The 57,671-nt window shown below is 39.4% G+C and carries 52 protein-coding genes and 1 pseudogene (2 of these 53 only partly in view); 29 read left to right on the plus strand and 24 right to left on the minus strand.

All coding sequences use genetic code 11. The features are described from left to right. The 8 genes from SD427_RS00835 to SD427_RS00870 all read left to right on the plus strand — a co-directional run. Positions 1–806 carry the 3' portion of a thiamine pyrophosphate-dependent enzyme gene (locus tag SD427_RS00835; protein WP_320559442.1) on the plus strand. The gene continues 928 nt to the left of window position 1, outside the view, so 806 of the gene's 1,734 nt are visible here — the last part of the coding sequence; the start codon falls outside the window, past its left edge; it ends in the stop codon at positions 804–806. Further along, a complete protein-coding gene (locus SD427_RS00840; RefSeq protein ID WP_320559443.1) occupies positions 806–2,050 on the plus strand; it encodes an MFS transporter in 1,245 nt (414 codons plus the stop codon). The genes SD427_RS00835 and SD427_RS00840 overlap by 1 nt, the downstream gene beginning before the upstream one ends. 442 nt (positions 2,051–2,492) lie before the next feature. After that, positions 2,493–3,932 (plus strand): tRNA (N6-isopentenyl adenosine(37)-C2)-methylthiotransferase MiaB, encoded by a 1,440-nt coding sequence (miaB, locus tag SD427_RS00845; protein ID WP_320559444.1) that lies wholly within the window; start codon positions 2,493–2,495, stop codon positions 3,930–3,932. Positions 3,933–3,991: 59 nt separating this feature from the next. Next, complete coding sequence (locus SD427_RS00850; RefSeq protein WP_320559445.1) at positions 3,992–4,426, plus strand: hypothetical protein; 435 nt, start codon at positions 3,992–3,994, stop codon at positions 4,424–4,426. A gap of 91 nt (positions 4,427–4,517) precedes the next feature. Continuing rightward, complete coding sequence (locus SD427_RS00855; RefSeq protein WP_320559446.1) at positions 4,518–5,813, plus strand: sigma-54 dependent transcriptional regulator; 1,296 nt, start codon at positions 4,518–4,520, stop codon at positions 5,811–5,813. An 11-nt stretch (positions 5,814–5,824) separates the two neighbouring features. Beyond that, positions 5,825–6,517, plus strand: coding sequence for a hypothetical protein (locus SD427_RS00860; RefSeq protein WP_320559447.1), 693 nt, complete (start codon positions 5,825–5,827; stop codon positions 6,515–6,517). Beyond that, positions 6,507–7,061 (plus strand): LptE family protein, encoded by a 555-nt coding sequence (locus tag SD427_RS00865; RefSeq protein WP_320559448.1) that lies wholly within the window; start codon positions 6,507–6,509, stop codon positions 7,059–7,061. The genes SD427_RS00860 and SD427_RS00865 overlap by 11 nt, the downstream gene beginning before the upstream one ends. 16 nt (positions 7,062–7,077) lie before the next feature. Then, positions 7,078–9,633: a hypothetical protein gene (locus SD427_RS00870; RefSeq protein WP_320559449.1), complete on the plus strand. Its 2,556-nt coding sequence runs from the start codon at positions 7,078–7,080 to the stop codon at positions 9,631–9,633. A gap of 119 nt (positions 9,634–9,752) precedes the next feature. Here the strand turns inward: SD427_RS00870 and SD427_RS00875 are convergent, their stop codons facing one another. The 4 genes from SD427_RS00875 to SD427_RS00890 form a co-directional block, all read right to left on the minus strand. Further along, a complete protein-coding gene (locus tag SD427_RS00875) occupies positions 9,753–10,361 on the minus strand; it encodes a DUF4126 domain-containing protein (protein ID WP_320559450.1) in 609 nt (202 codons plus the stop codon). A 212-nt stretch (positions 10,362–10,573) separates the two neighbouring features. Continuing rightward, positions 10,574–10,948 (minus strand): ribonuclease P protein component, encoded by a 375-nt coding sequence (rnpA, locus tag SD427_RS00880; protein WP_320559451.1) that lies wholly within the window; start codon positions 10,946–10,948, stop codon positions 10,574–10,576. A 77-nt stretch (positions 10,949–11,025) separates the two neighbouring features. After that, positions 11,026–11,751 (minus strand): tRNA threonylcarbamoyladenosine dehydratase, encoded by a 726-nt coding sequence (locus tag SD427_RS00885; protein WP_320559452.1) that lies wholly within the window; start codon positions 11,749–11,751, stop codon positions 11,026–11,028. Next, positions 11,744–12,334 carry a TatD family hydrolase gene (locus tag SD427_RS00890; RefSeq protein ID WP_320559453.1) on the minus strand — a complete coding sequence of 197 codons (591 nt, stop codon included), beginning with the start codon at positions 12,332–12,334 and terminating at the stop codon, positions 11,744–11,746. Before SD427_RS00890 ends, SD427_RS00885 begins: the two co-directional genes overlap by 8 nt. Before the next feature lie 132 nt (positions 12,335–12,466). Between SD427_RS00890 and SD427_RS00895 the strand changes: the two genes are divergently transcribed. From SD427_RS00895 to SD427_RS00930, 8 genes are all read left to right on the plus strand, one after another. Beyond that, on the plus strand, positions 12,467–13,096 hold the full coding sequence (locus tag SD427_RS00895; protein ID WP_056219335.1) for a TetR/AcrR family transcriptional regulator: 630 nt from the start codon (positions 12,467–12,469) through the stop codon (positions 13,094–13,096). Positions 13,097–13,199: 103 nt separating this feature from the next. Further along, the gene (locus tag SD427_RS00900) at positions 13,200–14,195 is read left to right on the plus strand and encodes an outer membrane protein assembly factor BamD (protein ID WP_320559454.1); all 996 of its coding nucleotides are present in this window, start codon (positions 13,200–13,202) and stop codon (positions 14,193–14,195) included. A 41-nt stretch (positions 14,196–14,236) separates the two neighbouring features. Next, positions 14,237–14,560 carry a DNA-directed RNA polymerase subunit omega gene (locus SD427_RS00905; protein WP_056219342.1) on the plus strand — a complete coding sequence of 108 codons (324 nt, stop codon included), beginning with the start codon at positions 14,237–14,239 and terminating at the stop codon, positions 14,558–14,560. A gap of 117 nt (positions 14,561–14,677) precedes the next feature. Then, complete coding sequence (gene coaBC, locus SD427_RS00910) at positions 14,678–15,880, plus strand: bifunctional phosphopantothenoylcysteine decarboxylase/phosphopantothenate--cysteine ligase CoaBC (RefSeq protein ID WP_320559455.1); 1,203 nt, start codon at positions 14,678–14,680, stop codon at positions 15,878–15,880. A 36-nt stretch (positions 15,881–15,916) separates the two neighbouring features. Continuing rightward, positions 15,917–16,825, plus strand: coding sequence for a DUF4835 family protein (locus SD427_RS00915; protein WP_320559456.1), 909 nt, complete (start codon positions 15,917–15,919; stop codon positions 16,823–16,825). A gap of 65 nt (positions 16,826–16,890) precedes the next feature. Then, positions 16,891–18,540, plus strand: a complete 1,650-nt coding sequence (locus tag SD427_RS00920) for a DNA repair protein RecN (RefSeq protein ID WP_320559457.1) — start codon at positions 16,891–16,893, stop codon at positions 18,538–18,540. A 227-nt stretch (positions 18,541–18,767) separates the two neighbouring features. Next, complete coding sequence (locus SD427_RS00925) at positions 18,768–20,234, plus strand: DUF5687 family protein (RefSeq protein WP_320559458.1); 1,467 nt, start codon at positions 18,768–18,770, stop codon at positions 20,232–20,234. A gap of 27 nt (positions 20,235–20,261) precedes the next feature. Further along, on the plus strand, positions 20,262–21,002 hold the full coding sequence (locus tag SD427_RS00930) for an ABC transporter ATP-binding protein (protein WP_320559459.1): 741 nt from the start codon (positions 20,262–20,264) through the stop codon (positions 21,000–21,002). Between the two features lie 116 nt (positions 21,003–21,118). On the opposite strand, the gene hemE is transcribed toward SD427_RS00930, so the two are convergent. The 4 genes from hemE to hemA all read right to left on the minus strand — a co-directional run bounded on the left by hemE (position 21,119) and on the right by hemA (position 25,131). Next, entirely contained in the window at positions 21,119–22,150 is a 1,032-nt protein-coding gene (hemE, locus tag SD427_RS00935) for a uroporphyrinogen decarboxylase (protein ID WP_320559460.1), read from the minus strand. Between the two features lie 42 nt (positions 22,151–22,192). Then, positions 22,193–22,876: a uroporphyrinogen-III synthase gene (locus tag SD427_RS00940; RefSeq protein WP_320559461.1), complete on the minus strand. Its 684-nt coding sequence runs from the start codon at positions 22,874–22,876 to the stop codon at positions 22,193–22,195. Positions 22,877–22,961: 85 nt separating this feature from the next. Continuing rightward, on the minus strand, positions 22,962–23,870 hold the full coding sequence (gene hemC, locus SD427_RS00945; RefSeq protein ID WP_320559462.1) for a hydroxymethylbilane synthase: 909 nt from the start codon (positions 23,868–23,870) through the stop codon (positions 22,962–22,964). After that, positions 23,857–25,131 (minus strand): glutamyl-tRNA reductase, encoded by a 1,275-nt coding sequence (gene hemA / locus SD427_RS00950; RefSeq protein WP_320559464.1) that lies wholly within the window; start codon positions 25,129–25,131, stop codon positions 23,857–23,859. Before hemA ends, hemC begins: the two co-directional genes overlap by 14 nt. Before the next feature lie 400 nt (positions 25,132–25,531). On the opposite strand from hemA, the gene SD427_RS00955 reads away from it, so the two are divergent. From SD427_RS00955 to SD427_RS00985, 7 genes are all read left to right on the plus strand, one after another. Continuing rightward, positions 25,532–26,557, plus strand: a complete 1,026-nt coding sequence (locus SD427_RS00955; RefSeq protein ID WP_027388364.1) for a rod shape-determining protein — start codon at positions 25,532–25,534, stop codon at positions 26,555–26,557. Between the two features lie 26 nt (positions 26,558–26,583). After that, complete coding sequence (mreC, locus tag SD427_RS00960) at positions 26,584–27,438, plus strand: rod shape-determining protein MreC (protein WP_320559465.1); 855 nt, start codon at positions 26,584–26,586, stop codon at positions 27,436–27,438. Then, entirely contained in the window at positions 27,431–27,937 is a 507-nt protein-coding gene (locus SD427_RS00965; protein WP_320559466.1) for a rod shape-determining protein MreD, read from the plus strand. Before mreC ends, SD427_RS00965 begins: the two co-directional genes overlap by 8 nt. Then, complete coding sequence (locus SD427_RS00970; RefSeq protein WP_320559467.1) at positions 27,934–29,973, plus strand: peptidoglycan D,D-transpeptidase FtsI family protein; 2,040 nt, start codon at positions 27,934–27,936, stop codon at positions 29,971–29,973. The genes SD427_RS00965 and SD427_RS00970 overlap by 4 nt, the downstream gene beginning before the upstream one ends. Then, positions 29,970–31,199 (plus strand): rod shape-determining protein RodA, encoded by a 1,230-nt coding sequence (gene rodA / locus SD427_RS00975; protein WP_320559468.1) that lies wholly within the window; start codon positions 29,970–29,972, stop codon positions 31,197–31,199. Before SD427_RS00970 ends, rodA begins: the two co-directional genes overlap by 4 nt. Positions 31,200–31,282: 83 nt before the next feature. After that, the gene (locus tag SD427_RS00980) at positions 31,283–31,744 is read left to right on the plus strand and encodes a pentapeptide repeat-containing protein (RefSeq protein ID WP_320559469.1); all 462 of its coding nucleotides are present in this window, start codon (positions 31,283–31,285) and stop codon (positions 31,742–31,744) included. 86 nt (positions 31,745–31,830) lie between these two features. Beyond that, positions 31,831–31,989 carry a hypothetical protein gene (locus SD427_RS00985; protein ID WP_320559470.1) on the plus strand — a complete coding sequence of 53 codons (159 nt, stop codon included), beginning with the start codon at positions 31,831–31,833 and terminating at the stop codon, positions 31,987–31,989. Between the two features lie 52 nt (positions 31,990–32,041). Here the strand turns inward: SD427_RS00985 and SD427_RS00990 are convergent, their stop codons facing one another. Continuing rightward, the gene (locus SD427_RS00990; RefSeq protein WP_320559471.1) at positions 32,042–32,755 is read right to left on the minus strand and encodes a C40 family peptidase; all 714 of its coding nucleotides are present in this window, start codon (positions 32,753–32,755) and stop codon (positions 32,042–32,044) included. A 340-nt stretch (positions 32,756–33,095) separates the two neighbouring features. Next, on the minus strand, positions 33,096–35,291 hold the full coding sequence (locus SD427_RS00995) for a glutamine synthetase III (protein ID WP_320559472.1): 2,196 nt from the start codon (positions 35,289–35,291) through the stop codon (positions 33,096–33,098). Positions 35,292–36,215: 924 nt separating this feature from the next. Between SD427_RS00995 and SD427_RS01000 the strand changes: the two genes are divergently transcribed. Then, complete coding sequence (locus tag SD427_RS01000) at positions 36,216–36,365, plus strand: hypothetical protein (RefSeq protein ID WP_320559473.1); 150 nt, start codon at positions 36,216–36,218, stop codon at positions 36,363–36,365. A gap of 99 nt (positions 36,366–36,464) precedes the next feature. Here the strand turns inward: SD427_RS01000 and SD427_RS01005 are convergent, their stop codons facing one another. Beyond that, entirely contained in the window at positions 36,465–36,881 is a 417-nt protein-coding gene (locus tag SD427_RS01005) for a hypothetical protein (protein ID WP_320559474.1), read from the minus strand. Positions 36,882–37,116: 235 nt separating this feature from the next. Here SD427_RS01005 and SD427_RS01010 point away from each other — a divergent pair, with 235 nt between their 5' ends. Next, a complete protein-coding gene (locus SD427_RS01010) occupies positions 37,117–38,802 on the plus strand; it encodes a DUF6909 family protein (protein ID WP_320559475.1) in 1,686 nt (561 codons plus the stop codon). Positions 38,803–39,040: 238 nt separating this feature from the next. After that, a complete protein-coding gene (locus SD427_RS01015; protein WP_320559476.1) occupies positions 39,041–40,885 on the plus strand; it encodes a M1 family metallopeptidase in 1,845 nt (614 codons plus the stop codon). Positions 40,886–40,971: 86 nt separating this feature from the next. On the opposite strand, the gene SD427_RS01020 is transcribed toward SD427_RS01015, so the two are convergent. The 4 genes from SD427_RS01020 to SD427_RS01035 form a co-directional block, all read right to left on the minus strand. Further along, positions 40,972–41,808, minus strand: a complete 837-nt coding sequence (locus tag SD427_RS01020) for a M23 family metallopeptidase (RefSeq protein ID WP_320559477.1) — start codon at positions 41,806–41,808, stop codon at positions 40,972–40,974. A 6-nt stretch (positions 41,809–41,814) separates the two neighbouring features. Then, the gene (locus tag SD427_RS01025) at positions 41,815–42,417 is read right to left on the minus strand and encodes a hypothetical protein (protein WP_320559478.1); all 603 of its coding nucleotides are present in this window, start codon (positions 42,415–42,417) and stop codon (positions 41,815–41,817) included. Between the two features lie 578 nt (positions 42,418–42,995). Further along, on the minus strand, positions 42,996–43,403 hold the full coding sequence (locus SD427_RS01030; protein ID WP_320559479.1) for a hypothetical protein: 408 nt from the start codon (positions 43,401–43,403) through the stop codon (positions 42,996–42,998). An 8-nt stretch (positions 43,404–43,411) separates the two neighbouring features. Next, complete coding sequence (locus tag SD427_RS01035; protein ID WP_320559480.1) at positions 43,412–45,064, minus strand: hypothetical protein; 1,653 nt, start codon at positions 45,062–45,064, stop codon at positions 43,412–43,414. Positions 45,065–45,206: 142 nt separating this feature from the next. Between SD427_RS01035 and SD427_RS01040 the strand changes: the two genes are divergently transcribed. Continuing rightward, positions 45,207–45,572 (plus strand): helix-turn-helix transcriptional regulator, encoded by a 366-nt coding sequence (locus SD427_RS01040; protein WP_320559481.1) that lies wholly within the window; start codon positions 45,207–45,209, stop codon positions 45,570–45,572. Further along, complete coding sequence (locus SD427_RS01045; protein ID WP_320559482.1) at positions 45,573–46,331, plus strand: type III pantothenate kinase; 759 nt, start codon at positions 45,573–45,575, stop codon at positions 46,329–46,331. Positions 46,332–46,370: 39 nt separating this feature from the next. Here the strand turns inward: SD427_RS01045 and SD427_RS01050 are convergent, their stop codons facing one another. The 4 genes and pseudogenes from SD427_RS01050 to SD427_RS01065 form a co-directional block, all read right to left on the minus strand. Continuing rightward, the gene (locus SD427_RS01050; protein ID WP_320559483.1) at positions 46,371–46,805 is read right to left on the minus strand and encodes a nucleoside deaminase; all 435 of its coding nucleotides are present in this window, start codon (positions 46,803–46,805) and stop codon (positions 46,371–46,373) included. Then, positions 46,806–47,429 carry a hypothetical protein gene (locus SD427_RS01055; RefSeq protein ID WP_320559484.1) on the minus strand — a complete coding sequence of 208 codons (624 nt, stop codon included), beginning with the start codon at positions 47,427–47,429 and terminating at the stop codon, positions 46,806–46,808. Positions 47,430–47,481: 52 nt separating this feature from the next. After that, positions 47,482–48,402 carry a WYL domain-containing protein gene (locus SD427_RS01060; RefSeq protein ID WP_320559485.1) on the minus strand — a complete coding sequence of 307 codons (921 nt, stop codon included), beginning with the start codon at positions 48,400–48,402 and terminating at the stop codon, positions 47,482–47,484. A gap of 237 nt (positions 48,403–48,639) precedes the next feature. Then, positions 48,640–49,032: pseudogene (locus SD427_RS01065) on the minus strand (IS3 family transposase); the annotation flags it as partial. A 353-nt stretch (positions 49,033–49,385) separates the two neighbouring features. On the opposite strand from SD427_RS01065, the gene SD427_RS01070 reads away from it, so the two are divergent. Further along, complete coding sequence (locus SD427_RS01070) at positions 49,386–50,102, plus strand: transposase (protein ID WP_320561067.1); 717 nt, start codon at positions 49,386–49,388, stop codon at positions 50,100–50,102. On the opposite strand, the gene SD427_RS01075 is transcribed toward SD427_RS01070, so the two are convergent. The 5 genes from SD427_RS01075 to SD427_RS01095 all read right to left on the minus strand — a co-directional run. Further along, positions 50,099–50,437, minus strand: coding sequence for a zincin-like metallopeptidase toxin domain-containing protein (locus tag SD427_RS01075; protein WP_320561068.1), 339 nt, complete (start codon positions 50,435–50,437; stop codon positions 50,099–50,101). The genes SD427_RS01070 and SD427_RS01075 overlap by 4 nt on opposite strands. 242 nt (positions 50,438–50,679) lie before the next feature. After that, positions 50,680–51,174, minus strand: coding sequence for a hypothetical protein (locus tag SD427_RS01080; protein ID WP_320559486.1), 495 nt, complete (start codon positions 51,172–51,174; stop codon positions 50,680–50,682). Between the two features lie 2 nt (positions 51,175–51,176). Then, complete coding sequence (locus SD427_RS01085) at positions 51,177–53,693, minus strand: hypothetical protein (RefSeq protein WP_320559487.1); 2,517 nt, start codon at positions 53,691–53,693, stop codon at positions 51,177–51,179. 72 nt (positions 53,694–53,765) lie between these two features. Beyond that, complete coding sequence (locus SD427_RS01090; RefSeq protein WP_320559488.1) at positions 53,766–55,319, minus strand: hypothetical protein; 1,554 nt, start codon at positions 55,317–55,319, stop codon at positions 53,766–53,768. A 29-nt stretch (positions 55,320–55,348) separates the two neighbouring features. Further along, positions 55,349–57,671: the 3' portion of a hypothetical protein gene (locus tag SD427_RS01095; RefSeq protein ID WP_320559489.1), read on the minus strand. Its footprint extends 1,391 nt past the window's final position; 2,323 of the gene's 3,714 nt are visible here — the last part of the coding sequence; its start codon lies beyond the right edge, outside the window; it ends in the stop codon at positions 55,349–55,351.

Genomic DNA, 57,671 nt, shown 5'->3' on the forward strand with positions numbered 1-57,671 from the left:
TAAAAGAGACCATAAAAGCCCTGCTGCCTCTGTTGGATGAGAAAAAAGATGTCAATTTCCTGAACCAGCAGCTGGAGTTTTATGAAAAAGTAAAAGAAGACCAGATGATCTATGTAAAAGATCCCGGGACTGAAGATGCCATCCAGCCGGAATTTGTAACCCATACTTTGGATAAATTGGCAAAACAGGATGCCATTTTTACTGTTGATACCGGGATGTGCTGCGTTTGGGGAGCAAGGTATGTTACCGGAACGGGCGAACGTAAAATGCTGGGCTCATTCAATCACGGATCCATGGCCAATGCAATGCCGATGGCAATAGGTGCGGCCCTGGCCCATCCGCAAAAGCAGGTGATCGCCATGTGCGGGGATGGAGGCTTATCTATGCTGTTGGGAGATATGGCAACCATTTTCCAGTATAAACTTCCTGTAAAGCTTATTGTATTCAACAACAGGTCATTGGGAATGGTAAAGCTGGAAATGGAAGTAGCCGGAATGCCGGACAATGAAACGGATATGGTAAATCCTGATTTTGCCATGCTTGCCCAGGTTATGGGCTATCCCGGAAAGAATGTCTCCAAGCCTGAAGAAGTTGAAAATGCCATTAGGGAATGTCTCGATCATGACGGTCCGTACCTTTTAAATATCTTTACCAACCGGAATGCCCTGGCTTTACCTCCGAAAGTGGAACTTGAACAGGTGCTGGGAATGACCAAGGCAATGACCCAGCTGATGCTCGGCGGTAAAATGGAAGAAGCACTGGATACGGTAAAAAGTAACTATAAACATATTAAAGATATTCTGTAATGACTGACTCCCTGAAGAGACTGTATATTATTGCCTGGGTTTTCGGGCTGATTTTTTATTTCCTGGATTATGTAATCAGGTCTGCACCTGCAGTAATGATTCCTGAACTGGTCAATAATTTCAATACCACCGAACTGAAGCTGATCAATATGGTCGGGACCTATTATTACACCTATTCTACCTGCAGTCTTATTGCCGGGATTGCACTGGATAAGTTCGGCGGCAAAAGGTCTCTTTTTATCGGAACGCTGATTTTGGGAATTGGATGTCTCTTATTTTTGCTTTCAAGTCAGGTTGCGGGAATAACCGGAAGGTTATTACAGGGTGCAGGCTGTGCATTTGCTTTTCCCGGCTGTGTCTATCTGGCGAGTAAAGGTTTTTCTTCCAAATCCCTTGCAACCGCAATCGGTTTTACCCAATGCATCGGAATGCTGGGCGGTACTGCCGGTCAGTTTATTGTAGGGCCGTGGGTAGAACAGGGTATCAATATCAATTCCTTCTGGCTTTGGTCCGGGATCGCGACTGTTATTACAGCATTTTGCCTGTTTTTTGTTATTCCAAAGGAAAAAAGGGAAGAAAAATCTGTTGAAACAGAATCGAAACCTGTCGGCTATTTTGAGCCGTACAAAATCGTATTTAAAAATCCGCAGTCATGGCTGTGCGGAATTGTATCAGGATTACTGTTTGCTCCTACTACCATCTTTGCAATGACCTGGGCAGTTGCTTTTTTTCAGAAAGACAAGCAGTTCTCTTTCTCTGAAGCAGCCATTACCAGTGCGATGGTCGCATTCGGTTGGGTATTCGGGTGTCCGCTTTTAGGATTTATAACTGATAAGATCGGAAGACGGAAGCCAGTTCTTGTGGGTGGGGCGCTTCTCATGATCCTGAGCCTGCTTCAGCTGGTATTCCTGCCGGAATTATATCCTGCAAAAATAAGCATGTTCATACTCGGTCTCGGGTCCGGTGCTGCCATGATTCCTTATTCGGTTATCAAAGAAGCAAATCCTGATTTCGTGAAAGGAAGTGCGACAGGAGCCATTAACTTTATCACGTTTGGGGTAACTACTCTGTTAAGTCCTGTTTTCAGCAGATGGTTCGGGAAAAGCCTGGGAACGGCACCCGGTACAGAACATTTTCAGAGTTCCGTCTTATTCTGGATCGTCGGGATCATTCTGGCTATCCTGATTTCACTGCTGCTTAAGGAAACAGGGCGTAAAAATTCTGAGCTTCCTGTAAGAGCTTAAAATTTCGTACATCATAATAAAAAACTTCGCTGTACAGCGAAGTTTTTTATTATGATGATGTCTGTTAGCTGTCATAGAATAACAGGATATGATGAAAATAGCAGCAATGCTTATAAGTTTCCTGGAGATAAATTTTGCTTTTGCCCATTCTGATCTTAGATGAAAGGAATGGCTGTCTTATTGCATAAAATAACAAGAATATTTTAAAAAGAGATATCAGAACCCTTATTTCAGACAGCCGTTAAAAACGGTAATCATGGTAATTTTTGGATCACGGAATTAGGAGCATCGCAAATTATTTTCCGAATTTAATTAAAAAATCCTCCTGCCATTCTGTCACAATATTTTGTATCTTTGCAAATTAATTCAAAAGTTTGAAGTTTTAAAATTTAATGTCGGGAACTTTGGGCTTTTATCGTTTGGAACTTAAACAGAGACTATCGTGCAGGAAAAATATATAGACGAAACAAAACAGGGTGAAGCTTTTGCAATTGCGGAGCGGGACGGCAATTCCAAGAAATTATTCTTAGAAAGCTACGGCTGCCAGATGAACTTTTCGGATTCCGAAATTGTAGCTTCTATTCTTAATGAACAGGGGTACAACACAACACTTAAGATAGAAGAAGCGGACCTTATTCTGCTGAATACCTGTTCTATCCGTGAAAAAGCGGAGCAGACCGTAAGAATGCGCCTTTCCCAGTTCAAAAACCTGAAGAAAGAAAGACCGCATATGACGGTCGGCGTCCTCGGGTGCATGGCCGAAAGGCTGAAAACCAAGTTCCTGGAAGAAGAGCAGCTGGTTGATTTAGTAGTCGGCCCGGATGCATACCGGGATTTGCCTAACCTTCTAAAAGAAACAGAAGACGGAAGGGATGCGATCAATGTGATTCTTTCGAAAGAAGAAACCTATGCAGATATCAACCCGGTCCGTCTGGGAGGGAACGGCGTAACTGCTTACGTAACCATTACAAGGGGCTGTGATAATATGTGTACGTTCTGCGTGGTTCCGTTTACAAGAGGCCGAGAAAGGAGCCGGGATCCACACTCGATTTTAGAAGAATGCAAAGATCTTGGGCGCAACGGATACAAGGAAATTACCCTTTTGGGACAGAATGTAGACTCGTACCTCTGGTATGGAGGCGGGCCGAAAAAAGATTTTGCCAAAGCCTCGGAAATGCAGCAGGCAACCGCTGTAAATTTTGCCCAGCTGCTTGATCAGGTGGCTAAAGCAGTACCTGAAATGAGAATCAGGTTCTCCACTTCCAACCCTCAGGATATGAGCCTGGATGTATTCAGAATGATTGCAAAACATGATAACATCTGCAAATATGTTCATTTACCGGTTCAGAGCGGAAGCAATAAGATGCTGGAAGCCATGAACAGGCAGCATACCCGTGAAGAATACCTCGACCTCATCAGAAAAGCCAAAGAAATTGTTCCGGACATTGCATTTTCCCAGGATATGATTATCGGATTCTGCAGCGAAACGGAAGAAGACCATCAGGATACCCTAAGCTTAATGAGAGAAGTGGAATATGACTACGGTTATATGTTTGCCTACTCGGAAAGGCCGGGAACCCCTGCCCATAAAAAAATGGAAGACAATATTCCGGCTGACGTAAAACAGAGACGCCTGGCGGAAGTCATTGCATTACAGGGTGACTTGTCAAGAAACCGTATGAAATCATATGTGGGAAAAACCCATCAGGTTCTGATTGAAGGAATTTCCAAAAAGAATAAAAATCAGTGGAAAGGCAGGAACTCCCAGAATGCAGTCTGTGTATTTGATATGCTGGAAGGCCAGAAAATTGGTGACATTGTGAACGTTTTTGTATTTGATAATACGCAGGGCACACTTTTAGGGGAAACCGTTTCAAAATAAGCTGGCCTTAAAATCAGGCATCGTTTTAAAAATAAATCAGCATAACCTACAAATTAACAATGGAAAAGTTTCAGAAATATTGCCTTGGTGTTTTGTTGGTGATTATATGCAGTAATGCCCCGGCACAGGCAAGCATTACCGGATGCTTTGAAAATGAAGACTGCCGGCAGCTGTATGAATGGTATCAGCATATTTTAAATCCTGATTGCAGCATTTCACAAAAACCTTGTGTAAAGAAAGAGCAGAAGGTCTATCTGGCCATCAGCCGTAAACAACATGCAGCTGATCTTATCGGAACTGTTTTTTGTACGAAGATACAAACCCATTATTATCATGATAAAGCAGGAGCAGAGCTGTTTAAAAAGCAAAAGCACAGCCAGGCCCTGCAGGACTTTGAGAAAAGCAGTAAAGCATACGCTTTCAATGATATTTTATATTTTAAAGCAAAAGTCTCAAAAATCAGGAATAAGGATTATTTAATGCTAGTGAGTTAATAATAAACATCTATTAAAATCATTTTTAACACATTAACTTAATTTTTACAGCAGAATAGTAAAACTGTAAAAATAAATAATCTAAATTACGATGAATATCGAGTTACAAAATATAAAAAACCGTTTCGGAATTATCGGGAATTTTCCTGCTTTAAACCGCGCTTTAGAAAAAGCCATCCAGGTAGCACCCACAGACATTTCTGTTCTGGTTATCGGGGAAAGCGGTGTCGGGAAAGAATTTATCCCGAAAATCATCCATTCAGAATCCAAGAGGAAACACCAGCCTTACATCGTGGTCAACTGCGGAGCCATTCCGGAAGGAACCATTGATTCTGAGTTGTTCGGACATGAAAAAGGGGCATTCACCGGAGCAACAGCCACCCGAAAAGGATATTTTGAAGTGGCAGACGGCGGAACTATTTTCCTTGATGAGGTAGGCGAATTGCCTCTACAGACACAGGTCCGCCTGTTAAGGGTCTTGGAGAGCGGTGAATTCATGAAAGTAGGTTCTTCCCAGGTGCAGAAGACCAATGTAAGGATTGTTGCGGCTACTAATGTTAACATGATGAAGGCCATACAGGACGGAAGGTTCCGTGAAGATTTATTCTACCGTCTGAATACCGTACAGATTGACATGCCGCCTTTAAGAGAAAGAAAAGGGGATATCCACCTGCTGTTCAGGAAATTTGCCATCGATTTTGCGGAAAAATACAGGATGCCTGAGCTGGAGCTGGAACCCGGTGCTGTGCATTATGTTGAAAGCTATGCTTTTCCCGGAAACGTCCGGCAGTTGAGGAACCTGGTGGAGCAGATGACCGTGGTGGAAAGGGAAAGACATGTTAGGGCGGAAAAATTAGCGGAATATATCCCTATGGAAACCCATCTTCCAATGGTGGTTAATATCCCTAATTCACAGAAACAAAGCGATTTCGGTAATGAAAGGGAAATCATGTACAAAATTCTCTTTGATATGCGTAACGATATTAATGATTTAAAATCCTTAACTTCGGAATTGATAAAAAACCGTGGCAATACGGACCTGAGCAACCATGAAAAAAACTTGATTAACAGGATTTATACGCCTGAGCCACAGCAGAATGCAGCGCCGAATTCTTTGCTGTATTTTGAGAATAACAACAGTAATGACCATCCCGTTGTGCAGACTCCTACCATTATGTCCGGCCCTGAAGAGAGTTATGAGGATATTGAAGATATTGAAATTGAAGAAAACAAACCGGAATCATTGTCACTTCAGAATAATGAGAAAGACCTGATTATCAAAGCACTGGAAAAGCATAAGGGACGCAGGAACAAAGCGGCAGACGAACTGGGAATCTCACAGCGGACCCTGTACCGGAAAATAAAACAATATAATCTTGAAGAATAAAATTAAATAATATGATGAAATTAAATGCAAAACCCGTTAATTTTAAAATGGGCGAATACATCAGCAGCGGATATACTTTTTTAAAGAGCAACTTCGGAGACGTCTTTGTTGCTTTCCTGCTTTGTTTTGTAATGTCAATCATTCCGTTTTGCGGCCTGCTGGCCATAGGGAATTTTTACAGATACTGCAGAGGGCTTAGAAAAGGCGAAAAAGTAAGTTCCGGGGATATCTTTAATTTTGACAATTTTATGCCGTATTTCATCATGCAGTTAATTTTGATCGGCGGATTGTTGCTGATTTATATCCCGATGATTATTTTCATACCGCTTATGGCTGACGGAGATAATTTTTCTGCCGGGTTCGGAATATTGTATATGATTTACCTGTTGTTCGTCTATGTTGCGATCTTTGTGGTTCTTATCAAGGCATTCTATATGACGGCATTAATTTCATTGGGAGGCATTACAGATGTTAAAACAGCCTGGAACATGTCTGTAACGATGGGGAAAGGAAACGGACTGAATATGTTCCTTTTTATCCTTGTTATTGCCATTTTAGGATATTTAGGCATTCTGGCATGCGGTATCGGACTTTTACTGACCATACCGTTTGTATACACTGCTCAGTATTTTGCCCTGGAAGACGGGATGCAGCAGATTGAATATGACGAAATAAAAGAAATCGGATCTGAAAATGAATTTTAAAAATAAAAACATAACATTTAAAATGTCCGGGTTTGCCTGGATGCTGCTTTTGTGCCTGGGAATCCTCAATTCCTGTTACAGTTTTACCGGTTCGTCACTTACCGATGAAAAAACCATACAGATCAACGAGTTCCCGAACAATGCTCCTCTGGTAAATCCTACTCTGTCACAGCAGTTCTCTACCGATATACAGAACCGGTTTTTACAGCGGACTACATTAAAAGGGACCAAAGAAAACCCGGATATTCTCGTAGAAGGTGAGATTACGGATTATTCCATTACACCTACCACCATCAGTTCCACGACCACCACGAACCAGAGTACCGGAGGCGTGGTTCAGGAATCCCAGAACAAACTGACCATCACCGTGAAAGTGCATTATGAAAATAAGCTTCACCCGGATGTAAGTTTTGACAGAAGCTATTCTGATGAAGCGGTATTCAACAGCAGTTTGTCACAGTCTGAAATCGAAGGCTCTCAGGTGAAAATAGCAACGGACAGAATTATAAACAAGATATTTAACGACATTGTAGCGAACTGGTAAGATGAATCACAGAGTCTTGGAATTATTAAAATCCCCGAAAAACATTCAGTCAGAAGACCTAAGCCTTTTGGAAGAGGAGATTGATTCTTTTCCCTATATCCAGAATATCAGGGCTTTATACCTGTATGGGGTACACCGGTATGATAAGGAAAACTATCAGAAAGTGCTTTCAACAACAGCTGCCTATACCACAGACAAGAAAATTCTGTATCAGCTGATCAACGGTAAAATTCAGCAGCGGCCCAAACCTGAAGTGGTATCTGAAGCCATCACGGAAAAGCCGGCTCCTGAAGAAAAGGTTTTAAAGCCTTTACAGCAGAGGAAAATTTCAGGTTTTCCCCTTAAAAGGGAAGATGCGCCGGTTAACGAAAACATCCCTGAAAATATTGAACCTGCAGAAGATATTGTTGAAGTTAAAGAACAGCAGCGTATACTTCCTGAGCCCAGGCCTGAAATTAAGCATGTATATGTTAACGGCGAAAAAAACAGGATTTTATTTGAAGGCGAAGAAAATTTCATGGAAGATGAGGATATAGAAACCATTGACCTTGAATCAACCCTGGAATCCGGTTCCATTGTTACCCAGAAGCCCAGAAAAGCGGAAATACCTGTTGCTGTTGAAGGTGAAGGTGAAAGTGAAAGTCAGACGGAAGAAAAAGACAGGCAAATTAAGGATCCAGGATATGGAAATCCCGAAGAATTTACCTCTGAAACAATCATTGAAGAAGAAAAAATCACTGCTGAGCCTGAAGAAGAAGTAATTCCTGACGAACCGAAATTAAATTTTCATGAAACGGAAGCTCTTGTTCCTGAAGTTCAGGTTCAGGACAACGAATCAAGAGAAACTCAGGAGCCTGATTCTGTTGAAGAACATGCCGAAAGCAGTACGGATATAAATAAGCAGGCGGAAGAGTTCACCCCTGAAACAATCATTGAAGAAGAAAAAATCACTGCTGAGCCGGAAAAAGAAGAAGTAATTTTTGATGAATCAGAATTGAGTTTCCATGAAACGGAAGCTTTTATTCCTGAAGTTGAGGTTCAGGACAACGAATCAAGAGAAACTCAGGAGCCTGATTCTGTTGAAGAACATGCCGAAAGCAGTACGGATATAAATAAGCCGGCAGAAGAGTTCACCCCTGAAACAATCATTGAAGAAGAAAAAATCACTGCTGAGCCGGAAAAAGAAGAAGTAATTCTCAATGAATCAGAATTGAGTTTCCATGAAACGGAAGCTTTTATTCCTGAAGTTGAGGTTCAGAACAATGAACCGAAAGATATTCAGGAAACTGGCACAGCTGACAATCAGGATTATGTTGAAGACCCGGATACGGCCCAACAGACTGGTTTTACTTCGGAAAAGGTTATAGATGAAGATGAAATTTCCTCAGAAAAAGAAAAAGAAGCCGTTCAGGATGATGCTGAACTGAGCTTTCACGGAACGGAATCTTTCATGCCGGAAGTAAAAATCCAGGCGAACAATACGGAGGAAAACAGTACTGCTGAAATCATCCAGCCGAATACCAATAAGCATGAAGATGAGATGCGCCGCCTGATTGAAAAGGTTGAGAAAAGGATGAAAGAAAAGGTTGCTTCTGATGCTGTTAAGAAGGAAGAGAAAGAAAAAGAGCCTGAAAACCTTGGCAGCGACATCAGTTTTGCAGAGACCCAGAGTTTTGAAATGCAGCCGTCTGAGCCGGAACGTAGGGAAGAAAATAAGGAGGATATTGTTTCAGCAGATGAAACTCAGCCCGCAGTAGCCGAAGAAGTAAAAGAAGTAGATCAAGAGAAGGAAATAATAGCAACAGAAGAATCCGCAGAAATAAAATCCGCATGGAAGCCTATGTCGTTTGAATCCAATCTTCCTGATTCTTTACTCAGCAAATCTGCAGAAACTCCCCGGCCAAAACCTGAAACAGCTGCTGAAGAAACTAAGACAGAAGAGGAAAAACCGGTTCAGGAAGAAGTTTTACCTGCAGCCGATGAGCCTGTAAAGGAAACGCTAGAAGATACCACAACAGATGAGCAGATCAATGATGGGAAAGTAAAAACAGAAACGGAAAATAAAGAAGAAGCTCCGGTAATGAATGTTTCGTTCTTTGGTTCAGGATGGAGTATTGCACAGCCTGAAAAAAACCAAAAAGAAACTGAAGAGCAGAGTAGTTATAAAGTGCAGGAAGAAAAGGCAGAAGGGGCTCCTGTAAATGTAACTGTGCCTAATCCTGCCGACAGCAACGTCCCGGGATTTATCAATACATGGCAGAGCTGGCTGAAAATTGACAGGGCTGAAGAGGTTGAAAAAGAAAAAGTGGAGGTCAAGACCAAAGTAATTGAGGCTTTCATTGAGAACAATCCTAGAATCAGTCAGTTGAAAGATGAGGTGAATTTTGTGGTGAAAGAGAAAGGAGATGATATTTCACATTTAATGACGGAAACCCTGGCCAAACTCTATGTAGAACAGAAATTATATACGAAAGCCATTAAGGCATTTGAAATCCTGATCGGGAAGATACCTGAAAAAGAAGACTATTTCAGAGATAAAATACAGGAAATCAAAGATTTCAGGAACAAATAGTTATAAATTAGATTCAGTGATAATGATTTTGTTCAATCAAATAAGGAATTTTATTCTTTAGATTTATTTCAAGTGAAAAATATAAAGCGGCGGGAGAAAGTTTTCCCGCCGCTTTATGTTTAAAGATGATTAATAACATTTTTACGTTTCCTAAGCTTCCGCCATGCTTTTCTTCCGAAAAAGATAACGGCAATAATCATGGCAATTGCAAAAACAGCGGCGATAACCGGAGCTGCGATAGCCAGGAAAGCCATAATTCCTGCACCTGCCGTTTCCGTAGTTCCGACGACGGAATTTCCCAGTCCGCCCGTTGTTGCAGTGGATGCAGCCCTGAGCCCTGCAAATCCTGAGCTGATGGTTACTGCCGTCCCGCCTCCGGCAATCAGGGCCAGAGCCCATTGCGGAAATGTTCCGAGGTCCGCAAACTGGCTGGCAAATAATATCGAGCCTGCGACCGTAGCCATAGGCACCGAAATGGTGTCCAGCAAGTGATCGACAAAAGGAATATAATAGGCTAAAATTTCCACAACTGTAGCAATTCCGGTAATAATCAGGGCCGGAAGCCCTGCAAGCCATTCAAAATGCTCATTCATGGGAATCCAGTGCAGATAGGATGACAGGCTTACGGCAAACATCGGAAGGAATACCCGGAATCCTGAAGCTGCGGCCAGGCCGATCCCGATAAATGCGCTCAGTAGATACGGTAAAAAAGGAATGTTATCTAACATGTTAATTTTCAGATTAATTGTTTTGCTTAAAGATACAAAAATGTATTCTTTTCCGTTTCACAATTTTCCGGTTTTAAAACAAACGGTTATCCGCTGTGTTTATAAAGAAAACCTCATTATCCAAAATGGCATGTTTGATATTCAATTTCAATTATATATTCAAAAGCAAAACCCTTGGCTTTAAACTGAAGTATCAGCCGATTAAATAAATCCTAAGCTTTTTTCTGGGCCTGGCAGAGTTTAATGAACTGTGCTTCCACATCCTGGAATTTCTGCGGCATTTCCTGGGAGACCCAGAAAAGCATCGCCAAGGATTTATCCCCGAAAGCCTCTTTAAACAGTTCCTTGTTCAGGCGGTAGCACTCGCGCAGAAGCCTTTTGATCCGGTTTCTGTGAACTGCTTTTTTAAAATATCTCTTGGAAACCGATACTGCAAATTTTGTATCATCAACAGGCGTGGCAGGTTTATTCTTCAGAACAATAATTCTGAGGTTCCCATGCGTTTTCCATTTACCTTTTTCAAAAAGTAAAGTAATCTCAGTTTTTTTCTTGAGTTTTTCGGCTCTGGGATATTTGAAATCTGTCATTTACGGACCGTAAATATAAGTTTTTTATTTTTACTTACTTATGTCACCCTTGCATTGATGCGGGGCAATTCGGAGATCTACTCTTTGTTCAACAGATGATTAATCACTTCCGAAGCCGTATACAGGCCGAAAATCGCAGGCATGTAGCTTATCGTTCCGTAGAATGAACGCTTGTAATTGCTTCCGTCAGTCATTTTAAGGCTCTCTTCATCCTGGATGTCATTAGCGAAAACACAGCGCACCCCTTTGTCTATTTTCTCTTTCTTAAGCCTTTTCCTTACCTGCCTGGCCAGGTGGCAGTGTTCCGTTTTGCTGATGTCCCTCACCATTACTTTGCTGGGATCTGTTTTCCCGCCTGCGCCCATTGAACTTACAATCTTTATTCTTCTTCTTTTGGCAGCGATGATCAGGCAGAGCTTCGGGGTAACACTGTCAATGCAGTCCAGGACATAATCGAACTTGTCCGAATCCAGCACTTCATCCATTCTCTCAGGATCCAGGAACTCATTGATTTTGGTCAGGCGAAGGTCGGGGTTAATATCCAGAAGCCTTTCAGCTACGATCTCTACCTTATGTCTTCCTACTGTTGAATGCAGAGCAGGCAGCTGCCTGTTGATATTCGTGATGTCTACCGTATCGCCGTCTGCGATGGTCATTTTTCCTATTCCGGCTCTTGCCAGGAATTCGGCCGCAAAGGAACCGACACCACCGAGGCCGACAACCAGAACCGTTGCCTGATTCAGCTTTTTTAAACCGTTTTCCTTAATAAGGAGCTCCGTTCTCTCCAGCCATTTCTTATCCATTTTTTATCGTCTCTAAATTTTCTAAAATCTGTTTATTCATTTTTTCCGTGGAAATGCCTCTGAGTTCCGAGGCTTTATCATACAGTTCCCCGATATTGAAATCTTCATTATCAGTTTCTAAAAAGATTCTTTCTGCAGGGATACTTTTAAAAGTATGCTGCAAAGATAAATTATACAGGAGTGCTTTTCCAAAACTCAGATAAAAATTATGGCGCAGCAGGTCGTCGGCAATGCTCTGTTTTTTATTGAAACCATGAATAATCATAGGCTGTTCGGCATATTTTTTAAGAGAAATCACTTCATAAAATTTTCTTACACAATGTATAATAACGGGTTTTCTGATTTCATTGGCTAACCTGATCTGTCTTAGAAAAACATCCTCCTGGATTTTCAGGTCCGTTTCTGCAAAAGAATCCAGTCCGCATTCGCCTACAGCAAAGCAATCTGCCGTAATATTTGATTCCAGCCACCTGAACTGGCCTTCAATATCTGCAGGATCAATATCTTTAGGATGAATCCCTATGGAATACGGGAAATTCACCGGATCTACCCTTAAACCGAGATTATAGATGCCGTTTGGCATATTTTTTTTATGATGATGAAAATCAAAAAACTCCATTTTCAAAAATAATATTAATTATAACCAAATCCTATTTCTTAAACGAACGTTTATCAGTTTGTTAAAAAATTCTTAACTTTACTAAAAGTGCACTGTATGAAGAAAAAATTTACCGAAAAACAAATTCATATACTGGATATTGCCGAAGAGCTGATTGCCAAAAAAGGGTACGAAGGAACATCTGTAAGGGATATCTGCTCGAAGGCCAATATCAATGTAGCGATGATTTCGTATTACTTTGGCTCCAAAGAAAAAATGATGTCCTACCTCTATCAGTACAGGGTATTGAAAACCAGAGAAAATTTTTCTGAATTTGCAGACACGATCAAAGACGGAAAGCCGGAAATGCAGATGAAAGAGATTATTAAATATATTGTTTCCCAGTTGTTCAAGTACAATTATTTCCATGGATTTGTTACCCAGGAGCTTCGCCATACCGATACTGTAAAGGGCGAACTGCTGGATTTTTATCAGATTTTTGTAAAAAAGCTGGATGAAGTTATTAAAAAGGGAGTGTCCTCCGGAGTTTTTACTTTTACACCGAAACCTGAAGATATCCTGACGACCATTATAGGGTCTACCTTATTCGTGATCAGGAACAGAAATTTCTATGAACTTTATGTTCCCAATAAGAGTGAAGAAACCTATGCCAAGGAAGCCGAGAAGAAAGTGAAAATGAATCTTTTAATGAGTGTTTTTGCCATTCTGGGCTATGCAGCAGACTAAAATTACGTTAAATAATCATAAAAAAAAATCTATTGGCAAAAAAGTTATATTTTTGCAAATTAGTAAATCGGCTGTATCATCCGAAAACTGTTGAATTTTTTATATGAAAAAATATATTTTAGGTGTTTTTGCTGTAGCGGTATTGTCATCTTGTGTGAGCCGGCAGGAAAAAGCAATGAAAAGTGCTGATAAAGACTTTATTCTGAAGGCAGCCAATGATAATTTTGCCAAAAAGAAATGGAAAAATGCATTAGCCCTTTACGACAGGCTGGCCAATCTTGTAGCCGGTACAGATGATTTCCCTAATGTAGGCTTTAATACGGCATATGCTAATTATTATGATAAAAACTATAAACTGGCAGGGCATCAGTTTAAAAATTTCGCGGTAAGTTTCCCGAAAGATCCGAGAGCGGAAGAAGCAGCTTATATGTCTGCATTGTGCTACTATGAAGGGTCTATGGATTATAACCTGGATCAGTCTACAACCCAGTCGGCTATTAATGAGCTCCAGGATTTCCTGAACAACTATCCCAATTCCGAAAGGTCTAAAAATATCAATACCCTTATTGATGAGCTTTCTTATAAGCTGGAACTTAAAGCTTATGAAAATGCAAAGCAGTATTTCAAGATGGGTGAATATAAGGCGGCAAACGTAGCGTTGGAAAATGTACTGGAAGACTTTCCGAGTACAAAGCTCCGTCCTCAGATTTATGATTATATCGTAAGGTCACGTTACGAGCTGGCGACAAAATCCGTTTATGACCTTAAAGACGAGCGTATTGAAAGTGCTTTGGCATTTACAAGACAGATCGAAAAAGAAATGCCGGATACTGAAGTTGCCAAAACAGCTTTGGATATCAGGCAGAAGCTTGAAAAAGAGAAAACTGATTTCGTTGTCGTAAAAAAACAGACGGAAGCAAGGATTGCCGTTTTAACGGAAAGACAGAAAAAACTGGAAGCACAGAACGCTGAAAAGTCTAAAACTGAGCAGCAGGTCAAGGATCAGCTGGATGCAGAGAAGAAGGCAATGCAGATCCAGAGGGACAGTGCGGCTATAAATACCCCGCCGCCGGCTGCCACTTTCAAGATTCAAAGATAATTCGTAAATTTGCGGACTTAATATAAATTAATATTCTCAAAATGAGTGTAAAAGATACAAAAGCAGAAGTAAATACCATTACTTACGATAAAGATAAGATTGAAGACAAGTTAGGATCAATCTATGAAGCGATTGTTATCATGGGAAAAAGAGCAGAGCAGATCAATGCTGAAATCCGTACGGAATTGCATAACAAGCTTGACGAGTTCGCTGTTCACAATTCTACATTGGAAGAAGTGTTCGAAAACAGAGAGCAGATCGAAATTTCAAAACATTACGAAAAACTCCCGAAACCAACTTCTATCGCTATCGAGGAATGGCTGAATGAAGACATCTACTTCAGGAAAACTGAAGAAAGAAAATAGAAATCAGTATGTTTTTATAAATAAAGGTCATAAAGGAAATCTTTTCTTTATGACCTTTGCTGTTTCAAAGGTTTATCATAAAAATTAAGTAATTTAGTATTCTTAAATTAAATCGTAATGGGTCTTGCCGGGAAAAAAATTCTTATCGCAGTTTCAGGAGGAATTGCAGCTTACAAAATTCACTTCCTGATCAGGGATTTTATCAAAAAAGGAGCTGAGGTTCAGATAATCATGACGGCTGATGCAGAACACTTTGTAACTAAGCTCAGCCTGTCCACATTATCTAAAAAACCGGTATACACAGACTTTTACAGTGACAACGGAACCTGGAACAGCCATGTGGAACTGGCTTTGTGGGCAGATGTGATGCTGATGGCACCATGTACGGCAAATACCCTGTCTAAAATGGTTCACGGGATGTGCGACAGCCTGCTTATGGCTACGTATATGTCTGCAAAATGTCCGGTTTTTATTGCTCCTGCAATGGATCTGGATATGTATATGCACCCTTCCACAAAGAAAAATTTAGAGCTGGCAGAAAGTTTTGGGCATCATATAATTCCTGCCGAACACGGCGAACTGGCAAGCGGGCTGGTCGGGCAGGGGAGAATGGCCGAACCCGGAACCATTGCAAAAACTGTTGAAGATTTTTTAAACTCAGATACCGTAAAAACACTGGAAGGGAAAACTGTTCTGATTACTGCCGGGCCCACCTATGAAGCTATTGATCCCGTGCGGTTCATCGGGAACCATTCTTCCGGGAAAATGGGCTTTTCCCTGGCAGAGGAAGCTTCAAAAAGAGGGGCCAGGGTTATTCTGGTTTCCGGCCCAAGTTCTGAGAAAGCCACAGGAAAAAATATTGACCTTCACAGGGTAACTTCAGCCAAAGAAATGCTGGCAAAAGTCCTGGAGTTTTATAATGTTGCAGATATCGGGATTGCAAGTGCAGCCGTTGCAGATTATGCTCCGAAAGAAGTGGCTCGGGAAAAAATAAAAAAAGAAGGTGAAAGCATGACCATCGAACTGGTCAAAAACCCGGATATCCTGAAAACAATGGGTGAAAGGAAAACCCATCAGTTCCTGGCAGGCTTCGCGCTGGAAACGCAGAATGAAGAAGAAAATGCAAAAGGGAAACTGGAAAAGAAAAACCTGGATATGATTGTGCTGAATTCCCTGCGTGACGAAGGGGCAGGGTTTAAAAATGATACCAATAAAATAAAAATATTTACCAGAACGGAAAAAAAGGAATTCAGCCTGAAATCCAAGGAAGAAGTGGCCGGGGATATCCTGGATTTTATTGAGATCCAACTTTTAAAATAATTTTAATAAATTTCCGTTCTTAATCTTTAATAAAAAATGAAAAAATTTTTAAGCATATTTTTACTCCTGTTCATAACCAATTTCGTTTTTTCCCAGGAATTACTGGCTACCGTTCAGGTAAACTCGCAGCAGCTGGGCGGAAGTAACCAGTCCGCGTACAAAGCTTTGGAGAAAAGCCTCAGGGATTTCATCAACAATACAAGCTGGACGGGGAAAAGACTTCAGAATTTTGAAAAGATCAAATCCAATTTTGCAATTGTCATCACAGAAAGAGAAGGGAACCGGTTCAGAGGAAATATTGTAGTACAGGCAGTCCGACCTGTTTTCAATACCACTTATGAATCTCCGCTGATCAACCTTCAGGATCAGCGATTTTCTTTCGATTATGTGGAAAATGAAAACCTCATCTTCAATGAAAGGCAGTTTTCAGGAAAAAACCTGATTGATGTGATCAGTTTTTATATATACCTTATCTTAGGCTATGATGCCGACAGTTTTCAGTCCATGGCAGGAACCCAGTGGTTCCAGAAAGCCCAGCAGATTGCCCAGAACGGAGAGTCACAGAATACCTATGACGGCTGGAAGCAGATCAATGAACCGAGAAGCCGTTCCATCCTGATTAAAGAAATCTTAAGCCCGAACTGGAACCAGCTGCGTGCAACGATGTACTCTTACCACAGGGCAGGCCTGGATAACCTGTTCAACCAGGATCAGACTGCCGCGAAAAAAGTTATTTTTGATGCACTGATGCAGCTGAAACAATATGAAAACTCTTTTCAGCAGGCCTATTTTTTTAATCTTTTTATGGATGCCAAAGCGGATGAAATATTCAATATATTCAATTCCGGGAATAATGGGGGGATTGTTCTGAGTGATCTGAAGAACGAGATGATCATTCTTTCGCCAAAAAATACAGAAGCCAGATGGAGCAAGTGGAAACAGTAATCTTATCTTGAATTCTGAAATCTAAAGTTCTATATTTGCAATAGCTAAAGTAACCGCTATTATCAATGCTTTCGAGAATTTACATTAAAAACTTTGCCCTGATTGATACCCTTGAAGTATCACTCAACAACGGCCTGCAGGTAATCACCGGGGAAACCGGTGCGGGGAAATCCATTATCTTAGGGGCTTTGCGGCTGATTCTCGGGGAAAGGGCGGATATAAAATCCATTTCAAATGCGCAGCAGAAAAGCATTGTAGAAACAGAGTTCGCTTTACATAATCAGTTCAAGAAATTCTTTATTGAAAATGATCTCGATTACGAGCACCAGACCATTATCCGAAGGGAAATCCTGCCTTCCGGAAAATCAAGGGCCTTCATTAATGATGTGCCGGTGACTCTGGATGTGCTGAAAGAACTCTCTTCCCAGCTGATCGATATCCATTCCCAGTTTGAAACGTCTAACCTTTTCACTTCTGAATACCAGTTTAAAATTATCGACGGGCTTTCTGAAAACAAAAAACTGATTGAAGAATACCAAAACGTATTCTCAGATTTCCAGAGCTTAAAAATCCAGCTTAAGAAGTTTCAGGTCCAGCTTTCCGAAAACAGGAAAGAAAGTGATTACAAAGAATTTTTATTAAATGAACTGGAAGAACTCCATCTTGATGATGTGGCCTATGAAGAAATTCAGAACCAGCTTTCTATACAGGAAAATGCTGAAATGATCTCTGAAAACCTGGCTAAAGTACTGTCGCGTTTCCATCAGGAAGAAGTAGGGATCCTGTCCTTTTTTAACGAAGCGAAAAACAAGCTTTCAAAAATCGCAGAAGTTTCAAATGCCTTTTCGGAACTGGATGAAAGGCTGGAAACTTCTTTTGTTGAACTTAAAGACATTATTTCCGAGCTTGAGGACGAAGCCGAAAAAATAGACATCAATCCCGAAAACCTGACCAGGCTTGCCGAACTTAACAACCGGATCAATGCGCTTCTGGTAAAACATAATGTTTCCGGTATTGAGGAGCTCAAAGAAATCAGGGATCAGCTGACCGGTGACCAGAAAGGCGCTTCTGAACTGGAAGCCCATATTGCTGATATTGAAGAAAATATTGCCAAAAAAGGAAAAATACTTCAGTCCCTTTCTGAAAAACTTTCCAAAAACAGGAAAAAAAGCATTCCGGTATTTATAAAAAAAGCGGAAAGCCTGCTTAAAAAATTAGGCCTTGAAAAAGCAAAAGTAGATATTGAACTAAAGGTTGCTCAGGATTTCAATGCCTTTGGAAAAGAAAGCATCCAGCTGTTGTTCCAGGCAAACTCCGGGTTCCCACTGAAACCTATTCAGACCGCTATCTCAGGCGGTGAAAGGTCCAGGGTCATGCTGGCCGTAAAAAAGATAATTGCAGAAAGCGATGAGCTCCCGACTTTGATCTTAGATGAGATCGATACCGGCGTTTCAGGAAAAGTAGCCGAGGAAATCGGGAACCTGATGCGTGAAATGTCTGCCGATATGCAGCTGATCGTTATTTCCCACCTGGCACAGGTGGCTGCAAAAGGAAATAACAATTACAAAGTCGTAAAACAGGACGTTGCAGGGAAAACCCAGTCGACAATTATCCCTCTGAATGACAAGGAAAAACTTAATGAAATTGCCCAGCTGCTTTCAGGAAGCAAGATTACAGAAGCTGCGCTGGCACAGGCGAAAGAGCTGATGAATTAAAATTTGAAACATATATAATAGAGATATTGAAGCTTCTGATTATTCAGAAGCTTTTTTTATTTTCATTCAGGTGTCAGTTTGTTATAAGTGGCATTCCATCGTACAAAAGAGGTTATTATCAATATGAGTTGATGGAAATCCATACCGTGTTCCGTATTTTCAAACAGATTAAGTAAAAATCTGTAACATTATTATCCTTATCCTTACTAATATAAAAAAAGATAACTATGTTTTTTAAATTCCTCAGATTAGAAATCAAAAGTTTTTTCAGGGGTTCTTCTTTAGGGATTAACCTTGCTATGAAAATCCTCCGTTTCATCGGGATTCTCTATTTCATGTTGTGTCTGGCTGGAGGGGCATTTTTCGCATTTTTCTTTGTTCAGGAAGAATTGCACAAGGATCCCTTAAAAGTGGTTTCCCGGTTTCTGATAGCAGGCTGGGCGGTAGACCTGATTGCCAAATATATCTGGCAGGAAATGCCGACACAAAATATTAAGCCGTTTCTTACCCTGAATATCCGGAAAAAAACACTGGTTAATTATCTGCTGAGCAAGACTTTTCTTTCCGTTTTCAGCTGGCTGAATTCGTTGTTCTTTATTACGTTCTGCGGGATCGCCCTGTTTAACGGGTACAGTGTAACCGGGGTTTTAGGCTGGTTCATAGGAGTTTCTCTGCTGTTTTATCTCAATAATTTCATCAATATTCTCTTTAATGATAAAGAGACGGTAGCCATTGCTGTGGGATGTATATTCCTGGGTGTTGCAGGCTTGGCTTATTACCAGATTGTCCCTGTGCTGGAATATTCGGAGCAGTTCTTTTATAACTTTTACCAAAAGCCTTATTTCGCGGTAATTTCACTCATGCTGTTTTTAGGATTATGGAAAATCTGTTTTCAGCATATCCGCAAAGTATTCTATCTGGACCAAGGCCTCGAAGCTAAAAAAGAAGTGGGGAAAACAGAAAACATCGCTTTTTTAAATAAATACGGAGCCATCGGCACTTTTATCAATAATGATATTAAAATGCTGAAGCGTAACAAGGTAACCAAAGGAATTTTATGGGGAAGTTTCATGTTCCTTTTTTACGGCATGCTGATGTTTACTTCTCCCATATATAAAACGTCTACGATGACAATATTTATGGGACTGTTTGTAACGGGCGGGTTCCAGTTCCTGTTCGGGCAGCGGGTGCCGGCTTTTGACAGTTCTTATTATCCGCTGATGATGACGCTGAATGTTCCTTACAAAGAATACCTGAAAGCAAAATGGTGGCTGATGAATATCGTGACCGCCGCTTCCATGGTTCTTGCGCTTTGCTATGCTTATTTCGGCTGGGAAATGTACCTGACTTTCTTTGCAGCGGGAATTTATAACATCGGGGTTAATTCCCAGTTTACGCTTTGGTCCGGAGCTTTTAACAAATCGCAGATCGACCTCAATTCCAAGGAAAAAAGATTCGGGCAGAAAAACAGCTTCAATATAAAGGCTTTACTGCTGCTGATCCCGAAGATGTTTCTGCCGATGACGGTTTTCGGACTGGTCCAGCATTTTTCGGGAATCACGGCGGGCGTTATAAGTGTAGCAGCAATGGGAGTAATCGGATTTTTATTCAGGGAAAAAATCTTCGATATTATCGTGAGGCATTACAAAGTGGAAAAATACAGTACGTTGGAAGCATTCAAAAATAAAGATTAATCAAATCATAACCATAACCATAACCATATGATCACCATAGAGAATTTATCAAAAACATACGGAAAAGCAACCGTCTTATATATCGAAAACCTGGAAATTCCAAAAGGTGAAACTTTCGGGCTGGTAGGCAATAACGGAGCAGGAAAAACAACGCTTTTCAGTGTAATGCTGGACCTGATTCAGGCAACAACAGGGTTTGTAAGCATTGATGGAATTAAAGTCAGTGAATCGGAAGCATGGAAGAACAAGGTTTCTGCTTTTGTGGATGACTCTTTCCTGATCGGGTATTTAACACCGGAAGAGTATTTCTACTTTATCGGTGAGCTGAGAGGCCAGAACAAAGCTTCAGTAGATGAGTTCCTGAAGCAGTTCCATGACCTTTTCAGCGGCGAAATTTTAAACTCCGGGAAATACGTCCGGGATCTCTCCAAAGGGAATCAGAAAAAAGTAGGGATTGTAGGTGCGATTATCGGAAACCCTGAGATTATTATTCTGGACGAGCCTTTTGCAAACCTGGACCCGTCCACACAGATCAAACTCAAAAACCTGATTAAAGAACTGTCCAAGCAGGATGGGGTGACATTCCTGATCTCAAGCCACGACCTTTCCCATACTACGGAAGTCTGCAACAGGATTGTAGTAGTGAACAAAGGGAAGCTGGTGAAAGATATCAACACCAACCCTGAAACCCTTAAAGACCTGGAGCAGTACTTTGCAGATCAGGTTTCATCTCCGCCCGCTGAGCCTGATTATAATAAAGCAGAATAATTTGCGATGATTTTACAAAGCAGCTTTATTTAAATCAAGACTATCAGATTAAAAAAATCCCTTTCAATTGTTTTCTGAAAGGGATTCTGTATTTTAAATGTAATGGAAATATATTGTTAAACTGTTGGTTTCCAATCTACCACCGCTCTGATAAACGCTTCTGCATTTTCCAGAGGGATATTCGGCAGGATCCCGTGTCCGAGATTGGCAATGTATTTATCCTTTCCGAAGCGGTTGATCATTTCATTCACCATCTTCTTAATGGTTTCAGGCGTAGAATGCAGTCTGGCAGGATCAAAATTTCCCTGCAGCGTCACTGAATTGTTGGTCAATTTTCTCGCGATTTCCGGGGTAATTGTCCAGTCCACGCCCAAAGCCGAAACATTGGCCTGCGTCATGTCCTCCAATGCGAACCAGCATCCTTTCCCGAATACCACCACATGGGTCAGCGGGCTTAAAGCCTCAACAATCTGATTGATATATTGCCATGAAAACTCCTGGTAGTCTGTCGGAGACAGCATTCCGCCCCATGAATCGAAAACCTGGACGGCAGAAACGCCTTTTTCAACCTTTCTTTTTAAATAGGCAATGGTGGTATCTGTGATTTTCTGTAGCAGTAAGTGGGCAGCTTCCGGCTGTTGGAAACAGAAAGACTTCGCAATATCAAAAGCCTTGCTTCCTTTTCCTTCCACGCAGTAGCATAAGATTGTCCACGGTGAACCTGCAAAACCGATGAGCGGAATTTCATTATCTAATTTCTGTAAAGTCAGTTCAATGGCATCAAAAACATATCCTAATGTATCGTTTACATCTGGTACCGCAACATTCTGAACCTGTTCCATTGTTCTGATCGGAGTATCCAGCCATGGGCCTACGTTTTCCTTCATTTTAAAATCAATTCCCATGGCCTGTGGCACTACCAGAATGTCAGAGAACAGAATCGCTGCATCCAAGGGATATCTTCGGATAGGCTGTACCGTAATTTCAGAAGCCAGCTCCGGGGTCTGGCACCGGGTAAAGAAATCATATTGGTCACGAAGCGCAATAAATTCAGGCAGGTACCTTCCGGCCTGTCTCATCATCCATACGGGCGGCCTTTCTACGGTTTCCCCGCGAAGGGCTTTTAAATATAAGTCGTTTTTAATCATAATGTATTAGACTAGCATTGCCATGAATGACAATTAAATATATCAATCTTTGTTTAAAATCTTTTTTTTGATGAGCTTCAGAACAGACGGTAAAGTATTTCCTTCAGACGTAAAAACCGGCTTTGAAGTATGCTTTCTGAGTTCACCGGAAGTGGTTTCCCCGATTGAAAAAAGCATCATATCATCAAAAGAATTCTGCTTTGCAAAACTACGAACTCCGCTCGGACTAAAAAAAACGGCGGCATGATATTTTTCAGTTACCAAAGGATGGATTTCTTCAGTATGGTAAACCACTACTTTTTCGTATTGGATATTCTGGAGCGGAAGGTCTTTATCAAGGATGTTTATGGCGATATTACCGCAGAAGTGCAGGAATTTTTCATGCTGGCAGTATTTGACAATGAATTTTGAAAGGGTATCGGCATTTTTCAGGACTTTAAAAGTCCCGAACCCGTTTTTCCGCAGTTCCCGTTTTGTTTTTTCGCCTACGCAGTAGATCCTGTTGTAGTTTTTCGCTGTTAAATCTTCATTGGGCTGAAATCCGTTTTGGAAAAAAGACTTTACGCCGTTGGCGCTGGTAAAAATAAGGGAATGGTTTTTTAAATCAAATAAGCTGATTTTTACCGGCACCGTCTTAATGACCTCAATACAGGCCGCCGAAATATTGTCTCCCAATTCTTCGGATATAACGGAAAGGTCTGTATTTTTGGTAAATAAGATATTCATTTCTTAAGTGTGAAAAGCAAAGCTAATCATAGGGGTTCAGCAACAAGAGGGTATAAGTTTAACTTAATGAATATTTTATTGCTATTTAAATCCGGCTTTTAATTTCTGCCATCAGTTCCTTGCCTCCGTTTTCAAGAACAACTCTGGCAAACTTTTCCCCAAAATTCTCTTCCTCATTATAAATGAAGTTCTCATCGGTGGCAATGGTATTTTTGCCGTCAAGGGAACAAAGTGCCGCCTTAAAACGGATCTGGTCATCAAAGATTTCGGCAAATGCCCCGATCGGTGCAGTACAGCCTCCTTCCAGGGTGCTCAGGAAATTTCTTTCCATTTCCACGCAGATCTGGGTAGGCCTGTGATTAATGGAGCCCAGGATTTCGTTAATCTCTTTTTTATCAGAATGCCCGGCAACGGCAATAACGCCCTGTGAGGCAGCCGGAATTAAAAACGGAAGCATTTCATAATCAATGTCCATTTTCATTCTTTTGATTCCTGCCAGTGATAAAATGGTGGCATCAAAATCACCTTCTTCCAGTTTCTGAAGGCGGGTCTGGATATTTCCCCTGATGTCCGAAAACTCTGCAGTAGGGAAGTTCTTCAGCCAGAATGCTCTTCTTCTCAGGCTGCTGGTTGCCAGTTTAAGCTCGTGAAGTTCCTTGTTTTTTGCCGATTCTTTCCTTATCAGTACATCCTGTGGGAAATCCCTTTCCAGATGGGCAATCAACTCAATGTTTTCAGGCAGCTGTGTGGGTACGTCTTTCAGGGAATGTACGGCAATATCAATTTCGTCATTCAGCAGGGCAACGTCAAGGTCTCTGGTGAAAATCCCTGTAATGCCTAAAGAGTATAGAGGCTGGGTAAGATTTTTATCGCCGGAAGATACGATAGGAACAATTTCCGTTAAATGGTTGCTGTTCTGGAGGTGTCTCGCAACTTCTCTCGCCTGCCAAAGGGCAAGTGCGGAATTTCTGGTTCCGATTCTAATGCTTTTCATTGAATTCGTTGTTTGGTTGTTCAACTAATATTTCGTGCATTAATTTACTGATTTCTTCAGCCTTTAAAGGATTATCAATGATATATTTTGCAAAGCGGTTGGTGATTTTCTGAATCATTTTGTCAGAAAGTTCCATGTCCGTGATGTTGATATACCTGTTTTTTTTGTAGAAATTATGCATTTCATTGCGTTCCATATTCTTTAAGACAGCTTTGAAATGATGGATGTTGGGTGCCAGCCTTCTCTTTTTTTCCCATTCAAGGAATTCTTTGGTCATCTCCTTGATGATTTTTTCCGCTTTCGGGATTTCTTTTTCCCTCTGCTGAATGGTTTCCTGGATCTGTTTGGAAAGCTCGTCTACCCCGATCAGCGTTACGTTTTCATTTTCCGTAACGTTTTTTTCAACGTTATGGGGAATTGAAAGATCAATAACGAGGGTTTCTTTTCCATTGGGGAAATGGGATTTATTAACGATCGGATGTCTTGCACCGGTAGCCACAATAAGGATATCCGTATGTTTTAATTCCTGATCAAAATCAGCATAATCAATATGAGGGATATGGTATTTCTCCGAAATTTTTTCCGCGGTTTCCTGGGTCCTGTTGGTAATTTTTATTTTCGGCTGATATACGTGCTTAACCAGGTTTTCTACCGTATTCTGCCCGATTTCGCCTACACCCAACAGCAGGATATTCTTTTCCGTAATCCTTTTCTGGTTGTTCAGGATGTAATGAACCGCTGCATAAGAAACGGAAGCTGCGCCGTTGGAAATCCCGGTTTCGTTTTTTATCCTTTTTGATATCTGGATGGCCGAATTAATGGCTCTTTCCAGAAAAGGATTGGAATTGATCCTTTCTTTCCTGAAACGGTTGTATGCTTTTTTAATCTGTCCGATGATCTCAAAGTCCCCGATGATCTGGCTCTCCAGCCCGGCCGCCACTCTGAACAGGTGGGTCAAAGCCTCTTCTTTGGTCAGGATATTGGCAAACGGCAGAAAATCCATCAGGTTTACCCCTACAATACGGCAGTATTCTTCAGCCACAAGGAGGTAATTGGGGGAAGTCGTATAGATTTCCGTTCTGTTACAGGTTGAAACCACAAAGGCATCTCCTAAGTTCTCATCATGGATCCGGGAAACGAAGCTTTTGATGTTCTCGTCAAAAAATGCAAACTTGCCCCTTGTTTCCGCATCTGCCTTCTCGAAGCTGACCGAAAGCACTGCAAAATTCGATGTCTGATGAATATTAGAATACTGTAACATAAGCAGGACAAATTTACGCCTTTTTTAATAAATGACCTGCTGAAACTGTATATGATAATTATCGTAAAAAACTATTTGGAATATAAGAAATCAGCTTTACCATCTCCTGATTGATATTGCTGACGGAATTATGATAAGGTTAATACTAATGATCTGTAATAAGTTTAATAATTTAACATAATTCTTTTCAAAACTCTTAAAATTCAGGCTTCTTTCTGCATGCTTCAGGCTTAATACAACCTTGAATATAGTTGAAATTACATTGTGTAAATGCTTAAATTAAAAGTTAATAACCGTTTTTAAATTTTAATAAAATTTTAACCAAATTATATGCTTACGGAATCTCTTTGGTCGTGTTAAATTCCTATCTTTGTAACTCTTTAAAAAATCAGAAGGAAATATGAGTTTATTCGATATGTTTACGCAAGAGATTGCGATAGACCTTGGTACTGCCAATACCCTTATCATCCATAATAATAAAATTGTTATAGATCAGCCGTCAATTGTTGCAATTGAACGTTCTACGGGTAAGCCGATTGCAGTCGGTGAGCAGGCGAAGCATATGCAGGGTAAGACTCATGAGGACATCAAGACCATCCGTCCGCTGAAAGACGGGGTGATTGCAGATTTCCATGCTTCTGAGCACATGATTAAAGAATTCATCAAAAAAATCCCCGGCATTAAAGGGCGTTTTATCCAGCCGGCATTGAGGATTGTGATCTGTATTCCTTCCGGGATCACCGAAGTGGAAAAAAGAGCGGTAAGGGATTCTGCCCAAAAAGTAAATGCCAAAGAAGTCCGTTTGATTTATGAACCCATGGCCGCTGCAATAGGAGTTGGCATTGATGTACAGAAGCCTGAAGGCAACATGATCATCGACATAGGCGGCGGTACTACGGAAATTGCCGTGGTTGCTTTAGGAGGTATTGTCTGTGATAAATCCGTAAAAATTGCAGGTGACGTATTTACCAACGATATCGCATATTACCTGAGAACCCACCATAATCTGTACATCGGTGAAAGAACAGCCGAAAGGATTAAAATCGAAGTTGGTTCAGCTGTTGAAGACTTAGACGTTGACATTGAAGATATCCCGGTACAGGGAAGAGACCTGATCACAGGTAAGCCGAAAGAAATTATGGTTGGCTATAAAGAGATTGCAAGGGCACTGGATAAATCAATCATCAGGATTGAGGATGCCGTAATGGAAACGCTTTCTTTGACGCCTCCCGAACTGGCAGCCGATATTTACAAAACGGGAATTTACCTCGCCGGCGGAGGTGCGCTTTTAAGAGGCCTTGCAGACAGGCTGCATAAAAAAACAGGTCTTCCTGTTTTTGTAGCTGAAGATCCGTTAAGAGCAGTAGTTCGCGGAACAGGGATTGCCCTTAAAAATATGGATAAATTCAATTTCCTTATTAAATAGTTATAACTTTTACGAACTACATCTGAATGGGATTTTTGCTGAGATTATTTTCGAAGAACGCACTTTTCGCCTTCTTTATATTTCTGCAAATCATTGCTCTTGTACTGATATTTTCCAAAAATGCCATGCAGAAATCCTGGATTGCAGGCCAGTCGGCCGCGCTGAATTCATGGGTTTCAGGATATATCGATGAAGGGGTTTCCTATCTTAGACTGAAGCAGATCAATGAAGACCTTGTTATCCAGAACAAAGCGCTCATGCTTGAGCTTTACGGAAAACAGGGCGCAAAAAACCCGCAGTTCAGGAAAGTTCATGATACATTAGGCGGCGGACAGATTTACACTTTTGTGGACGGGGAGATTGTCTTCAACAGCATCAACAGAAGAAACAATTATTTTACCATCAATCGCGGGCGGCGGGATGGCGTATTTCCTCAGATGGGCGTTATGGCCCCGAAAGGCGTTGCCGGAATCGTGATCAATTCCACAGACAGCTATGCTTTGGTACAGTCGGTTCTGAGCGTCAATAAAATCAGGATCAATGCAGCCCTTAAAAGCTCCGGGTATTTCGGTACGTTAACATGGAACGGTGACAATTCTCGGGTTATGCACCTTGCTGACATTCCTAAATATGTTGCCCTGAAAATCGGGGACACTGTGGTAACAGACGGAAAATCCGCTATTTTTCCGAAAGGAGTAATGATCGGTACCGTTGCAGGTTATTCTGTAGATAACAAAACAGGATTCTGGGATATTTCAATAGAGCTGAGCGAGAAAATGGGGACCCTGAATAAAGTATATGTCGTTAAGAATCTTAAAAAAGCTGAAGTACAGAAAATTCAGGATACCCTACAGACTGTAATAAAAAAGGAAAATGATTAGCAGGACATTATTTACAGATATCGTGATCATGGTTTTCCTGGTGGCACTACAGATTTTTGTACTGAACAGGATTACCCTTTTCGGGAAATATACACCGGTGTTATATCCTGTGTTTGTCATGTTCTATCCGTTTTTCAGAAACAGGTTTCAGTTTCTGGCACTGAGCTTTCTGATCGGGTTGTCCGTTGATGCATTTCTGTTTTCATGGGGGATCAATGCCTTTGCAACCACCCTGATTGCTTATTTCAGGACTTTGATTTTCAGGACTTCTACAGATACTTCCACCGATTTCTTTTCCTTCCAGTCGCTTCAATGGGCGCAGTTTTTGCTGTTTTTATTTTCAAGTATCTTTTTGCATCAGCTTTTTGTACAGTATATAGAATTCTTTAAGCTGAGCAGGTTTTTTGAAATATTATTTAATGTATTGGTAACAAGTGCTATTTCATTTGTATTTATTATTATCTATGCATTAATATTTAAAATCAAGCAAAAAGTTTGAACACACGTTATTTAAAAATTTTCTCCGTTCTTATTGTAATTGCCCTGATTTTCGTGGCAAGGCTTTCTTATTTACAGTTATTTACGGACCGGTATGCACTGAATGCTGCCAACACGTCCATTAAAACCGAATATGTAATTCCGCAGCGGGGTGTCATCTTTGACAGGAACGGGAAGATTATGGTAGGCAACCAGCCGGCTTATGAAATTTCATTTACCCAAGCCCTGATGAAGCCGGACTTTGATACACTCGCTTTCTGCAGTTTAATGAAAATCAGCAAACCGGATTTCATTAATAGAATCAATGTCATCAAAAAAGAAAAATATTATTCCAAGCTTACCCCGATGACTTTTATTAAAGATCTGAGCAGGGAAGATATTGCCAGGGTCCAGGAAATCATATTTAAATATCCGGCGTTCAGTATTGTTTCAAGGCCGCAGCGTCAGTATGAAGTCTCCACTTCCGGAAACCTGTTGGGGTATACCAGTGAAGTGAATGAGAAAGAAATTAAAAAAGATTCCGCATATTACCTGCCGGGTGATTTTATCGGTAAGACAGGAATTGAAAAAGCATATGAAAAAGAGCTCCGCGGTGTAAAAGGAGTAAAGTATATCCAGAAAGACATCAAGCTCCGGAATGTAGGGCCGTATAAAAGCGGGACGCTGGATAAAGATGTGATTACCGGTAAAGATATCACCCTCACCATAGATTATGACCTTCAGAGAATGGCTGAAGAAATGCTGGTGGATAAACACGGAGCCATTGTTGCCATAGACCCGAATACCGGGGAGGTGCTGGTAGCGGCTACAGGACCGGATATTGATCCCAACCTTTTTACGGGGCCTAACAAATCCAAAAATCTATACGCGCTTTCAAAAGATACCCTTTATGAAAACAAACCTACTTTTGACCGTTCCTTGCAGGCAGCATATCCTCCGGGCTCCACTTTTAAACTGCTGACCGCTTTGGCAGCCATGCAGATGGGCGTGATGGATGAAAATACGATTTTTCCGTGCGGCGGCGGATTTTATTATAAAGGGAAAAGGATTAAAGGCCATGGCGGTGCAGATCCGTTGATTCCCTCTATTCAGGTGTCCAGCAACTGTTTTTTCACGTATGCTTTCATTGCGATCATTAAAAAATATCCAGGAAATCCTTCAAAAGGGGTGGATGAATGGAAAAAAATCATGAGCAGCTTCGGAGTCGGGGAATTTTTGAATAATGATTTTGCCGTAGGGGCGAGAGGAAGTATCCCTTCAGGAGATTTTTATGAGAAAAGATTTAAAGCAATAATCAAAGCAAGCGGCTCTGTCAAAAAAGATTATAAAAACTGGGATGAGATGTCAACAGGTGCGATCTATAACGGAATGGGACAGGGCGATGTGCTGGTAACACCGCTTCAGCTGGCCAATTATGTCGCAGCCATTGCCAATAAAGGCTGGTATTATACGCCTCATATTGTAAAAGCAATTGACGGAAAGCCGAATCCCGATCCGAGATTCAAAAAGAAGCACCAGACGCTTGTTGATAAAAAACATTTCGATCCGGTTTTAAAAGGGATGGAAGCGGTAGTATTGAGAGGTACGGCACACGGGCTTAAATCCAGTGATTTCACACAACTGGCAAAAACAGGCACGGCGCAGGTTCCCCAGGGTAAAGACAACTCGATCTTTGTACTGATAGCCCCGGCTGATAAACCTAAAATTGTGGTGGCGGCAGTGATGGAGCATGCAGGATTCGGGGCTACATGGGCAGGTCCGGCAGCAACGGTGATTGCCGAAAAGTTTATTACCGGTGATCTAAAGCGTGAACATTTATACAAAAAGATGATCACTTCAAGTTTTATGCCTGAATATAAAAGACAGTGGATTGCAGACCTGAAACGCAAAGGTCTTTATAAGCCAAGTGAAGATTCCATCAAACAGAAAAGGATCCGGGACAGCCTGAATTTTATTAAAGAGCAAAAGGCAAAACTCAAAAAAAAGATAGACGAGGAGACAAAAAACCTTAAGAACAAAAAAACCGTTAAGCAATGAAGTGGGCAGAAGGTATAGACAAACTGGGCCTTGGCCTGTATTTTTTGCTCTGCATTTTCGCCATTGCAAACATTTACAGTGTTGACCAGAAGCTTGGAGAAAAACAACTGATTTTCTTTGGGATTTCTCTGTTTGTCGGGCTGGTGATTTTTGTGGGGAGAAGCAAGTTCTTTGAAAATATGTCAGGGATTATTTATATTGGCGGTGTTCTGCTCCTGATCGGACTTTTTCCTTTCGGCAAAGAAATCCTCGGTCAGAAAAACTGGTATAAATTCGGGAGCTTTACCATGCAGCCTGTAGAGTTTGCCAAAATCGGGACCGCTCTGATGCTGGCCAACTATGTTTCAGGGCCTGAATTTAACCTGAAAAACAGGAAATCCCTTCTAACCACTTTAGCCATTGTAGGAATTCCTGCCGTGGTGGTACTTGCCATTCCGGATGTCGGCTCAATGCTTGTATTCATTGCATTTTTTATTGCATTATACCGTGAAGGCCTGAACGGGCTGCTGTTCGGCGTTGGGTTTCTTTTTGCCGGGGTATTCCTTATTTCTCTGGCGGTTGATCCTGTCTGGGTTGCGCTTACGATTGTTGTCATTATAGGAGGGTGGATTGCGATGAATTACTACAAAATGTCATGGAATGTGGTTTCCATTTCAGGCATTGCCGGATCTGTACTGGTTCTGTGCGGGCTGGCTTTCGGTTCGCCTTATATTTTAGAAAAATTGCCGAAACACCAACGGGAAAGGATTGAAGTTTTATACAAAGGTGAAAAAGCGTTCAGGGATACATCCGGTTACAATTTACTGTATTCTAAAACAGCCATCGGTTCCGGAGGGCTTTTGGGAAAAGGCTATCGTGAAGGTTCCGTAACCCAGGGAAAATTTGTTCCCGAGCAGGAAACGGATTATATTTTCTGTACCGTCGGCGAAGAATGGGGCTTTATAGGGAGTGCAGTCCTTATCTTCTGCTATATGGTTTTCATCGGGCGCATCTATTATCTGGCAGAACAGCAGAAATCCTCTTTTAACCGGGTTTTCGGCTATTGCTTTGCTTCGATCCTGCTGATGCACTTTACCATCAATTTAGGGATGGTTATGGGTCTTTTCCCGACTGTAGGGATTCCTCTGCCTTTCTTCAGTTACGGGGGAAGTTCACTGCTTGCGTTTTCAATGATGACTTTTATCTTCTTTAAACTCAATTATTCGGATAAGAACAGCCTGGTTTAAAAGCTGGAAGTTGAAAGAGGGAAGCTGGAGGCTTATAGTATTTTGTTTTAATTTCTTTATTTCTAAATTAAATCATAAACATCATGAAAGAGGCATTTGTCCTGAACCGATCCTTTGAAAATACAGACTTCATGCAACAACCTGTGGCAAAAGGCGAATATGAAAGCTGTACTTTCAGGAATTGTAACTTTGAATATGCCGATCTTTCCGGTTTCAGCTTTAGTGATTGTGAATTTACCGGATGCAACCTCAGTATGGCAAAACTCTCGCGGACGGCTTTTCGGGATGTTGTTTTTAGGGAATGCAAAATGTTCGGACTCCTTTTTAATGACTGCAATGGATTTGGTCTGTCATTCAAGTTCGACCATTGCCTACTGAACAATTCTGTTTTTTATAAAACTTCCGTAAAGAAGACTTTCTTTGTACATTCAAAATTAACGGAAGTGGATTTTACAGAATGCGATCTGTCACATTCAGTATTTAACAGCTGTGATTTTTCCGGTGCTGTTTTCGACAGATCAAACAGATTTCAGGACTTCCTTTAATTATTCTATAGATCCGTCTTCAAACAGGCTTAAAAAAGCAAAATTTTCACTTTCTGAAGTCCATGGCCTGTTGCATACATTCCAGATTGAAATTGACAGGAATTCTTAGTTTTGAATATGGAGGCCGGAAGCTAGGGGTTATCACGGACTGCCTGAATTCCTGTTATCTGAAAGAATGGAAATTACCAGGTAAAACGACAAGGAGCTATGGACAGTCTGATTTCGGGGACCATATCCAGCAATAAAAAAGCCATCAAAATTTTTGATGACTTCATTATTTAAATCAATTATTTAAAATTAAAAACTTGTTCCGCCTGATGCAGGAGTAGTAGTTGCTAAATTATTGTAAACTTCTCCGTTTTCGTTGATGACTCTTTTACCGAATCTGTATTTCGGACCCCAATAAGAATCGTTCAGTGATGAGACCATCACGCCTTTTGAAGTGGCTGCATGGATAAATTTAACCTCACCTTCTTCAGTTACACTTTCTACGATACCCACATGTGAAATTCTACTTCCGTGGGAAAAGAAAATCAAATCACCTTTCTGAAGATTTTCTTTTTCAATTTTCTCCCCTTCCTGAGACTGGGAAGCTGCTACTCTTGGTAAGCTGAGACCTGCTGCGGCTCCGAAAACTGAAAGAACGAATGCTGAACAGTCGATACCGTTTCGGGTCATTCCTCCGTATCGGTAAGGGGTTCCCAAATATGTCTGGGCTTCTGTTAAAATATTATCTATGGTTTTGTTGTGGCGGATAGCCTTGGCAACTTCAGAATTTTTGATGGAATTTTTAGCATTTGCTAAACTGGCTGCTTTTTCAGCGAGAAATGAATTGATCAGCTGTTGTTTATCCTGCTCCATTTTGTTGGTTTCGATGGAAGCAAGTTTGGCATCTGATTTGTATTCTTTAGCATAAGTTGCTGGTTTTGAAACAACGTAGTTAGTAACACATGATTGTAACGATACTGTAGATACGAAAGCAACTAGATAAAACAAAACTCTTTTCTTCATATATATTTGATTACCGTGTTAAATAAATAAGGATTATTATTTTCAAAAGCAGTACAAAAATATGTAATCCCTTTATAAAGACTCTGATATGATTATTATCAGGTTCTGTTTTTAACACATTTTAACGTATTATCTTAATATGTTAAAAAAATATAAACCGCAACAGCCTGTTTCAGGCAGGTTAGCGGTTTTTTTTATTAAGATTCTTTAACATAATAAATCGTATTCTATCCATAGTAATTAGAGGATAAATTCAATAACACTAATTTTCAGCCTTTTGGATAAAACAAAAACTCCCCGGAAATCCGGAGAGTTTCATTAATATGGAACTTTACAAATGTTACTTTGTAAATAACATTTCTCTGTATTTGGTCATCGGCCAAAGCTCATCATCCACCATCATTTCCAGGTTGTCTGAAGCTTCCCTGATTACATCAAATAAAGGTTTTACTTTATTGCAGTAGTCTTCTGCCTGCTTCTGGCTTTCCGTTACGGCTTTTGCTCCTTCTCTGGCTTCAATCAGGTCTTCAACGCCCAATTTAATCTTGGAGACATTTTCAGAGATCTGGGTGATCAGGCTCATCTGTTCTTTTGCCAGGGATCTGAATTCTTCATCACCGAAGATTTCTTTAAGGCCTTTTACGTTTTCAATCAGCCTGTTCTGATAATTTAAAGCAGAAGGAATAATGTGGTTTCTTGCGATATCACTCAGCACCCTTGCTTCAATATCAATTACCGTAGAATATTTTTCCAGTTTGATTTCGTTTCTGGCTTCCACTTCTCTGTGGTTGAAGATGCCTATTTCTTCATAAAGGTCAAGGAACTTCTGGTCCATTTCCTGCTTTAGTGCTTCCGGAGTGGTCTTCCAGTTGTTTAAGCCTCTTTTTTCGGCTTCTACAGCCCAGTCATCAGAATACCCGTCACCTTCAAACATGATGTTTTTGCACTGCTTGATGTATTCTCTCAGTACATTGAAGATGGCTTCATCTTTTTTCAGTCCTTTTTCAATTAAGGCATCCACTTCTTTTTTGAAGTCGCTTAACTGTTTCGCTGCAATGGTATTCATTACCGTCATGGATTCTGCACAGTTTGCAGAAGAACCTACCGCCCTGATCTCGAATTTATTTCCGGTAAAGGCAAAAGGGGAAGTTCTGTTTCTGTCGGTGTTGTCTAACAGGATTTCAGGAATTTTCCCAACAACATTTAATTTTAAATCTGTTTTTTCATCCGGAGAAAGTTTTCCTTCCGTTACCTTTTCCAGTTCTTCCAGTACCCTGAACAGCTGGCTTCCGATAAATACGGAAATAATAGCCGGCGGTGCTTCGTTGGCTCCCAGCCTGTGGTCATTGCTTGCAGAGGCGATGCTTGCTCTTAAAAGGTCGGCATATTCATGAACGGCTTTAATTGTGTTCACAAAGAATGTCAGGAACTGCAGGTTTTTCTTAGGGTTTCTTCCCGGGCTTAAAAGGTTTTCACCGGTGTCGGTTGCCAGAGACCAGTTGTTGTGTTTTCCACTTCCGTTTACGCCTGCGAACGGTTTTTCGTGGAATAAAATATGGAAATGGTGTCTGTGTGCAATTCTTGCCATGACATCCATCAACAAAGAGTTGTGGTCTACGGCAACGTTTACTTCCTCAAACATCGGAGCAAGCTCAAACTGGTTCGGGGCTACCTCATTATGCCTTGTTGTTACAGGGATTCCCAGTTTCATACATTCGATTTCCAGCTCCTTCATGAAGTTCATTACCCTTGTAGGGATCGATCCGAAATAGTGGTCATCCAGCTGCTGTCCTTTTGCAGGAGAGTGACCCAATAAGGTTTTACCTGTTAACACAAGATCCGGGCGGGACTGAAACAATGCTGAATCAACCAGGAAATATTCCTGTTCCCAGCCTAAGGTAGGCGTCACTTTGGTTACGTTTTTATCAAAATACTGCATGACGTTGGTTGCTGCTTCGTCTACAGCGTTCAAAGCTCTTAAAAGAGGCGCTTTATAATCTAATGTTTCTCCTGTATAAGAGATAAAGATGGAAGGGATACATAAAGTAGTCCCCATGATGAATGCCGGGGAAGTAGGATCCCATGCGGTATATCCTCTGGCCTCAAAAGTATTCCTGATTCCGCCGTTAGGGAAAGAAGAAGCATCCGGCTCCTGCTGGATCAATAGGTTTCCGCTGAATCTTTCAATGGCTCTGCCGCCTTCGATAGGCGTAAAGAAAGAATCATGCTTTTCTGCGGTGCTTCCTGTCAATGGCTGGAACCAGTGCGTATAGTGGGTTACCCCTTTGCTCATGGCCCAGTCCTTCATCGCAACCGCTACCTGGTCTGCAATATGTCTCTGGATCTTGCTGCCTTTTTTCATCGCATCCAGAATAGACTGGAACGCTTCTTTCGTTAAATATTCTCTCATGGTTTCCTCTGAGAAAACATTCTGGCAGAACAGTTCTGACAATTTCACAGGAACCTCAACCGAGTTATCTCTTCTGAAGTCCTTGAATGGTAAAGTTTCTAACGCTTTGAATCTTAAAGTTGACATATTGGGTTGTTTTTACGGGGCAAATTTACGAAAAAAACAGAACAAAAATGTTTTTACCCCGAAAATTTAAGGGGTTGTTTTAGATTTAACTAAAATTTAAATAGTGACTTTATTTTTTAAGGAGGAGAAAAATTTGTAGTTGAATATTATTAAAAGTAGCTAAGTTTAGTATTTATGAATAAAATAAATTTCTGAATATTCTTCAATAGGAATGTGTCTGTCTGACACTTTGTAAACATTAAAATGAATAAACGCTTATTTCACAGAATGATTTTCCTGATATAAAATTAAACAAAACTCATTATTTCTGAAATATATTGGCTTTGAAAAAGTATAGATCATTGAACACATTTTTATTTCTTCGTCACTTTTTAAATTATTTGTAATATTAAATACGTTGTAAAAATCATTTATTCGGACCGCTTTTGATTTCTTAAATAAGTTATCATCCCATTCAAAGTGTTTTAGCTTTTCTAATTCCGATACTAAATATTTTCTTTCATTCTTATCTATTTTTAAATATCTATTATGATCTTTCAGCTTAAATTTTTTACTGTTATTAAGCGCTTCAATTGTTTTATTAATTGTGGCTTCATCGAAATTCTTGGAATAGTATAATGTATCGCATCATATATTACTAAAATGCTCTCTTCCTTTCATTTCTAATTCTATATTAAAATAATCGAATTTGTTTTGACAAAAAAGTGTATTTGTAAGGAAAAGTATTAGTGAGATAATAATTGATTTTATCATTATATATTTTTTAAGATTTCTTTTCTGAAAATTATTGATTGGATTATTAAGGTGATTGTTAAGCTAGGAATAATATAATAAAAAATATCTCCTTTATAACGATGTATTAAAAAAACAATAAGGTATGATATAAATAAGCTAATAATATAGTTTATAAAAAATCTTTTTTTTATGAAAAAACTAAATATAATACTTATTGCAAATGCCATAAAAATAAAAAATGGAAATTTTTCCCAAAAACCAAATAATCCGTTTAAAGGGGATCGTAAAGATATTCTCCAAAATTCAGAATCAATATTTTGTTTAAAAAATAAACTGTGAACTTCCAAATTATCTTCCAGAAAGCTGCAAACCGGATAGAAAATCAATATATGAAGACCCCAAATTTTTAATAATTTAGGGTCTATTCTTTTTAAATTTTTAATTAATAGCATAGTCTTTAATAATCTCTTTACATTTCTGATTTACACGGCTATCCGAAGTTAAATAATTTTTCAGCGAGGGAGAACACCTGTTTTTATTGATTTTATGTTTATCTAAATACAACATAAGTAAGGGCAAATCTGTTCGGAATAAATCATCGTTCACTTTTGCAGGAGGAACAAATGAATCAAAGGCAGGTAAAATATCATTGAACCAGCTAATAACCTTTGATCCTGTTCCCATTCTGCTTTCGAGGTCTTTGTCAGCCATATTTTGATATTTTTTTATTGTGCTGCTGCTTGTTTTTTTATATATCGGCGGAGCTACAATTTGTTGCTCATGGGTTACAAAAATGACATCCCAATTATACGCGTCATCTCCCTTTAAAGGAGTTTTAGCATATTGTCCGTACATCAGTTCAAGATATAAATAAACTTAGCTACATAGAGTAAAAGTAAAATTCTTCTAATATGAAGAAGATTTATTCCAGGATTTTTCCGTATTTCCAATGAAAATATTAAATTTAAAAAAAGAGATAAACATCATGAATCAGATGGAGTGGGCTGGGTTAAATATCTGATTGTTAGTTATTTGTATTAATTAAAAATAATTTTGTAACTTAGCAGACTTTTTATAAAAAATTTAATATATGACAAATTCTAGAGCAAGAGAAACCACCGAGGCCATTGAAAGACTGTACATTTCTATGAGACACCTGTTTTATAGAGGTTTTTTCAAGCCAGGCGGGGTTTCCGGAGAAAGCATTAGAAGTTTGTTGAAAACGATCAATCCCGAAATTTACGGTACCATGAGTATTCCAAGCAAGCTGGAGCTTGATGGTTTGATGTATGTTTTAGACAGGCTTCCGGAAGGAATAGAAGAATGTGCTTTCATTCATCTTACCTCAGATGAAGGGTTTGATAAAGGGAGTTTCGAGCCTATTGTGCCTAAAAAGAGAAGAAGGAACTGCTACAGGATTGATGAGCACCAGATGAATATTGAAGTCCTTTTAGGGCGCTCGGAAATTTATGATATCCTTACCCACCTGACCTTCTTGTTTATAGAAGCCGATAAGATCAGGAACCTGGCCTTTGCCCAGGATGAAAACTGGAAGCCGACCCGTGCTTTTAAGATCATTGAGGAAGTGGTGAAAGGCGAAAAGAAATTCAGCAGAAGGGAAAAGGAGGTCGCTCTGATTCATCTGTCTTCTCTTATCGGAAGGACATTTGACGAAACGTTAAGGGCTTACAATACATTCGGGGACGATGATAATCCTGACCGTTTATTTAAAATCATTTATAATCTGGGCAAGATAAGCCTGGAAGATGCCAAACAGACCCGGGAAAGAGAAATTCATTTCAGTGCCATATTAAAGGAAAGGGTAGGGCATCATTATTTCGGGGAGAAATGGGCCAATAAAGTAAAGGATGTCCTGTATGAAAATAATCTTCACATGCGTCCGCTGCATATTATTTCAGCGAATATGCATTCTGTGAAAAACATGCTGTATGCAAACAATGCCCTGAAGAAAAAGGATCCGAAAGAAGTGGATTATAAACTGTACGGCGATATTTCCGATAAAAAGGAACTTCGCGATAAAGTTTCCAAGTTTGCCGTTGAGGAAGGGATGATCTATATCAATGACAAGAGCGGAAGCAATATTGATGTCCAGATCATTGATTTAAGCAAAACCAACCTGAAACATACGCCTTTCGGACATCTGAATTATGACGGGGACGATGTGATCATGGTTTTTGATTATGCCTTCGGCGAACAGGCTTTTGAAGTAATGGATGAATTGCTGAGGCCTTTCGAACAGAAAGGAGAGGTGTATATGATGAAAGTGAAATCGGTTTCCATTATGGGGAAAGCCGGGATTCTGGAAGGTGGTAAAGGCGATATTATGATTCCTACTTCCCATATTTTTGAAGGGACGGCAGATAACTATCCTTTTGAAAATGCCCTGAAGCTGGAAGATTTTAAAGATGATGAACTAAAGGCATTTGAAGGCCCGATGATTACCGTATTGGGAACATCTCTTCAGAACAGGGACATCCTGTCTTATTTTATGAATACTTCATGGAAGGCCATCGGGCTTGAAATGGAAGGTGCCCATTACCAGAAAGCGATTCAGGTAGCCTCTAAAATCAGGCATCATATTACGCCGGATCTGTTTGTCTGCTATGCCTATTACGCTTCAGATAACCCTTTGGAAACAGGAAGCACGCTTTCTTCAGGAGGTTTAGGCCTCACCGGTGTGAAACCAACATATCTGATCACCTTAAGAATCCTGGAAAAGATCCTGCGAAGCAGTAAAAAGGAACTTTTTTCTTAAATAATTATTCTTTTTAAATGATATAACCTCAGATGTCTTTGCATTTGAGGTTTTGTTTTTCCAGCGGTTTTACTGATGGTTTTGTATATTCAGATCTGTACTCATCTGCGAAATTTGCTGGAGATTTAACAAATTTTATTGAGATTCATCTAAAATTACATCAGACAAAACCTCAGCATGCCTTATGTCCGGGGTTTTTATTTTAAATACTTATCTTTAGAAAAAAAATAAATTTTACATGAAAAAATCGGTTGCCATCCTTTTTGCGTTGATCGTTTCTCAGCTTCAGGCCCAGCAGAGCCCATATTATCAGCAGGCTGCGAAATATAAAATGGATATTGACGTTAATGCAGAAAAATTTACGTATCAGGGAAGCCAGACTTTAACCTACACCAACAATTCACCGGATGAACTTAATGTGGTATATTTTCACTTGTACTGGAATGCCTTTAAGCCCAATTCCATGATGGACCAGCGGGTGGCAGGCCAGGGGAAAAACGGGGATTCAAGATTGCAGAAAGACGGTATTTCAAGGCTGGCCTCGATTCCTAAAAATGAAGAAGGCGCACAGAATATCCACTGGATCAAGCAGAACGGCAAAGCGCTAAAATTTGAGATCCAGGAAACCATAATGAAAGTCTATCTTGCAGAACCGGTCAGGCCGAATTCAACCACCACTTTCACCATGGACTGGGATGCGGTAATTCCTCAGCAGATCAGGCGGAGCGGAAGAAATAACCGGGAAGGCGTTGATATGACCATGACGCAGTGGTATCCTAAAATTGCGGAATACGATTACGATGGCTGGGCAACTTTTGATTATATCGGAAGGGAGTTCCATGCCCCGTTTGCAGATTTTGACGTGAACATTACCATCAACAAAGAGTATGTGATCGGAGCCGGAGGGATCCTCGAAAACCCTGCAGAAGTAAAAGGGTATGATGCCAATGCAAAAATAAAAACAGGGAAAGATAACAAATCTACCTGGAGATGGACAGCGAAGAACATGCTGGATTTCGCCTGGGCTGCCGATAAGGATTATATCGTGAAAAGTTTTGATGTTCCCCAGGGCCCGAAAGTGTTTTTAGTCTATCAGAATAACGATAAAACCAAAGTCTGGGAAGAAGCACAGCCTTATCTTACCAAATATTATCAGCTGATGAATGCTCATTTCGGGAAATATGTTTATCCGACCTACGCTTTCATCCAGGGTGGTGACGGCGGAATGGAGTACGGAATGTGTACCATGATTTTAGGGGAAGCCAAAAATATTGAAGGGTTGATGGGATTGATGGCCCACGAAGGTGCCCACTCCTGGTATCAGCAGATGCTGGCCACCAATGAACCAATGCGCCCTTGGATGGATGAAGGGTTTACCAGCTATGCGGAAGGTTATGTGATGAATCAGCTGTTCCCTCCAAAGCAGCCGCTTCCGAATCCGTTTGTGAATTCAGTCAATGCATACCGGAATTTTATTAAAAAAGGAATTGAAGAGCCGGCCGTCTGGCTGGGAGACCATCATGACAACGGAACTTCCTATACCTATGCTTCCTATGTAAAAGGGGAATTGTACCTGGTGCAGTTAGGCTATATTATGGGCGAACAGAATTTAGCGGAGACCTTGAAACAGTATTATGATCAGTGGGTTTTGAAGCATCCTTCAGACCGGGATTTTCTACATATTGCCCAGAAAGTTTCGGGGATGGACCTGAAATGGTTTCATCATTACTGGATCAATACCACCAAAACCATTGACTATAGCATTAAAGATGTGAAATACGATGCAAAATCAACAACAGTAACTCTGGTAAATAATGGCCAGGTTCCGATGCCAATTGATTTCAGTGTGATTACGAAGGATAACAAAGTGGTTACTTACCAGATTCCGATGAACATGACGCATACCTGGAAAGAAAAAGATATCTATGGTGAATTTAAAACAATGCCGTACTGGCCATGGACGCAAAAGGAATATTCGATAACGGTTCCTTATACAAAAGCCCAGCTGTCGGCTTTAGGCATTGATATCAGCCAGCGGATGGCAGACGTAAATCCTGAGGATAATGTAGTTGAGGTAAAATAAAATCAGCCATAAGAATTAAATCCTGAAGAAACTTTCTTCAGGATTTTTTTATTAAGATCATTTTAATGAAATCTTTCTTATACAAATTAATACTGTTTCAGGTAGGTTTTCTTTTCAGACAGGTATTCAGATTTTGTACCGTCTCCTGTCCTGAAAAGGGTTTTCAGGGTTTTCTTCTGCTTGGGTTGGGAAGGATCCGGGAGGGCACATACAAAATGCAGGTGAGGTCCGTTGGTCCATCCCGTATTCCCGCTCAGGGCAATAACATCCCCTTTATTTACGGTGTCTCCGGCTTTTACTTTAACGCCGTTCTGTTTTAAATGGAAATACTGGGCAATGGTGCCGTCGGAATGAAGAACAGATACATAGTTAGCCAGGTTGGCGCAGCTTACGGTCGGGCATCCTGTATTGTTACTCTGAACCACATCAATTACTTTCCCTTCTCTGGCGGCTGTGATTTCCGTTCCTTCCGGCATGGTAAAATCCAGTGAGTTTTCATTTTGGTGTGAGAACTTACCGTTGTAGCCCTGATGTACCGGGAATGATTTTCCTTTCTGATAGGGAAGATCATAGAGGTAATCGGCATCGTAGGCTTTTATGGTAGCGTCTCCTGCCAAAGTGTAATAGTTAGGCATTTTTTTAATTTTCCAGCCCTTCTTTCTGTCGGTCACCAGAAAGGCGGCCACCCGGTTTTTCTTTGATAAAGGCGGCAGTGCCTTTACCGTTTCAAATTTCATTTGCATCCGCAGATTCTCCAGTTCAGGCTGACCGGTAAAAGAAAGCGTGACCGGGTAAATTTCAATATTGTCGGCATAATAGGAGACGGTATCTTTATTTATTTCCGTATATAGTTTCGCGGGTTTCTGGGAAAAGGCAATCATTGACTGCACTATAATAAGTAGGATCAGAACTTTTTTTATCATTATCTATTATTTAATTTGAAACTGTTTTACCATCCAGTGCCCGGGGTGGTTTTTAACCAAATCATTTTTCAGGGCTTCATCTTTGGTGTTGAGGTAGCTGTATACTTTTAACGGAACAGAATCCGGATACATTTTCAATCCCTCGGAGACAGCCATTTTCGCTTCCTCAGTTTTTCCGGCGCGCTCCAGTGCTTCATATTCGTAAATAAAAATGATGGCAGGAAGTATTCCGTAAACGCTTTTTGTTTCATCTTTCAGCAACTCTATCATTTCGGTCTGAAATTCCGGGTCTGTCTTTTTTCCTGCGGCGGCAGTCTGGCTGATGTGCTGCTGGTACATCAGGAACAGCATCAGGAGATGGATGTTTTTTGTCCCGGGATCTGAAGCCAGCTTCTGGACTTTTTCTATAGTTTCGGGCTTCATCTCATCATTTTCGGCCTGCAGGTTCTGCGCATACAATTCATCCAGCAGATTGTAGATGGTTCTGTCGCTGCTGTCAATCTTTGCATCTTTTTTTATTTTCCCAAAGACTTCCTTTGCTACCGCAGCCGTTTGCGAAAATGTATACATACCAAATAAAAAGAATAAGAGTAGAACCAGTTTTTTCATGAAAGTGAGGTGAGGTGGTTTTGGGTTTTAAAGGTAATTATTTTGGATTTGATAATGTAGAAATATGTAAGGAGATGTCTCTTTTGTTCTAATGAGTTAATTAAATAAAAACCACCAAATTTGGTGGTTTGTTTAATTTATTGCTTTGTTAAACCAATCTTGTCTTCCGGTAAAAATGGCACATATGTCGAAAAGTTTGGGCATTTTGCAGGATCAATTTTGTTTCATCATTGGTAAAATATGAATGATTCAGATTTTGGTAATATTTTGTTTCATTGCGATTAATAGGTGTTGCCCATATTATTAATAATGTGACAGCATTAGAAATGAATATTCTTTTTCACAGAAATTGAAGCTAGTTTGATATGTGAAATTTCTTGAATTAAAACTTAGGCTCGACCAGATAGCTTTCGGTTGAATTTGTGCCATATCATTTAACAATTTAGGAAAAGGCTAACCTATATAATTTGCTTTGTTTGCTTCAAATTGTTTTAAATAGTTCAAAGTATCTAATTGTGCTTTACTTTTAATTATGAAAAGCAAAGCACAAAACATAAATATTTTATAGAGCAATTTGATCATCGATATACTTTGATGTCTTTTACTATTTTACTACCATAAAAGGATTTTTCGTCATTAGTAAAAAAGAAAGCATTTAGTTGCTCATAAGATTTTATAGTTGACCTAGGAATAGGTGTTTCCCAAAAAATTGCTAAATTAATTACATTATGAAAAGAATGTTCTTTTTCACAAAAATTAAAAGATGTTCTCGTAACGATATTTTTATTATTAAAAGGGGTGAAACTCCAAGCTGTTTTAGGATGAATTTGCGTCATGTCATTAAGGAGTTTAGAAAAAGGCTGACCAATATAATTTGCTTTATTTATTTCAAATTGTTTAAGATAATTTAAAGTATCTAATTGCCCAAAAATTTTTGTAAAGCAAAAAAACAATAATATGATGAATGTTTTAAAAATGTTTTTCATTTAAGTGTTTATTTAAGATTACAATCTGTTGTTTTTTCATACGTTGTTACTACTATAAACGGGAAAGCAGGATCTCCTGTAGGAACTTGTATTTCATTTTCTTTTACAAATATAGGTTGAAAATTTCCATTGCTGTCTTTTTTACTTAATCCCATTCCCATATTATATTTTCCTATTACAAAAGCCATAGCTAACTCTTTTGCTTCTTCATCTGATTTACCCGTATCTTTAAAATATTTTTCCGATAAATCAAAATCTTTACCGATATCTTTTGTTAGATTCCATGCATTATCTTCTGAGCTAAAATACTGGGATGGAGGATGGCTCAAAGGAAAATTGTCAAAATCTGCCTGATTGGTAATTACACAAGCATATGTGGCTCCTTCAGCACCGTTTATAATATAATAATCAAAGTTTGAGTTCTGATAGTTATTTTGCATAAACCAATAAATATCACCGGTTGAAGGCACTTCATAAACCTTAATCGTATGATTGTGTATTCCTCCTTCTGCGGTAAAAACATGATTAGTATCAATTGGTGGTAAATCAACCTGTGCTCCTGAAGAATCACCTAAAATAATATCGGAAGTTTTATAGCTTCCCGAAGTGTCTTTACCAAATATAAATCCTTTTTCTATTGTAGATGCAGAAATACCTGTTTTCATTATAGCATTTTGTGCAGCAATTACAGACTGATTGAGAAGGTTTTTTGCCTTTGCATTTTCAGAAATTATTTTCTCACAAGGGAGGTCGTCAAAATCCGAATCTGTATTACTGCCACCATTACCCCCACATCCCGGAGCAATTCTATAGAATACTTTTGCTTCCGCACAAGGATCTTTTGGTGGCTGTGGTCCAGGAATTCCACCGCCTCCACCACCACCTCCTCCGCCGCCGGGAAAGGAAGGGAAAGGATCATCTATCCAGGTAGCAGTTGTTGAGCAGGAAGTCACTACAAAACAGCTGATAAACCCTCCACAGCTACAGTTGCCATAATCGCAATTTGAGGCACTGTGACCATGCACACAGTAGTGATAGGTAGAACAAATCGTATTGTAGATAAATCCCTTGTTTTGTTCGGTTCCTATCTTTGCATCCAGGATGCTCAGCCTGTTGTATTCTAAAGAACCTTCATAAAGATCTTTCGGCAGGTTGGTAAACTCCTGATGCCCGAAGGTAAAGAAATCCATCTGCAGGAAGGTATCCATCAGAAGCTTTCTCCTTTTTGCCGGATAGTCGGTATTATAAACATATTCTTTCAGATAATCATTGGTAAAGTTCTGCAGATGAAAAACAGTATTTTTTTCATCCACTTTTACAATCAGCAGCGAGCTCAGCCCTGTCTTATCTGCTGAAAGTGGGATATACAAAACGGTTTTTTCAGCATTATCCAATACCTGCATCTTGTCCCAGATCGGCATCCCCTGCTGATCCGGCATCTGTGCAAGAAAGTTGTTCTCCCTGTTGTAGTTTTCCAGGATATCCACATAATTTATTCCGGCACGGGCATGAGCTCCATGGGTTTTAGCGTGCTTGAAGAATTCGGCAGCATTGCGCTCGCTGGCTGCCTCCTTATTGGCAAAATCTTCCTGAATACAGGAGTAAAGGGTACAGAAGACGGCTGCGAGAACCGACAGCCCGATAAGAATTTTTTTTCTCATTTGATCATTTGATATTCCAATGGTTAAATTAGTAACGATGTAATCGCTTTGATTACATGCTGCAATATTAAAAATATTTCCTTGTCTTGAGTGTTACTTTCACGGAAAAATTATTACTTTTACGAAAATAATGTTCACTCTTATGGAAAAGATCATCAAAAAGATCGCAGAGATCCGCAGCAAAAAAGGGTTTTCGTATGAGAATATGGCGCAGGACCTGGATCTCAGCACCTCGGCGTACCGTAAAATAGAAACCGGGGAAACTAAACTGACGGTTGAGAGGCTGGTTGATATTTCTAAAATACTGGAAACCCCGTTAAATGATTTGCTGGATACTGAATCTCAAAAAAATTTTAACCAGGAAAATAAAGATAATGCTCATGGATTTCAGGGATTTAATGACAATATTTTTAATGAATATTCAGAAGTTTCCAAAAAACTTATTGCTAATTACGAACAGCAGATCAAAGACCTGAAAGCCGAAATTGAACACCTGAAAAGCAAATAAATGAAATCAATCGTAATCAATATCGGCAACAGCAATATACGTTTCGGGCTTTTTAATGAAGACAATTGTGATGTATCATGGGTGGTGAATACAAAACCGTACCGGACGCCGGATGAACTGTATGTCCAGATGTCCATGCTGTACCAGACGTATAAAATCGAGCCCAAGGAAATTTCTAAAGTGGTTATCGGCTCGGTTGTCCCTCAGCTTACCAAAGTGATGAATGCCGCCATCAAAAAGATTCATGATCTGGATCCTGTGATTGTAGACCGGAATACCCCTTCGGGCGTGGTGGCAAAATCCAAACAGATGGGAACGGATATCTACGCCAATCTTGTGGCCGCCCATAACCTGTATCCGGACAGAAAGAAAATCGTACTGGATTTCGGAACGGCTCTTACGGCAAGCTGCGTAGCGGAAGATGGTGAGACATTGGGCGTGATTATCGCTCCGGGAATTATTACGGCATTAAATTCCCTGATCAGCCAGACGGCCCAGCTTCCGGGAATCGAACTGGTAAAGCCGAAAACCGTATTGGGCCTAGACACGGTAAGCTGTATGCAGAGCGGAATGGTCTACGGTTTTTTAGGAATGGTGGAAGGTTTTATCGACAGGATCAATGAGGAAGTACAGGATGACTGTTTTGTCGTGGCTACAGGCGGTGTTTCCCATGTATATAAGCCCCTGACTGATAAAATTCATGTGATGGACCGGCTTCATACACTGAAAGGGCTGTACTTTTTAGGAAAAGAGCTGTAGTATAAAAGTGAGGTTGAGGCGAGGAGCATCAACTGTGTATTACCGGCGTTTCGACTGAAAGAATTCCCTCACAATGGAAGCGCATTCGTTTTCCATAATGCCGGTTGCGATTTCCGTTTTCGGATGGAGGGTAAGGTGTTTGTTGATAAACCCGCGCTGTTCGTCCCGTGCTCCTATGACTACTCTTGAGATCTGCGACCAGGAAAGGGCCCCGGAACACATAACACAGGGTTCCAAGGTTACATACAATGTGCAATTTTTAAGGTATTTCCCACCCAGAAAGTTGGCAGCGGAAGTGATGGCCTGCATTTCGGCATGGGCAGTGACGTCATTGAGTGTTTCGGTAAGATTGTGTGCTCTGGCTATAACGCGGTTATTGGAGACCACCACACAGCCGATCGGGACCTCATCTTTTTCTAAAGCGATTGCGGCTTCATTAAAAGCCATTTTCATAAAGTATTCGTCGGTAAACATTTAGTCGAAAGTCATGGTTAAGGGAAGCTTGAAGCGGTATCTTACGTTACTGCCTTTAAAAACGGCCGGGGCAAACTTTTCAGAAATGGAATAGAGTGCAATTTCAGCCTGCCTGTTGAAGGTGAAGTTGTTTCCCTGTGCCTGGACGTTGCTGATGGTTCCGTCTTTCTCTACAATAAAGGCAATATGGGCTTTCACGGTTTTTTCTTCTGCATAGACGCCGTCTATATAAAACAGATCGGCCACTTCCTGTCTTAATGCATTGATGCCTCCGGGATAATCTGCAGATTTTTCTGTAGTAGGGATAAGATCAGTATGATTATTTGAGATCATGCCTCTGGTCTGAAGTTTCCTTAGATCTTCCAGGTTTTTTACTTTCAGCAAAGCTCCGATCAGTGCTACATTTTCTATACTGTCCATTTTCTTCATGAAAAACACAAAGTCGCCTTTTATGGCATCTTTGGACAAGGCATTGGTCTCGGCATCATATTTTTTCTTAAACTCATGATTAAGAAGCTGGTGGTGGTGATTGTAGTAATTCTTTACATTCCTGAATTCCTCTGCCTGCTGCGAAAAGCACAGGCATGAAATTATACAGAAAAGACACAGAAAGAGAGGTTTCACGTTGATATATTTATGTAAATGTAATTAAATATTCTGAAATGTGATGGCCTTTTTAGTTTTTCAGGTAGCTGCTCAGCGACTCCTGAAGGTGGTTCCGGATGTCTTCCACCAGGCGTTCCGGTTCCAGGACCTGCACTTCTTTTCCGTAGGACAGGATCTCCTGCATAAAATCGTAGGTCGGGTGAAGAAAAAACTCAAAGAAAATTTCTTCCGGGGTTTCCCTGGTCTCTTTCTGCGACTGGTGGAGCGGGAAGCTTTTGATGTATTCTCCCTGATGCCGGCTGCATTTGATCATGATTTTCTGAGGGATTTGCTCTGCTAAATTCATTACACCGAAGGCATTTTTAAAATGTTCCCTGAAATTATATTTGTATTTTTCACGGAAACGGCTTTTCGTAACATTCAGGTAATTGATACGGTCCAGCCCGAAAGATTTCAGCATCTTATCCTTGGTATCAATGGCAATAAGGTACCATCGGTCTTTGGATTCCTTCAGGGCCAGCGGATGCACTTTCCGGGACGTCATCAGCTTGTTTTTGTAGTTGTAATGTTCAAAGGAAACGATCCTTTTGTTACGAATGGCAAAGAAAAGGTCATAAAAATGCTCTACGCCGGTAGGTTTCCTGCTTTCAAAAAAGATAAAATCCGCAAAATCCGGATGTACATTCAGGGCGTTGCTGACCTGAAAGGATTCCAGTAATTTCTGGTTGTACTCATCCACTTCCATGATCGGGCGGCTCTCGATGTAGTAGCGGTTGTCTCCTTTCTTTTTGTTGTGAATGGACAGGTTGAAAAGATTTGCAATCTCGCGGATATCCCTTTGCAGCGTGCGGATCGAGTAGCCCTTGATTCCTGCATCCTGGAATTCGAACGAGTTCAGAAGATAGTCCTCCAGCTGCGAATAGGTAGCCGGAGAACTTTCCAGTCTTTTGATGATCAGGGCATATCTTGTCAGGTAAAAATCTTTTTTCATCCGGGTATATTTTATGGCAGCTCTGCTGCGTTAATGTGATCGAATGGAACGCAAAGCGTTTCATGATTAAAGTTTCTATCACAAAGATATAGGCTTAATGCGACAAAACGTGTCGTGTTTTACTTTTTGTTGAATTTTACAATGAAAATTATAAAAAGTGATTTCTTTCAATAATACTTTATATTCATTATTTATAATCAAATCTTGTGGATATGCAAATAAAAATTCCAGTATAAGTTAAGCTACATTTTTGTAAATTTTATTTTGATTGTTAAATTCTTCTATTGTTTGGTAATTCAGTGTACTGTGGCGTCTTTTTTTGTTGTACCAGACTTCGATGTATTCGAAAATTTCCAGCTCCATTTTTTCTTTTGTAATGAGCTTATTGCCTTAAATGACTTCTGTTTTTAATGATTTGAAAAAACTTTCAGCTACTGCATTATCCCAACAATTTCTTTTGCGGCTCATACTTCTTGTAACATCATAAAATTCACTGGTATCCGCAAATTTTTTACTTGCATATTGAACGCCTCTGTCGCTGTGAAAAATTAATCCAGTAATTATTTTCCGGTTTTTGACAGCCATTTTCCAGGCTGCAAGACTTATATTCTCTTTAATAAAACTAGTCTCTAACTCCAATTCCTTCGGATTTTCACAGTTTTTCGGATCATCTTCAGTGAAAATCGGTAACGGCTGGTCCGGATCTACTTTTAAACCGACAGATTCAGCCTGTAAAATGGTTAAAGTAGTGGGATTCTTGTGATCCAGTATTTACCTTGGGCTTTCCTGTTGGCTGTTTTAATTTAGAAGCTGTTTAAACTTATTTAGAAAGAGAGTTCCGAGAAAATTAGCAATTTTGGATTGCAATTTAAAAGACTAATAATCTGGAACTCATTAGCAAATATAAAATAGAGAAATGGATTTTACCCCATTTAAGCAAAGGAAAAAGAGGGTTTTCTACGAAGTTTGACCTTGTAAAGATAATTCAGACCATCATAAAACGGCTGAAAACCGGTTGCCAGTGGCGGGAAATTTCAATAAAAGACTATTTTGGGGAAGAAAACATAAGCTGGCAGAATGTGTATTATTTTTTTAATAAATGGAGCAGGGACGGCAGCTTCAGGAATGTCTGGGTTCATCTTTTAAATCGTAACAGGAGGATGTTGGATCTATCGTGTGTTCAACTCGACGGCAGTCAGACCCGGTGCAGGATGGGTGGAGAATCGACGGGATACCAAAGCAGGAAATCTGCGAAAACCAGCAATATGATTTTTCTTTGTGACAATCGTGGCCAAATGCTTTCAATGGGAAATCCCAGAAGCGGAAATCATCACGATTTACATGAAATAGAAGGCATTATGGGTGAGATTATTGAAATTTTGTCCGAAGCGGAAATTTCTCATAAAGGTCTTTTTCTGAATGCGGATTCAGGATTTGACAGTAAAAATTTAAGACAGAAATTAGAAATGGGGGAAATAACGGGCAACATCAAAACCAATTCCCGGAATAAGAAAACAGTAGATAATGATTACTATTTTGATGAAAAATTATACGAAAGCAGATTTAAAATAGAGCAGGCAAATGCTTGGTTAGACGGCTTCAAGGCTTTACTGATTAGATTTGAAACATTGAATATTACATGGAAGGCTATGCACTTTTTGGCATTCTCCTTAAGACTAATCAAAAAATTAAAAGTTTAAACAACTTCATAAACATATTTTTCTCTTTTATATAATCTAATCCAATTTTCTATCGTATAATCTCCTTCCTTAACTCCTTTTAATGGAGCATTCTTCACATATTCTTGAAAACCTATTTTAGACATTTCTTCTGCATGGTAATGTTCGTGTACCATTACATACTCTGTTACATCATCCATATATTTTATGGTATCAATATTGGGATCAAATTGTGCTAGAACATTTGGGTTATCAAATTTATCTACTTTCAATAATTTAGTACCATACTTTTTCATTACCAGTACCCAATCTTCTATTTCCGATTCTGAAAGAATTTCACCTCCTTGAACACCTATTTTTTGATATTACTTGCTTCAAGAACGTCATCAATAATTTTTTTGAAACTTCCTTTTTCTCCTTTTAAGATACACAATAATTCTTGAAAGCTTCAATAGTCCTTAGCACAAATCTGGAAAAAATTCTTATTGCTTTCAAAATGCTTTATGCCAATCCCTAACCAAGACGAAAGATTCCAAAGATCATTTTCTAATTTTTTTTAATAAAAAAACCGCCTCATTTATGAAGCGGTTTATAAATACTATCTTCCATAATCTTTAATGAAAGTATTTTCTGTGGGATGATATTCAAAAGTTTTTAGATTTAACCATCTTATTTCTATAAAACCCATTACTCCTTTTTCTTTGCTGAAATCATTATCAGTATCTATGTATGTAGCTAGAAAATTTTCTCCATCAATTTCTTTTATTTCACCTATTGAATAAATGGGAGAAATCTTATTCCAATTAATAGGTTTTGGTGGAAGTACGATTCTGACTATTTCCTTTTTTAAGTTGTACATCACAAGATTGTTTGGATGAGGATGAATTATTGAGTTCTTATAGAATAAAATTAAAATATATTCAGGAGATAAAAATATTTTAGCAGGTCTTTCTTTTTCAGACCACTCAAAGCTATATTTATGAATGTTAACTGACCAAGATAGCTCTATTGGATCTTCAATTATTCCATTTTCTTTTTCAAATCCATTCTTTTTTTCATCCTCTGGATATAAAGATTTAATGTAAAATTTCATAATTATTTTAATTTTTCTGAGTTAATTTCTTCTATGAATGATTTAAACGTTTTTTCTTCCCAAGCATTAATAAATTCCCACTGTTTAGGACCTGTATTTATTCCTGTATCCAAGTGACCAATATAACCTTCTCTAGTTGGTAATTCTTTACCTGCTTTTACTTTATACCTTCTTACAACCAATTCGCCTATTGCTTCATCTTTAAAGCTTTTAAGAACTTGAAGTTTTTCTCGTAATTCTTTTATGCTTTTTACTTCATAATCAGAGGCCCATCCACCAGGAACTTCTCTTTGTAAGCTCCTATTCTCAAACTCTACAATATAAAATTCATCTCCTTCTTTTAGGACTTTATCTATTACTTTAGATTTGTTAGTAGGTTTAACAGCAAAAGGATTATAATTTCCTGACCTTTCAAAAGTATAGTTAATATATTCTCCATCCCGAATTTTTCCTTCTTCAAACTTTGCCCGGAAACCTATATCATCACCTTTTTTTATAACCTTTATATTATCATTATACTTTTTAATGGTTTTTTTTCCAAAATCATCAATTACTTCCAGCTCTATTTTTACGTTTTTTAACTCTGTAAAATATTCATAATTATTGAGTTCTCTAAAGTATTTTATTTCAACAATAATTCCTTTAGGATTTATTTTTAAAAGTGTTTTTCCTTTAAATTCTAATACCAAGAGACCATCAATAATTTTTTTTTGAAGATTTGGAAAATTTTTAGTTAATAAATCTACAAATTTTCCGATACCTGAAGGTAATTTTTTTAGAAATATAGAAACTTGTTCATCTATTAATTTTATTGATTTCGTAAACGCTTCATCAATAATTCTCTTAATTTCATTCCATCCTCTCTTTAAAAATATTAATAACTCCTGAAAACCTTTGATAAGATCTTGTATGCTTTTTATAACAAATTTAGAAAAAGTTCTTATAGCTTTTACAATACCTTTTACAGCACTAAATCCTAAGCGAAAAATTCCTAGAATTGTCTCTGCTAATGCATTTACAATTGCGGCAACACTCAAAGTTCCTCCACTTACAAGTATTCCAACGATGATTTCAATAATTAGTGAAATGATAAACCCAAAAGCATAGCCTATAAAATAAGAGCAGGCAACAGGATCAAAGGTAAGATTCATTCCTTTTGATTTCTCATAAATGTATTTTGCAGTTTCGGTAAAACTGATCTTTTTTATTGCCTGTACAGCTTCATCAAACTGTTCCAAAAGGGTAGGCAGATATTTGTCTATGTTCTGAACAAAGTCTTTTCCCATTGTAATCCCGTCATAGATCATCTTCACCATGGCGAATAATCCTGAAAGAGAATCTACAAGCCCGTTCCACACTCCGCATAATAGGGCATTATATGCTTGTACACCATATTTAAGAATGTCAAGATTAGAAATGTCGTCTAAACCCGTAATGACATCGTACATAATGTCATAGGCACTAAGATACAGGTTGTATAAGAGTTCCAAAAAACCTTTTGGCTGACTGTTTTTTCTGAAATCTTTTTTGATGTTTAAAACCAACCTTACCAGATTATTCTGATCAGTAAGCATTGTTTTTAACAGTTCGGTGATTTCGCTAAAATTGACAATGCCATTACTGTCTTTTCCGGAAGAGAGAAGGGGATTATATCTGTAATTTTTATCGACTTCTCCGTTTTCAAGTTTTGGCGGTTTGGGCTGCCATCTGTTTTCTCCAAGTCTTGTTTCTTCTATGAGTAAAATGACCTTTTCTAAAAGAACACTGGTTGCTTTTCTGAGAGCATCATTGGTCAGGATTTCTAAACCGGGGCTGATAACAGAAATTCCACTGGAAAAAAAAGAAGCCAGCTTAAAGTATGTTTTGGCAATATCAACACGGATATCTTCAATATAGCCTTTCTGTAAAAGCGTTTTGATCTGATCATCAGATAATTCAGGGATTACTTTTTTTATTTCTTTGTAAATCTCATCATTACTATATAAGTCATATTCCAGCCTTCCGCTTTTATTCAGAAAAGATAAGACATCATTTGAAATTTTTATTGCGCCATAGGTTCCGCTGACCTTATCTTCAGTATTGTCTTCTACAAAAATTAATATTTCTCTTCCTGAAGGAGCAGAGACCTCAAAAGATTCTTTCAGTTTTGTAGCATCTCTTGATGAAAATATAATGACTCTGAAAGCAAAATTATTAACGTCTTCTACACCATAATAATAAAAGTCTTTTACAGTAGTTTTAATGACTGATTCTAAATCGCTTCCAATGTCCGGAATATAAGTGAAAGTTCCTTCAACAGGAGGATTTGAATCCGGATAATATTTTGTTAAGAGTTCATCAGGTGATTGATTGAAAAATTTTACGGTTGCAAGCGGGCTTACGTTGGTCATTCCTCGTATGTTCTCTCCAATTGAAAAAGTATTCTTAAATGAAGGAAATGAAGATTGAAAAAATTTATTCTCCATCGACAAAGCTTCTTCACCAATATCAAAAACATCTTTATATTCTGTATTTTTCATTTTTAATAATTTTAAAGGATTAATAAAAAGGCAGAGTCTTACACTCTGCCCCATATTATTGAAAAATTCTAATTAAAATGTATAAGCTGACTGGATGTTAAAGCCTGCGTCTGCACCTGTGGTATCATTATTGGTAGTATTGTTAATGTAGGAAACAAGAGATAATGCGTCTTCAATTCCTGTTCTTGTACTCATATTTACATAAGAACCATATTGTATGTACACAATAAATAAATTTCCATTTCTTGCGATGCTCCAATTAATTACAGGCTGATCATTAGGTGTACCTACTGCAAAGAGAGTGTCGCCTGCGATCGTTTTTGTATGATTAGCAATATTATTGCTACTAATACTTATTTGAAAATGAGCATTATTTGTCAAAGCCAGAGTATTATTTGTGTTTATCAAGCCCAAGACAATATTCATTAAAGAAAAAGCTGCATCACTCAGCCTCATCGTTCCGGATATTATGAAGTTTTGCCCTGCTGTAACGAACTCGCTGCTCTTTAATGCCGCAACAATGAGATTTTCCCTGGCGAAAGGTTTATTGGCAGCTCTTGCATTATAAGACATGGAACCCCCGGAAACCGTAATGACATTTTGTGTATTTGGAGTAAAAAGTTTAGTTTCCCATGTAAGATTATTTAAATTAATCGCATTTAAAGCAGAAACTATTTTAATTGTTAATGAAGTTACATAATAAGCAACGCCGTTCCATAACCTTATCTTATATTCTCCGATTGCTAAATTCTTAAAATTATAATAGAACATTAGGTCTAAGCCGTTTTGATATAACTGAACCTGTGAATTAGGAATGGTTGCTATTTTGGTAACACCATCTGCTGCCATGATATCTACAGAGAAAGACGTTGGTGGCAGGTTGAGGTTTGCACCTCTCAGACTGATCCAGTAATTTCTATCCTGTTTATCTATAACAGGTGGGGTAATGGCAGCTACGCTCATGGTATTTGTCGTCCACCCTCCGTTCATTGCTGTTTTCCATGCTGTTCTTTCAGCATCGGACATTGTTGCCGGCAGGCTTAAAAATGATTGTTTACCATTGGATTTTCCTACTTTTCCAGCTGGATTCTGTGTAATAAATGTATTGAATGCGGGGTCATTAGAAACATCGGCTAATCCGGAAATTGTGTAGTTTTTGCCGATTGTCTTCATTTCCCAATCGGCTCCTAATGTCAATCCTGCTCCGGTAACGGATGTTAAAGAAGAATTGGCGATATTCTTTCCTAAATCTCCTGCCGGAAGTCTTGCCACATCTCCATTATCATTTAAACCCACAATTTTAGGATAATCCAAAACATTACCGTCATTTGCAGGCCTGTTTAATTTTTGACGGACTTTTTCTTTTGTAACCGAATTGTATTCTGCCTGAGTGGTAATTCCATCTGCAATCAGGTCAAGATCTGAAATGCTTACATGGTCATCTGACAATGCTACCGGGATTGATCCGTCAACTACAGCATGGGTTTTCAAATCACCGTTAGCGTCAATGGCATAGTCTGTGTAAGTAGCTGCACCCGGTGCAGCTACTTGGTAAATAACATTGGTTTCTCTTTCCGTGGCAGGCGGCAATGCATTTACTCTTATTATTTTTCCTATATTGGACATTTTATTTTAATTTTTTAGTTGGTATTTAATTAAAGCCAGTCTCCTGTGATGATTTTTTCAGTTGTGTCCTCAGATTTCACGCCTAGTAAATTATTATTGGGCTTAAAGTATGAATTATCAGTTACTACATCTGAAGGTACTTCAAACTCCCTAGGATTTTCCTTTGTAAAAGGCAGTACAGTAAGGGTCTTTAATCCTACAGAATCTTCCTGTAAAATATTAAGAGATGTAGGAAGTGTTGTAATCCATGCTTTTCCCTGCTTCAGACCTACTGGTTCACGCATTTCATCAACAATACTCATATACATTGGATCTCCTATAACAGGAACTTCGCCACCATTCCAGATTCTTCCGGTTGTTAAAAAGAACTGTACCGCATCTTCAAATCCCGGATTTACGGTAACAATTACTCTTGCCATACCTGCCTGAAGAAAATTTCTGAACAATGGATCTGCACTGTTTGATAAATACATATTCTGCCATTCATTCCTGTTGGCCCAGTAATAAGGGTAGAATGTATACTGCATAATGGTCCATTCAAAAGCCTGTTCCATAAATTTGGCTAATGCGGTATACTGATCAAGATTTTCATCTAAAATAATGCTGAAATCCTGCATTGCTTTTGCATTATTGGTAAGGTTTTTACCTAAAGCAGAATAATCCTGAAGTAGAAATGCAATACAGTTATGCTTAAGAATAACTCTTTCCATATCTCGGTAGAAGCTGGAAACCTTCTCTTCATTCTCTTTCTCCTGCTCCTTAGCGGTTGCCTCCAATTCTTTTTTCTTTTCCTGGAACTCAGCATAGGCTTCCTGATAGGCTTTAATGATCGCATCAAAGTTTTCCTGTTTCCATGTATTCATGTAAGCATCAGAAAGTTTACAGGTAACTTCAAAATTAAAGTTAACAGAATCAATATTGGATCCCTGATATACAAAATCGTAAGTGCCGGTAACATTTTGAGGTGAAAATTCTGCGGTGCTGTCAATAGAAGTACTGCTGTTGTTAAAAGATGTCATACCTCCGGCAAAATTGCTCGTATACAAAGTACTTCCACCCTTTCTGTTTCTTTCAAACCCATACCACATTTTCACGTGGCTCGCCTGATAATTTGCAGGGATGTCAATATTTAAGTGCTTATATCCGTTATCACCATTTAGTTTAATCCATTGTAAACCAGTAGTGAACTTTTTAGTTGTTTCTATAAGTTCAGTCAGCTTAACACTGTATATGCCTGCCCAATATTGTATTTGATCCAATGAGGCTGATTTAGGATCTGCCATCGTCCTTGGCTGGGTGGCCGTTCGCGGATCGATAGGAGCTGTTAGGGTTTCTGTTACAGATGCTGCGGTTGCAAGACGGTGTAGTTTTGCCGGTTCAGGAATCATGAATTCAAACATGGTACGTTTACCATAGTTGTAAATCTGATTCTTCATCTTTTTATCTACCCATCGGTAAACGCCGATTACATGCTTATCTCCGTTTCTGTTATCAAAACCATGGGCATTGTTTTCCTCAAACTCTTCTATAATCTTTTCAATCCTTTCTTCAGCTACTTTTGTAAGCAATCTTTCTGTGGCTTTTTCTGTGATTTCCTGAGATTTTGCAACAGCTTGCCTTGTGCTGTTCTCTTTGGCATTATGAGAAGCAAAGCTGCCGCCAACCTGATAGGATGTACCACCACCATAGTTAAAATGTGCTTCTGCGTTGGTATCCTGCTGGATAATATTGGCTACCTCAGACTGCATATCATTCCTGGTTGTTGAGGTCGTATCATTCAATGTTTCTCTTTCGGTAGATTTAGAAGTTGTGGTCTGTATTTCACTTCTTCTCAGTTTTCGGGTAGATTTCTGCTTAAATTCCTTAGCCATCACATTTTCGATATGAGTAACGTCTCCGGGAGCATACGCATGGGTTGTTTGTACCACCTTAAGGTAATCAGCAATCCCCAGTCTTTTTACTCCAAAATGTCTAGGAAAGAAAACTCCCGGCTGTGGCGTATCATTTTCTCCATCTGGACTTTCGGGATCAGCTGTTTTTATCTCTTCTGTATATAAGATTCCGGTATAAGGCTGATCTATAACAATATTTGTGTATTCTAAGGTTGCCTGTTTTCCGTTATTAAAGAAAATCTGAATTTTTAAAGACCTGATAACTTTTCCAAATCTATTGACTAGAATAGGAAGGAAGGTCACTTTATTGTCTACAATATCTATATTTGAATAAACTTCTTCAAAAAGACCAAGATCTGTGCTTGCTGAAATTTTTGCTGAGCCTAAACCATAAGAGTTGCTTTCAGCCTGATAATAAAAAGTAAGAGAAGAAGAAGTCTGCGCAATTCCCGTATTATAG

The organism is Chryseobacterium sp. JJR-5R, from assembly GCF_034047335.1.
Taxonomy (GTDB): domain Bacteria; phylum Bacteroidota; class Bacteroidia; order Flavobacteriales; family Weeksellaceae; genus Chryseobacterium.

What these genes read in the sequence shown, in the direction of transcription:
- SD427_RS00865 (WP_320559448.1), top strand. Translation starts at nt 6,507, where the DNA reads ATGAATTTTAAAAATAAAAACATAACATTTAAAATGTCCGGGTTTGCC.
- SD427_RS00860 (WP_320559447.1), top strand. Translation starts at nt 5,825, where the DNA reads ATGATGAAATTAAATGCAAAACCCGTTAATTTTAAAATGGGCGAATAC.
- SD427_RS01060 (WP_320559485.1), bottom strand. Translation starts at nt 48,402, where the DNA reads ATGAAAAAAGATTTTTACCTGACAAGATATGCCCTGATCATCAAAAGA.
- rnpA (WP_320559451.1), bottom strand. Translation starts at nt 10,948, where the DNA reads ATGACAGATTTCAAATATCCCAGAGCCGAAAAACTCAAGAAAAAAACT.
- SD427_RS00980 (WP_320559469.1), top strand. Translation starts at nt 31,283, where the DNA reads ATGAAAGAGGCATTTGTCCTGAACCGATCCTTTGAAAATACAGACTTC.
- SD427_RS01005 (WP_320559474.1), bottom strand. Translation starts at nt 36,881, where the DNA reads ATGTACGGACAATATGCTAAAACTCCTTTAAAGGGAGATGACGCGTAT.
- SD427_RS01025 (WP_320559478.1), bottom strand. Translation starts at nt 42,417, where the DNA reads ATGAAAAAACTGGTTCTACTCTTATTCTTTTTATTTGGTATGTATACA.
- SD427_RS01010 (WP_320559475.1), top strand. Translation starts at nt 37,117, where the DNA reads ATGACAAATTCTAGAGCAAGAGAAACCACCGAGGCCATTGAAAGACTG.
- SD427_RS00955 (WP_027388364.1), top strand. Translation starts at nt 25,532, where the DNA reads ATGAGTTTATTCGATATGTTTACGCAAGAGATTGCGATAGACCTTGGT.
- SD427_RS00930 (WP_320559459.1), top strand. Translation starts at nt 20,262, where the DNA reads ATGATCACCATAGAGAATTTATCAAAAACATACGGAAAAGCAACCGTC.
- SD427_RS01090 (WP_320559488.1), bottom strand. Translation starts at nt 55,319, where the DNA reads ATGTCCAATATAGGAAAAATAATAAGAGTAAATGCATTGCCGCCTGCC.
- SD427_RS00920 (WP_320559457.1), top strand. Translation starts at nt 16,891, where the DNA reads ATGCTTTCGAGAATTTACATTAAAAACTTTGCCCTGATTGATACCCTT.
- SD427_RS00895 (WP_056219335.1), top strand. Translation starts at nt 12,467, where the DNA reads ATGAAGAAAAAATTTACCGAAAAACAAATTCATATACTGGATATTGCC.
- SD427_RS01045 (WP_320559482.1), top strand. Translation starts at nt 45,573, where the DNA reads ATGAAATCAATCGTAATCAATATCGGCAACAGCAATATACGTTTCGGG.
- SD427_RS01020 (WP_320559477.1), bottom strand. Translation starts at nt 41,808, where the DNA reads ATGATAAAAAAAGTTCTGATCCTACTTATTATAGTGCAGTCAATGATT.
- SD427_RS00965 (WP_320559466.1), top strand. Translation starts at nt 27,431, where the DNA reads ATGATTAGCAGGACATTATTTACAGATATCGTGATCATGGTTTTCCTG.
- SD427_RS00890 (WP_320559453.1), bottom strand. Translation starts at nt 12,334, where the DNA reads ATGCCAAACGGCATCTATAATCTCGGTTTAAGGGTAGATCCGGTGAAT.
- hemA (WP_320559464.1), bottom strand. Translation starts at nt 25,131, where the DNA reads ATGTTACAGTATTCTAATATTCATCAGACATCGAATTTTGCAGTGCTT.
- SD427_RS00915 (WP_320559456.1), top strand. Translation starts at nt 15,917, where the DNA reads ATGAAAAAATTTTTAAGCATATTTTTACTCCTGTTCATAACCAATTTC.
- SD427_RS01000 (WP_320559473.1), top strand. Translation starts at nt 36,216, where the DNA reads ATGAAAAAACTAAATATAATACTTATTGCAAATGCCATAAAAATAAAA.
- SD427_RS00900 (WP_320559454.1), top strand. Translation starts at nt 13,200, where the DNA reads ATGAAAAAATATATTTTAGGTGTTTTTGCTGTAGCGGTATTGTCATCT.
- SD427_RS00905 (WP_056219342.1), top strand. Translation starts at nt 14,237, where the DNA reads ATGAGTGTAAAAGATACAAAAGCAGAAGTAAATACCATTACTTACGAT.
- SD427_RS01040 (WP_320559481.1), top strand. Translation starts at nt 45,207, where the DNA reads ATGGAAAAGATCATCAAAAAGATCGCAGAGATCCGCAGCAAAAAAGGG.
- SD427_RS00995 (WP_320559472.1), bottom strand. Translation starts at nt 35,291, where the DNA reads ATGTCAACTTTAAGATTCAAAGCGTTAGAAACTTTACCATTCAAGGAC.
- SD427_RS01085 (WP_320559487.1), bottom strand. Translation starts at nt 53,693, where the DNA reads ATGAAAAATACAGAATATAAAGATGTTTTTGATATTGGTGAAGAAGCT.
- SD427_RS01030 (WP_320559479.1), bottom strand. Translation starts at nt 43,403, where the DNA reads ATGAAAAACATTTTTAAAACATTCATCATATTATTGTTTTTTTGCTTT.
- coaBC (WP_320559455.1), top strand. Translation starts at nt 14,678, where the DNA reads ATGGGTCTTGCCGGGAAAAAAATTCTTATCGCAGTTTCAGGAGGAATT.
- hemE (WP_320559460.1), bottom strand. Translation starts at nt 22,150, where the DNA reads ATGATTAAAAACGACTTATATTTAAAAGCCCTTCGCGGGGAAACCGTA.
- rodA (WP_320559468.1), top strand. Translation starts at nt 29,970, where the DNA reads ATGAAGTGGGCAGAAGGTATAGACAAACTGGGCCTTGGCCTGTATTTT.
- SD427_RS00990 (WP_320559471.1), bottom strand. Translation starts at nt 32,755, where the DNA reads ATGAAGAAAAGAGTTTTGTTTTATCTAGTTGCTTTCGTATCTACAGTA.
- SD427_RS00885 (WP_320559452.1), bottom strand. Translation starts at nt 11,751, where the DNA reads ATGGATAAGAAATGGCTGGAGAGAACGGAGCTCCTTATTAAGGAAAAC.
- SD427_RS00940 (WP_320559461.1), bottom strand. Translation starts at nt 22,876, where the DNA reads ATGAATATCTTATTTACCAAAAATACAGACCTTTCCGTTATATCCGAA.
- SD427_RS01015 (WP_320559476.1), top strand. Translation starts at nt 39,041, where the DNA reads ATGAAAAAATCGGTTGCCATCCTTTTTGCGTTGATCGTTTCTCAGCTT.
- SD427_RS01050 (WP_320559483.1), bottom strand. Translation starts at nt 46,805, where the DNA reads ATGTTTACCGACGAATACTTTATGAAAATGGCTTTTAATGAAGCCGCA.
- mreC (WP_320559465.1), top strand. Translation starts at nt 26,584, where the DNA reads ATGGGATTTTTGCTGAGATTATTTTCGAAGAACGCACTTTTCGCCTTC.
- SD427_RS00855 (WP_320559446.1), top strand. Translation starts at nt 4,518, where the DNA reads ATGAATATCGAGTTACAAAATATAAAAAACCGTTTCGGAATTATCGGG.
- SD427_RS01080 (WP_320559486.1), bottom strand. Translation starts at nt 51,174, where the DNA reads ATGAAATTTTACATTAAATCTTTATATCCAGAGGATGAAAAAAAGAAT.
- SD427_RS00840 (WP_320559443.1), top strand. Translation starts at nt 806, where the DNA reads ATGACTGACTCCCTGAAGAGACTGTATATTATTGCCTGGGTTTTCGGG.
- SD427_RS00925 (WP_320559458.1), top strand. Translation starts at nt 18,768, where the DNA reads ATGTTTTTTAAATTCCTCAGATTAGAAATCAAAAGTTTTTTCAGGGGT.
- SD427_RS00875 (WP_320559450.1), bottom strand. Translation starts at nt 10,361, where the DNA reads ATGTTAGATAACATTCCTTTTTTACCGTATCTACTGAGCGCATTTATC.
- SD427_RS00850 (WP_320559445.1), top strand. Translation starts at nt 3,992, where the DNA reads ATGGAAAAGTTTCAGAAATATTGCCTTGGTGTTTTGTTGGTGATTATA.
- hemC (WP_320559462.1), bottom strand. Translation starts at nt 23,870, where the DNA reads ATGAAAAGCATTAGAATCGGAACCAGAAATTCCGCACTTGCCCTTTGG.
- SD427_RS01035 (WP_320559480.1), bottom strand. Translation starts at nt 45,064, where the DNA reads ATGAGAAAAAAAATTCTTATCGGGCTGTCGGTTCTCGCAGCCGTCTTC.